The 54,450-nt window shown below is 60.5% G+C and carries 50 protein-coding genes and 7 pseudogenes; 30 read left to right on the top strand and 27 right to left on the bottom strand.

Annotated features, from left to right (window positions below):
- On the top strand, window positions 1–467 hold a 467-nt coding region (locus IB265_RS35550), incomplete at its 5' end, for a TOBE-like domain-containing protein (RefSeq protein WP_192496153.1).
- A gap of 318 nt (window positions 468–785) precedes the next feature.
- On the opposite strand, the gene IB265_RS35545 is transcribed toward IB265_RS35550, so the two are convergent.
- Both IB265_RS35545 and IB265_RS37940 read right to left on the bottom strand, forming a co-directional pair.
- Window positions 786–1,097 (bottom strand): MarR family transcriptional regulator, encoded by a 312-nt coding sequence (locus IB265_RS35545; protein WP_375293112.1) that lies wholly within the window; start codon window positions 1,095–1,097, stop codon window positions 786–788.
- 30 nt (window positions 1,098–1,127) lie between these two features.
- Window positions 1,128–1,220, bottom strand: a pseudogene (locus IB265_RS37940) (MarR family transcriptional regulator); the annotation flags it as partial.
- Between the two features lie 172 nt (window positions 1,221–1,392).
- On the opposite strand from IB265_RS37940, the gene IB265_RS35540 reads away from it, so the two are divergent.
- Window positions 1,393–2,160 carry an alpha/beta fold hydrolase gene (locus tag IB265_RS35540; protein ID WP_057251348.1) on the top strand — a complete coding sequence of 256 codons (768 nt, stop codon included), beginning with the start codon at window positions 1,393–1,395 and terminating at the stop codon, window positions 2,158–2,160.
- A 502-nt stretch (window positions 2,161–2,662) separates the two neighbouring features.
- Complete coding sequence (locus IB265_RS35535; RefSeq protein ID WP_058328914.1) at window positions 2,663–2,845, top strand: hypothetical protein; 183 nt, start codon at window positions 2,663–2,665, stop codon at window positions 2,843–2,845.
- Window positions 2,846–3,057: 212 nt separating this feature from the next.
- Here IB265_RS35535 and IB265_RS37670 read toward each other — a convergent pair whose 3' ends face one another.
- A complete protein-coding gene (locus tag IB265_RS37670) occupies window positions 3,058–3,147 on the bottom strand; it encodes an SHOCT domain-containing protein (RefSeq protein ID WP_309140593.1) in 90 nt (29 codons plus the stop codon).
- A 107-nt stretch (window positions 3,148–3,254) separates the two neighbouring features.
- Between IB265_RS37670 and IB265_RS37205 the strand changes: the two genes are divergently transcribed.
- Together IB265_RS37205 and IB265_RS35520 are read left to right on the top strand one after the other, a co-directional pair.
- On the top strand, window positions 3,255–3,650 hold the full coding sequence (locus tag IB265_RS37205; RefSeq protein ID WP_246806161.1) for a hypothetical protein: 396 nt from the start codon (window positions 3,255–3,257) through the stop codon (window positions 3,648–3,650).
- A 354-nt stretch (window positions 3,651–4,004) separates the two neighbouring features.
- Window positions 4,005–4,259 carry a hypothetical protein gene (locus IB265_RS35520; protein WP_112996702.1) on the top strand — a complete coding sequence of 85 codons (255 nt, stop codon included), beginning with the start codon at window positions 4,005–4,007 and terminating at the stop codon, window positions 4,257–4,259.
- A gap of 188 nt (window positions 4,260–4,447) precedes the next feature.
- Here IB265_RS35520 and IB265_RS35515 read toward each other — a convergent pair whose 3' ends face one another.
- Window positions 4,448–4,990, bottom strand: a complete 543-nt coding sequence (locus tag IB265_RS35515; RefSeq protein ID WP_244495620.1) for a ProQ/FINO family protein — start codon at window positions 4,988–4,990, stop codon at window positions 4,448–4,450.
- A gap of 326 nt (window positions 4,991–5,316) precedes the next feature.
- Here IB265_RS35515 and IB265_RS35510 point away from each other — a divergent pair.
- Window positions 5,317–5,535: pseudogene (locus IB265_RS35510) on the top strand (IS630 family transposase); the annotation flags it as partial.
- Between the two features lie 163 nt (window positions 5,536–5,698).
- A pseudogene (gene gltA, locus IB265_RS37200) lies at window positions 5,699–5,869 on the top strand (citrate (Si)-synthase); the annotation flags it as partial.
- On the opposite strand, the gene IB265_RS35505 reads toward gltA, so the two are convergent.
- Window positions 5,866–7,014: an acyl-CoA dehydrogenase family protein gene (locus tag IB265_RS35505; protein WP_192496151.1), complete on the bottom strand. Its 1,149-nt coding sequence runs from the start codon at window positions 7,012–7,014 to the stop codon at window positions 5,866–5,868. The pseudogene gltA and the gene IB265_RS35505 overlap by 4 nt on opposite strands.
- 104 nt (window positions 7,015–7,118) lie before the next feature.
- Here IB265_RS35505 and IB265_RS35500 point away from each other — a divergent pair, with 104 nt between their 5' ends.
- Complete coding sequence (locus tag IB265_RS35500) at window positions 7,119–8,030, top strand: LysR substrate-binding domain-containing protein (RefSeq protein WP_058320949.1); 912 nt, start codon at window positions 7,119–7,121, stop codon at window positions 8,028–8,030.
- 243 nt (window positions 8,031–8,273) lie between these two features.
- Here the strand turns inward: IB265_RS35500 and IB265_RS35495 are convergent.
- A pseudogene (locus IB265_RS35495) lies at window positions 8,274–8,596 on the bottom strand (helix-turn-helix domain-containing protein).
- A gap of 600 nt (window positions 8,597–9,196) precedes the next feature.
- Between IB265_RS35495 and IB265_RS35490 the strand changes: the two are divergent.
- From IB265_RS35490 to IB265_RS35470, 5 genes and pseudogenes are all read left to right on the top strand, one after another.
- Window positions 9,197–10,126, top strand: coding sequence for an adenylate/guanylate cyclase domain-containing protein (locus IB265_RS35490; protein ID WP_192496156.1), 930 nt, complete (start codon window positions 9,197–9,199; stop codon window positions 10,124–10,126).
- A 626-nt stretch (window positions 10,127–10,752) separates the two neighbouring features.
- Entirely contained in the window at window positions 10,753–11,193 is a 441-nt protein-coding gene (locus tag IB265_RS35485; RefSeq protein ID WP_246806159.1) for a SyrB-like regulator, read from the top strand.
- A 90-nt stretch (window positions 11,194–11,283) separates the two neighbouring features.
- Window positions 11,284–11,805, top strand: a complete 522-nt coding sequence (locus IB265_RS35480; protein ID WP_192496159.1) for a hypothetical protein — start codon at window positions 11,284–11,286, stop codon at window positions 11,803–11,805.
- Window positions 11,783–12,379 (top strand): hypothetical protein, encoded by a 597-nt coding sequence (locus IB265_RS35475; RefSeq protein ID WP_192496150.1) that lies wholly within the window; start codon window positions 11,783–11,785, stop codon window positions 12,377–12,379. Before IB265_RS35480 ends, IB265_RS35475 begins: the two co-directional genes overlap by 23 nt.
- Window positions 12,380–12,451: 72 nt before the next feature.
- Window positions 12,452–12,832 (top strand): annotated as a pseudogene (locus tag IB265_RS35470) (ABC transporter permease); the annotation flags it as partial.
- Here IB265_RS35470 and aac(3) read toward each other — a convergent pair.
- From aac(3) to IB265_RS35440, 6 genes and pseudogenes are all read right to left on the bottom strand, one after another.
- A pseudogene (gene aac(3), locus IB265_RS35465) lies at window positions 12,833–13,665 on the bottom strand (aminoglycoside 3-N-acetyltransferase).
- 257 nt (window positions 13,666–13,922) lie between these two features.
- Window positions 13,923–14,975 (bottom strand): sn-glycerol-3-phosphate import ATP-binding protein UgpC, encoded by a 1,053-nt coding sequence (locus tag IB265_RS35460; protein WP_192496149.1) that lies wholly within the window; start codon window positions 14,973–14,975, stop codon window positions 13,923–13,925.
- Entirely contained in the window at window positions 14,975–15,823 is an 849-nt protein-coding gene (ugpE, locus tag IB265_RS35455) for a sn-glycerol-3-phosphate ABC transporter permease UgpE (RefSeq protein WP_057251361.1), read from the bottom strand. The genes IB265_RS35460 and ugpE overlap by 1 nt, the downstream gene beginning before the upstream one ends.
- Window positions 15,824–15,830: 7 nt before the next feature.
- Window positions 15,831–16,712, bottom strand: coding sequence for a sn-glycerol-3-phosphate ABC transporter permease UgpA (gene ugpA, locus IB265_RS35450; RefSeq protein WP_057251362.1), 882 nt, complete (start codon window positions 16,710–16,712; stop codon window positions 15,831–15,833).
- Window positions 16,713–16,777: 65 nt separating this feature from the next.
- Window positions 16,778–18,082, bottom strand: coding sequence for a sn-glycerol-3-phosphate ABC transporter substrate-binding protein UgpB (gene ugpB / locus IB265_RS35445; RefSeq protein ID WP_192496148.1), 1,305 nt, complete (start codon window positions 18,080–18,082; stop codon window positions 16,778–16,780).
- Between the two features lie 766 nt (window positions 18,083–18,848).
- Window positions 18,849–19,544 carry a UdgX family uracil-DNA binding protein gene (locus IB265_RS35440; protein WP_192496155.1) on the bottom strand — a complete coding sequence of 232 codons (696 nt, stop codon included), beginning with the start codon at window positions 19,542–19,544 and terminating at the stop codon, window positions 18,849–18,851.
- 278 nt (window positions 19,545–19,822) lie between these two features.
- Here IB265_RS35440 and IB265_RS35435 point away from each other — a divergent pair, with 278 nt between their 5' ends.
- On the top strand, window positions 19,823–20,116 hold the full coding sequence (locus IB265_RS35435) for a DUF6916 family protein (protein ID WP_192496147.1): 294 nt from the start codon (window positions 19,823–19,825) through the stop codon (window positions 20,114–20,116).
- Here the strand turns inward: IB265_RS35435 and IB265_RS35430 are convergent.
- The 4 genes from IB265_RS35430 to IB265_RS35415 are packed head-to-tail and all read right to left on the bottom strand — an operon-like array spanning window position 20,107 to window position 22,341.
- Window positions 20,107–20,667: a GNAT family N-acetyltransferase gene (locus tag IB265_RS35430; protein WP_192496146.1), complete on the bottom strand. Its 561-nt coding sequence runs from the start codon at window positions 20,665–20,667 to the stop codon at window positions 20,107–20,109. The genes IB265_RS35435 and IB265_RS35430 overlap by 10 nt on opposite strands.
- Window positions 20,668–20,679: 12 nt before the next feature.
- Complete coding sequence (locus IB265_RS35425) at window positions 20,680–21,213, bottom strand: phage tail protein (protein WP_192496145.1); 534 nt, start codon at window positions 21,211–21,213, stop codon at window positions 20,680–20,682.
- Window positions 21,214–21,262: 49 nt separating this feature from the next.
- A complete protein-coding gene (locus tag IB265_RS35420) occupies window positions 21,263–21,793 on the bottom strand; it encodes a phage tail protein (protein WP_192496144.1) in 531 nt (176 codons plus the stop codon).
- A 17-nt stretch (window positions 21,794–21,810) separates the two neighbouring features.
- On the bottom strand, window positions 21,811–22,341 hold the full coding sequence (locus IB265_RS35415; RefSeq protein WP_192496143.1) for a phage tail protein: 531 nt from the start codon (window positions 22,339–22,341) through the stop codon (window positions 21,811–21,813).
- A gap of 247 nt (window positions 22,342–22,588) precedes the next feature.
- On the opposite strand from IB265_RS35415, the gene IB265_RS35410 reads away from it, so the two are divergent.
- A complete protein-coding gene (locus tag IB265_RS35410; RefSeq protein WP_192496142.1) occupies window positions 22,589–27,322 on the top strand; it encodes a putative Ig domain-containing protein in 4,734 nt (1,577 codons plus the stop codon).
- 239 nt (window positions 27,323–27,561) lie between these two features.
- Here the strand turns inward: IB265_RS35410 and IB265_RS35405 are convergent, their stop codons facing one another.
- From IB265_RS35405 to IB265_RS35385, 5 genes are all read right to left on the bottom strand, one after another.
- Window positions 27,562–28,851 (bottom strand): amidohydrolase family protein, encoded by a 1,290-nt coding sequence (locus IB265_RS35405; protein ID WP_192496141.1) that lies wholly within the window; start codon window positions 28,849–28,851, stop codon window positions 27,562–27,564.
- Complete coding sequence (locus tag IB265_RS35400) at window positions 28,848–29,789, bottom strand: ABC transporter permease (protein ID WP_192496140.1); 942 nt, start codon at window positions 29,787–29,789, stop codon at window positions 28,848–28,850. Before IB265_RS35400 ends, IB265_RS35405 begins: the two co-directional genes overlap by 4 nt.
- A gap of 1 nt (window position 29,790) precedes the next feature.
- Complete coding sequence (locus IB265_RS35395; protein ID WP_113736916.1) at window positions 29,791–30,840, bottom strand: ABC transporter permease; 1,050 nt, start codon at window positions 30,838–30,840, stop codon at window positions 29,791–29,793.
- Window positions 30,830–32,359 (bottom strand): ABC transporter ATP-binding protein, encoded by a 1,530-nt coding sequence (locus tag IB265_RS35390; protein ID WP_112996710.1) that lies wholly within the window; start codon window positions 32,357–32,359, stop codon window positions 30,830–30,832. The genes IB265_RS35395 and IB265_RS35390 overlap by 11 nt, the downstream gene beginning before the upstream one ends.
- Before the next feature lie 126 nt (window positions 32,360–32,485).
- Complete coding sequence (locus IB265_RS35385; RefSeq protein WP_057251369.1) at window positions 32,486–33,511, bottom strand: BMP family protein; 1,026 nt, start codon at window positions 33,509–33,511, stop codon at window positions 32,486–32,488.
- Window positions 33,512–33,830: 319 nt separating this feature from the next.
- Between IB265_RS35385 and IB265_RS35380 the strand changes: the two genes are divergently transcribed.
- The 6 genes from IB265_RS35380 (at window position 33,831) to IB265_RS35355 (ending at window position 41,732) form a co-directional block, all read left to right on the top strand.
- Entirely contained in the window at window positions 33,831–34,583 is a 753-nt protein-coding gene (locus IB265_RS35380; RefSeq protein WP_192496139.1) for a protein-L-isoaspartate(D-aspartate) O-methyltransferase, read from the top strand.
- Window positions 34,580–37,024, top strand: a complete 2,445-nt coding sequence (locus IB265_RS35375; protein WP_192496138.1) for a class I SAM-dependent methyltransferase — start codon at window positions 34,580–34,582, stop codon at window positions 37,022–37,024. The genes IB265_RS35380 and IB265_RS35375 overlap by 4 nt, the downstream gene beginning before the upstream one ends.
- 200 nt (window positions 37,025–37,224) lie before the next feature.
- Window positions 37,225–37,464, top strand: coding sequence for a hypothetical protein (locus tag IB265_RS35370; RefSeq protein ID WP_192496137.1), 240 nt, complete (start codon window positions 37,225–37,227; stop codon window positions 37,462–37,464).
- Between the two features lie 143 nt (window positions 37,465–37,607).
- Window positions 37,608–38,261 (top strand): ABC transporter ATP-binding protein, encoded by a 654-nt coding sequence (locus IB265_RS35365; protein WP_112996722.1) that lies wholly within the window; start codon window positions 37,608–37,610, stop codon window positions 38,259–38,261.
- Window positions 38,258–40,669, top strand: a complete 2,412-nt coding sequence (locus IB265_RS35360; protein WP_192496136.1) for an ABC transporter permease — start codon at window positions 38,258–38,260, stop codon at window positions 40,667–40,669. The genes IB265_RS35365 and IB265_RS35360 overlap by 4 nt, the downstream gene beginning before the upstream one ends.
- Window positions 40,659–41,732 carry a lipocalin-like domain-containing protein gene (locus IB265_RS35355; protein ID WP_192496135.1) on the top strand — a complete coding sequence of 358 codons (1,074 nt, stop codon included), beginning with the start codon at window positions 40,659–40,661 and terminating at the stop codon, window positions 41,730–41,732. The genes IB265_RS35360 and IB265_RS35355 overlap by 11 nt, the downstream gene beginning before the upstream one ends.
- Window positions 41,733–42,164: 432 nt before the next feature.
- On the opposite strand, the gene IB265_RS35350 is transcribed toward IB265_RS35355, so the two are convergent.
- The 6 genes and pseudogenes from IB265_RS35350 to IB265_RS35330 form a co-directional block, all read right to left on the bottom strand.
- Window positions 42,165–42,554 carry a hypothetical protein gene (locus tag IB265_RS35350; protein ID WP_192496134.1) on the bottom strand — a complete coding sequence of 130 codons (390 nt, stop codon included), beginning with the start codon at window positions 42,552–42,554 and terminating at the stop codon, window positions 42,165–42,167.
- A gap of 75 nt (window positions 42,555–42,629) precedes the next feature.
- The gene (locus IB265_RS35345; protein WP_192496133.1) at window positions 42,630–43,598 is read right to left on the bottom strand and encodes a quinone oxidoreductase; all 969 of its coding nucleotides are present in this window, start codon (window positions 43,596–43,598) and stop codon (window positions 42,630–42,632) included.
- 50 nt (window positions 43,599–43,648) lie between these two features.
- Window positions 43,649–44,215: a TetR/AcrR family transcriptional regulator gene (locus tag IB265_RS35340; protein WP_192496132.1), complete on the bottom strand. Its 567-nt coding sequence runs from the start codon at window positions 44,213–44,215 to the stop codon at window positions 43,649–43,651.
- 127 nt (window positions 44,216–44,342) lie between these two features.
- A pseudogene (locus IB265_RS37935) lies at window positions 44,343–44,581 on the bottom strand (LacI family transcriptional regulator); the annotation flags it as partial.
- Between the two features lie 112 nt (window positions 44,582–44,693).
- The gene (locus tag IB265_RS35335) at window positions 44,694–46,010 is read right to left on the bottom strand and encodes an aspartate aminotransferase family protein (protein ID WP_192496131.1); all 1,317 of its coding nucleotides are present in this window, start codon (window positions 46,008–46,010) and stop codon (window positions 44,694–44,696) included.
- A 2-nt stretch (window positions 46,011–46,012) separates the two neighbouring features.
- A complete protein-coding gene (locus tag IB265_RS35330) occupies window positions 46,013–47,062 on the bottom strand; it encodes a phosphotransferase enzyme family protein (RefSeq protein ID WP_192496130.1) in 1,050 nt (349 codons plus the stop codon).
- 179 nt (window positions 47,063–47,241) lie between these two features.
- Between IB265_RS35330 and IB265_RS35325 the strand changes: the two genes are divergently transcribed.
- The 9 genes from IB265_RS35325 to IB265_RS35285 all read left to right on the top strand — a co-directional run.
- Complete coding sequence (locus IB265_RS35325) at window positions 47,242–47,922, top strand: GntR family transcriptional regulator (protein WP_192496154.1); 681 nt, start codon at window positions 47,242–47,244, stop codon at window positions 47,920–47,922.
- 76 nt (window positions 47,923–47,998) lie between these two features.
- Window positions 47,999–48,739: an SDR family NAD(P)-dependent oxidoreductase gene (locus IB265_RS35320; protein WP_192496129.1), complete on the top strand. Its 741-nt coding sequence runs from the start codon at window positions 47,999–48,001 to the stop codon at window positions 48,737–48,739.
- Window positions 48,740–48,937: 198 nt separating this feature from the next.
- Window positions 48,938–49,990, top strand: a complete 1,053-nt coding sequence (locus tag IB265_RS35315; protein ID WP_192496128.1) for an ABC transporter substrate-binding protein — start codon at window positions 48,938–48,940, stop codon at window positions 49,988–49,990.
- Between the two features lie 89 nt (window positions 49,991–50,079).
- On the top strand, window positions 50,080–51,159 hold the full coding sequence (locus IB265_RS35310) for an ABC transporter ATP-binding protein (RefSeq protein WP_112996718.1): 1,080 nt from the start codon (window positions 50,080–50,082) through the stop codon (window positions 51,157–51,159).
- On the top strand, window positions 51,156–52,334 hold the full coding sequence (locus tag IB265_RS35305) for an ABC transporter permease (protein WP_057250325.1): 1,179 nt from the start codon (window positions 51,156–51,158) through the stop codon (window positions 52,332–52,334). Before IB265_RS35310 ends, IB265_RS35305 begins: the two co-directional genes overlap by 4 nt.
- A gap of 2 nt (window positions 52,335–52,336) precedes the next feature.
- A complete protein-coding gene (locus IB265_RS35300) occupies window positions 52,337–53,119 on the top strand; it encodes an ABC transporter permease (protein ID WP_057250323.1) in 783 nt (260 codons plus the stop codon).
- A gap of 100 nt (window positions 53,120–53,219) precedes the next feature.
- Window positions 53,220–53,522 carry a hypothetical protein gene (locus tag IB265_RS35295; protein ID WP_057250321.1) on the top strand — a complete coding sequence of 101 codons (303 nt, stop codon included), beginning with the start codon at window positions 53,220–53,222 and terminating at the stop codon, window positions 53,520–53,522.
- Entirely contained in the window at window positions 53,519–53,965 is a 447-nt protein-coding gene (locus tag IB265_RS35290) for a type II toxin-antitoxin system VapC family toxin (RefSeq protein WP_057250320.1), read from the top strand. The genes IB265_RS35295 and IB265_RS35290 overlap by 4 nt, the downstream gene beginning before the upstream one ends.
- Window positions 53,966–54,251: 286 nt before the next feature.
- A partial coding sequence (locus IB265_RS35285; protein ID WP_192496015.1) for a helix-turn-helix domain-containing protein occupies window positions 54,252–54,450 on the top strand: 199 nt, incomplete at its 3' end.

The raw sequence follows: 54,450 nt of genomic DNA, 5'->3' as shown, positions 1-54,450 counted from the left end.
GCCGCCGTCAAAACCTCGAATGTTCGTGGCTGATTCACACTGTCGCTCATAGGATTCTCCGCATAACTCATGCACAAAATCCCCGATCAGCGCGCCAAATGATACGTGGGGGTCCCTACGCGCTTACGTTCATTGGCCAGTCGAATTGCTTAAAGGTCATGCTTTCAAACGGCGAAATCCGGTTCGAAGATCTGCCCACAGGGCTGCGTGCTGCAACCGAAGGCGATGGCGAGGCTTTACTGTATTTCCGCCCGCACGACATAGAACTCGTCGATGGCTCTCGGGGCAGCCTTGAAGGCTTCATCATCGGGAGCCGGCGGGTTGCCGGTACGCGCCATCTCGAGCTAGATCTGGGCAATACGCATGCGGCCGTCGAAATCGAGTTGCCGCCGGAGCGCGCGTCTTTTGCACACAGAAGCCGAATCGCCTTCAGGCCCACCAAGTGGAGGCTGTTCTGCAGCGAATAAGAGCGGTCGCGGCCGACCGGTAGAGCCTGGACACAGCGCCCGCGTGAGTAACGCGGGCGAGCAATGATATCCGCCCTCGGCCTGACAGATCTCTTCGAAATAAACGAAACAGCTATTTTGTTAAATGACTCACTCGCTTAGTTAACAAAGAAGAGGGAAGCGGGTGCGTTTCCTACATCAGTGGTCGATAGCGGCCTGCGGTGCCGCGAAGCGAACGAAACGTTGGTGAGCGCGCCCGCTGGCGGGACCCCTGTTTGGTACGAGGTTGGACCGCCACCGGCTTGCTATCGCGAAGCGTTCAACGAGGAGGGTTTCGAACTATCTCTCCCGTGCCTGAAGCCTGTTGCGTAGGCCGTCGATCGTGGCGCGGAGGGTATCGAGAGCGTCCGCTTCCAGCGCAACCGCATCGCCGATGCAATGCATGACATCATCGGCCTGACCCTGCAGGGCGCGGCCTTCCTCCGTCAGGTGCAGAAGCACCTCGCGTTCGTCCTGGGGGTTGCGCGTTCTCGTGATTAAGCCGGCAACGTTCAGGCGCTTGAGCAACGGCGTAAGCGTGCTGGAATCAAGGAAGAGATTGTTACCCAGCTCCTTGACGTTCTGGCCGTCGCGATTCCAGAGCGACACCATGACCAGGTATTGCGGGTACGTCAGGCCCAGCTTGTCCAGTAATGGCCGATAAAGCTGGGTGAATGCGTGGCTCGCGGAATAGAGGGAAAAGCAGAGCATTCCGGCGACGCCGCGATGGTCGTCTGGCTTCGTCATCGCGATCTCCTTTCCGCAAAAATAATTCGCCCACGATCTATTTGCAAGCAGTTGACATAGTCATTCCGGAAACATATGTGTTGCACACAAATGAATCGCACACAAATAAATTAGCAGCTTCACGCCTGAACCTAGATCCCGAGCCACGAAGGATATCGTCATGTTCAAACTCGCCGCCACCGTTGCCTTTGCCGCCGCTCTCCTGTCCGGCAGTGCAATTGCCCAGCCCGCAAAGCCCACAGTCATTCTCGTCCACGGCGCTTTCGCCGACTCGTCGAGCTGGAATGGTGTGACGAAGATCCTTCAGAAGGACGGTTACACGGTCGTTGCCGCGGCCAATCCCCTGCGCAGTGTCGCCGGTGATGCGGCCTATGTTTCAGACATCATCTCGAGCATCAAAGGATCCGTCGTCCTGGTCGGGCATTCTTACGGAGGCCAGGTGATCTCGACCGCTGCCAACGGCAAGGACAATGTCAAGTCGCTGGTCTATGTGGCAGCGTTCGCTCCGGAAGCAGGGGAAGCAGCTGCCGATCTCGCCGGTAAGTTCCCGGGCGGAACACTTGGCCAAGCGCTCGCCGCTCCGGTCAAGCTGGTAGATGGCGGCGTCGATCTTTCCATCGACCAGGCGAAGTTTCACGACCAGTTCGCCCACGACGTTTCAATTGAGGATGCGGCATTGATGGCCGCCGGCCAGCGCCCGATCACCGAAGCTGCCTTGACGGAAAAGTCCGGTTCGCCGGCCTGGAAAACGCTGCCCTCCTACTTCATCTATGGGGACGGCGACAAGAACATCCCAGCGAAGGCACTCGGCTTCATGGCCGAACGGGCAGGCTCAAAGCACACTGTCGTGATCAAGGGTGCATCCCATGTTGTGATGGTGTCGCAGCCCCAAGCCGTCGCGGACCTAATCGAAGAGGCTGCACAGTAATCTTTGTAAATTGCTGGTGATCAAAGGCCGTCACCCGGAAGGGTGGCGGCTTTGGCGTAAGAGCAGGGACTGCGGCTACGCCTGTTTCAGGGCGTCAACCTTGCTCGCGTTGTCAGCATGCTTCCCGGCTTCATGCATTTTCATTTCGCCCGACGGCTGAGGTGCGGTCCCTGCCTTCAAGCAAGGGCCTAAGCGGGTTCTGGCGCCGCAATCTGGACCGTACTATCCGCTTGCAACACCGAGTGGAGCACATATGTGCTTTTGTAAGGCACGAGCGGTCTATATCCATGACCTTCTATAATTTGCTAATGGGTCTCGGTCTTGTTGGTATGATCGGAATTATGGAGACGGGCTTTTGGCGTGTCACCCGTGTGAAGCCAGCAGGACAATCCCCAAAGCGACGGTGCCCCGCCGACGTGAGGGATATGCGCACTGCCACTGCGAAGACACTGGCGAGGTTGAGGAGGACTGATGGCAAAGCCTCGAAGAAAGCAGGAGAGTCATGGTCGCAGACTATATTGACGAATTCATCATGTTTTGCGCCGGCCTGTGGATGACGTCCGTGGGCTTTGGGTATGTGACTTTGTCGAGAAACCCGGCAAACCAACTGCCGCTGGCCCGCCACTTCAAGTGGATGGGCCCCTTGCTGCTCGTTATCGCAATCGTTCTGGCCTTCGCCTCATAAACCTGCCATCGAAGAAGGGCAGGGGGTGCGGTAAGATGGAAGGGCTCATTTCTTTGGTAGGGACTGTCGTGATCCTTCGATTCCCTACCACAATCGGGACTTTGGTCGGCGACGCCTTGACCCGGTTGCAGTTCATTGACGGCCGTCATCGCCCGGCGCGGCTCGATGGAAGCCTCCAATTGATCTCCGTGGCAAGCCCCGTTCATCGGATGCTATAGTCGGCTGAGCAACTCCGACTTCGTGGCCTCGAATTCCTGATCCGTGAGAATGCCTTTCGCGTGAAGTGCCGCGAGGCGTTCGATCCTGTCGAAGATGTCCGCATCCGACCGAACCGCCTCCGGCGCTGGATGTGCCCTGTTGTGGCGAGGCGGATTCCGACGCGGACGATGCGAATAACGACGGCGCAGCCTTGGCGGCGGATGCTTCGGTCGCCGGCGTGTCTGCCGGTTCCTTGCCGCCCTGCCGTATCACCGGCCTGAGCCTGTTTTGGTCTGCCATCGATGATGCAGCGACCGCCAAATCTCCTATGATCCGGAACTATCGCGCTCGCCAGCTATTGTTGCGCGAAAGGAGCGCACCGATGACAGACATCCGAAACGCCACATTCTACGTGTTGGAACAGGACGATCCCTCTGCGCCCAGTGATGCAATACCTGTCAGTTTTGAAGACGCCTTCAAGGAAGCTGAAAAGCTCACGGCGAGCGGCCGCGCGGTTCACATCCTTTACACCGAGGATGCAACCCAGATTCAGCTCACCCGCTTTGCCGCGGCTGGCATCAGAACGAGCCTTGCTCCGCAAGGGTAGGGTGGATTGGCCGCGCAGGGCGCGAACCTCGGATCACAATAACCACGGAATAATAACGGCGAGGTTCGTGTCTAAGTTACAAGCGGCGAAAAATGCATTCCGTTCGGAGGACATCCGATGAATACCGGGATCCCGCGACTTCGATCATCGTCTCAATCATAGGTGTCCTCGCCACCGGTTGTGTCGCCATTTTGGATCAGTCGCAACGACAACGATCCACCTACCGACTGCGATTGGCGTATCAGGAAGGAGACCGGCGGCAGGTCAGATCACGACGATGTGTTCTCGCCCGGCGGAACGTCACTCTCGCTCGATGGTTGGCCCGACATTCCACGCGTCGAAGAGGAAATAACGATGTTGAAGACACTACTGACGGCGACTGTGCTACTCGCGCTTGCTGGGCCTTCTGCCTTTGCCTTGTCCGATATCGTGTGTGATCAAGCCAACATGTCGAAGCTCGAAACTGACGTCAAGGCTATGACAGACGAGATGAAGAAGGACTACGCCAATAAGGAATTGGCGATGGCGAAGGAAGCACTTGCCTCAAACGACAACGACAAATGCAAGACGCATATGTCGAACGCGATGAAGGGAAATGACCCTATGTGACGGGTTCAGGCAGCCCTAACGAATGGCCCCGCAGGCAACCCCGGGGCCTTTGCGCCGTAGCTCCGGTGTTGAAAACCGCATGCTTGCTGGTAGCAAATAAGTCCAGAGGAATCACAACGGAGCTGGCTTCCTATCTCGACTGCGCGTCACTTTCTCACTGCTCGGCCGTCAGGGAGGCCGCCGCTTGTCTAGCGCGGGGTGTCCTTCCGTTTGAGGAGGCCAGCGCGGATCACGTCCGACTTTGACGCTGGGGTGGGGAGGGGAGGTGCCGACTTTGGATTGCGTGATCCATCGCGCGCCTTGAAACCCTCGTACTTCTGTTGTGCATCCAACCTGTCGGCGTCCGATACAGGACCGACCGGTGTACCATTGATGTCATGGCGGACGGATCCGGGTCGCGCGACCGCGATCTGATAGCTCCGCGAATGCACATAAGTTGCCATCGTCTTGCGCAGAGCCGTGACGCTGAATTCCGGTTTCAGGAGAGGGCGGATTTCATCCCAGAGCCCGAGTGCAAAGGGTCGGATCGGGTCGCCAATCTTGGCTGGAAGAACTGCGATCGGCCGGGTGAGAAGAGCATTGATTGCCACGGTCTTGGCGACCTCTCGTTCACGGGCGAGAACCGGGTCGGAGTTCTCTCGCGGAGATTTCGTCTTCGGTGACTTCTGACGCATCGCAGTCCGTGCCAATCCAGGAATATCGTCATTCCAGGATATGCCATTCGGTACCACGAACCAATGACATCAGCTCGGTTCCGGGGCATCAATAGCGTGAACGCCGGCATGCAAGCACTGCGAGCGTCCTATGTCGTGCGCGAGAACATACCGTCGACTCCTTATCTTCGAAGTAGCGGATTTTGGAGACGAGGGAGGGCGATTGACATTGCCGCAGAAGGATCATCTGGGAGTTCGAAAGCCGCATAATCGTTGGCACTGATGAGGTCGTGTGCCGCGATATGTTCCGCACTCGACGTAGCGCCTTTGCTTCAGGAGCGGATGGTGTAGTTGACATCCGTTTGCCGACCGTGCGGGCGATGAGCTCCGCTATCAACTGCAGCTCCTGGCTGAATGCCGTCGAAGGGTTCTTCGCGAAGCTGACGCGGAGACGCCTGCAACATGGCGTGTTCCATTCCCTCGTCGATCTGCAGGCCGCCATCAACCGCTTCATCCAGGAGCACAACGCCACCGAGGCCAGGCCCTCTCGATGGACCGTCGACCCCGACCGGATTATCGCCGCGCGAAACCGTGGATTTCAGGCTTTGGCGTCAGGAGGTTAGGTCGGCCGAAGGCTGACAGAAACTGTCAGATGACGGCAAAGAGCCCTCTTTGCGCTTTCTGCTCTGACCTCCGATAGCCTCGCAGCGCCCATAGGCTCGCCGCTCGCGGCCGCTGGGCGCTTCCGGGTAAGGGGGCAAAGCCTCTGAGGCGGAGCGGCCGCCTGAGGCGATGCGCTTCCCCACGGCGATCCTCGCGATCAGACGGACGGTGGGCTGGATCAGCCAGTGGAAACAGATGATCACGGACCCGACGCCGAAGATCGGCCGGCCCCGGCAGCTCTACAGCGGACCGACGCGGCGGATTACGTCGGGACCAGCGCGCGCTGATCGTTAGAAGCTTGCGCCGCTGATATCGCCGCCAAGAGCGTAGCGGCCACCGATCACAAACTGCTCGGCACTCATGGCGATGTGTTTGGCCGCCGCGCGAACGTCGCGTTCGCGCCTCTCGAAGGGCTGGGACTCGGCAAGGGCCCGGGCTCCGATCAGATCGTTCACCCGCAGTACGACGCTCACTGCGACTTCAGCGGCGTGAGAACAGGCAAGCCGGTAGTTGATCCGGGCCGCAACCAGGTCAGAGCCCTCGCTTTCGACGGACGCGCACAAGGCCGACATGGCTGACCGCATGTAGGCGCCAGCCGCCCTGCACTGCGAAAGGCAGCGCCCGATCTCTGCGTGAGCCAGTTCGCGTTCTGCGACGGGGACGGTCATGCCCTGACGACGGTGGCCGGAGCTTAACGAGATGAGCGCGTCGATTGCGCCTTTCGCGATCCCAAGCGGCACTGTGGCAACAGTCCAGACAAAGGCGGAAATGCCCGGAAGGCGATAGACGACACCGGCGTGGGTAGGATTTGGCTGAAAGTCGCAAACGAATTCGGCTGGCAGGAACGCGTTGTCTGCCTCGAAGTCCCAGCTTCCGGTGCCTCTCATCCCTGACACATGCCAGTTGTCGATCAGATTGACGGCCTCACGGGGCAAGAACGCTAGAACGATCCGCCCACTGCCTTCGTTCACTTCACAAAGCGGGGCAAAGGTCGTGGCGTGTGGCGCGCCGCTGGCAAAAGGCCACCGGCCAGTGATTCGGTATCCACCCTTAGCAGGGACCGCCTTGCCAATCGCGCCTGTGCTTGAGGCGACGAAGGCCGACGGTTTCCCGAACACCTTCTGTGCGGCGTCCAACGGCAGATAGCCGCCAGCGCGCGAAATGCCGCCTCCGTTTCCGACGAGCCAGCCGATTGTTCCATCAACTGTTGCGGCATGCTCGACCACGGTCATGAAGTCGAGGGGCGAAAGCCCGCATCCGCCCAGCTGAGCTGGCAGCAGGAGGCGGAAGAACCCCGCTTCGCTCAAGGCACCAAACACCTCGTCCGACAGCCTTCGATCCGCGTCAAAGCGCCCGGATTGCTCTGCCAGCAAAGGGCGGATCTGTTCAAACCTTTCGATCATGGTTGCAGCGGTCGATGCCGATTGTCCGTCCAGCATGATGATCTCCTTCCAGAATGCCGGAATGATCGGACTCGATGAGATGCGCGGCAACAGCAAAGAATTCGAGGCAAGGTGAGTACAATTCATCTAGAATTCGACGCATGCACCGCCTTCCGCCTCTTCGAGAGCTTCAGGCCTTCGAATCCGCGGCCCGCCTTCTGAGCTTCAGGAAGGCGGCCGAGGAACTGTCCGTCACACCCACAGCCGTCAGCCACCAGATACGGCTACTCGAACGCTATTGCGGCCAGCCCCTTTTTCAGCGCCAGCCGAGGCCGTTGCAGCTCACCACTGCGGGCGCACAGCTTCTGCCGGTTGTCCGGGACGCTTTTCTGTCGATCTCGGACGAGCTTGCGCGCCTTACCCCTGGCAGCCCGATCGGCCATCTTCGGGTGACGACAACCAGTGCCTTCGCCGCGCGCTGGCTGCTGCCGCGCCTGGAAAGCTGGCGAGCGGAAGCGCCGGGATCGACACTCGACCTTGTGGGAACGGATACGGTACTGAACCTTCGCACGGGCGAAGTTGACGTTGCGATCCGTTATGCGCGGCGATCCCCGACAGACGGAGTCGCGGTGGAGCTACTTCGCGATACCTTCCACGTCGTTGCGGCGCCGTCGATTCTTCAGGGAGGCGTCCGCATGATCGAGCCTCAGGCGATCCTCGATCTGCCACGTGTCGAGGTCGGCTGGCCCCTGACCGACGTAGGTGCGCCCACTTGGCGTCACTGGGAGACTGCGGCCCGAGCGGCAGGCTACCGAATCAGCGGCACCGTCCGGCCACCGCAACTGAAAATCCACGAAGAGCACCACGGGATCGAAGCGATCGTAGCCGGACAGGGTCTTGGGCTGTGTAGTGACGTGCTCGTTGCACGGGAGCTTCGCGATGGCCGTCTTCTGCGAGTCAGCGATATCGTTCTGCCCGGCTACGGCTTCTACTTTGTCTATCGGGCCGAGCACCCGAGGCGCGGGGCCTTGGAAGCCCTGCTTCGCTGGATGCAGCGGCAAGCCTCCGCGTGAAGCCGATTGTCAAACATGCGCGTGCGCCGGCTCCCACGCACAGAAGATGATCTCAATCGATACTTCGCGCCGACCCCGAATGGAGGAATGCCGCAGCTGTCCTGCAGCAAGTCGGTTCCCAGTGAATGATCGGTGTAGGTCTGAACGGCGTATCGTTCTACGGCAGGTTCGTCCGCAAAGCTGCCCTACGCAAACCGCCCCGCGTGAGCCGCTCTGAGGGTTCGAAGTGTCTGAGTCTGACCACTAGGACAGCATCTCAAGACCATATTTCCGAACGATCGAGAGCAGCTTCATTGCGGTCCGCTCGGCCGCTTCGCGCCGGTTTCCCATTTTTGTACGGTCGACTCGTTGGTATTGAGGTAGCGCGCGAAGACTGGCTGGCTAACGTGATTTTACTCGCGCAGCGCCTTGATCTCGCCTGGGGTCAGCTCTTGCCGGACGGACAGGCAGGCCTCATCGAAGGTCCGCATCGTCTCCTTGTCGATGCTGCCTGCAGCATACATACCTTCGACGGCGGTGTGGATCGCTTCGAAGGCATCGCTCTTGAACATGCGCTTAGTCACCATTGTAAATCTCCAATAGGGCGCAGGCCCCGATTTCGGTATCGAGCTCTCCGCGACAGGTTGGTAGCTGGAGGAGAGACTTTTGGCACCTGTCGCGGAGACCTCGATGTCCAAATACGATCTCATCGCTTGCTTGGCGTCCAGCTAGTCAATCTCGGTAGATCCAATCGGTGATTTCAGCGACCTGCTCGAACACGCCGTCGACGCCGCCGGCCCCGCTGATCCCGGTTCGGATGATCACTTGGGCTCGCCTATGAGGCGCGTGACCCATTAGCCTTGCTGGCGGCCTTCACAGGGAAAGGTGTCTTTGACATTGGCTTGCTCAAGCGGCTGACGCGGGCCGTTCTCTCGGAGATCGCTGAGAGGCTCTATCAGGCGCGGGGCCGTGTCACGGATTTCGGTCTGGTGAATGGTGCGCGATCGCCGCAGCACTTCGTCAGCCTTGGCGGTAAGCACGAGCGTCTGGCGGCGCGTGTCATTCGGATCGGTTCATGCCGAACATAGCCTGCTTCCAGCGCCTGCGGAAGGGAACAAAGCTGCATTCCCATCGGTTGATGGTTCGACTGCACAGTGGAAACGAAGGCGTTGGATTGGACCGTTCACATGGAGGCGCCACCACTTGAAAGAAAGCTTGCAGCGATCCTTGCGGCCGATATCGAAGGTTATTCTCGCTTGATGAATGCCGACGAAGAGCAGACGCTTGCGACTTTGACGTCGCACCGCACTATTGTCGACGGTCTTATCGAAAGCGCCCATGGTCAGATTTTCGGGACCGCCGGCGACAGCGTGTTGGCGGAATTTCCATCGATCCTCCATGCCTTCAACTGCGCAGTCGCCATTCAGCAGGTGATGTGGCGTGCCAATCAGGCGCTTGCCGACGACCGGAAGATGAACTTCCGCATCGGGATCAATATCGGCGACGTTCTGGTGAAAGACGGCGATATCTTCGGGGATGGCGTCAATATCGCCGCCCGGCTCGAAGGCCTCGCTGATGCCGGCGGTATCTGCGTGACAAGAGGGGTACGAGATCATCTGCGCGATCGCGTGGATACCACCTTCGAGGATTTGGGTGAGCACCAAGTCAAGAACATTGCGCGCCCACTCCGGGTCTTCCGGGTCCTGTTCGACCCGCAGGCCGAACCAAGCCTGAATGCGGAGCTATCGTCCGTCGACACCGCCGAGCGATCCTCGTCTGTCGAAGAGCCCTTCTCAGTAGATGACAAAAGCGACGAGGTGCGTCTAGTCGAGGTGGCCTTTTGGGAGGCGGTACAGGAGAGCGACGACCCGGCCGAGTATCTCCTTTACCTGAAGCGGTTCCCGACGGGTCAGTTCGCCGAACTGGCAGCCGCACGCGTTGCGCAAGGAGGGGCTGGCGACGCCGACCCTGGTATCGAGGTTTCATTCTGGGAAACAGTTCGAGACACCGGTAACGTCGAGATGATTGAAGCGTATTTGTCAAAGTTTCCGCAGGGCCAGTTCGTCGATCTCGCGAATATATTGCTGGCGGACATTCGAGCGAAATCAAACGCCTAACGATCTCGCAACGACTTCGTGAACGCCAAATCGGGACAATTCAGGCGCTTGCGCAGTCGAAGTCCCGAAAGCGACGGGAGGGCCAGGTGTTTGAGGACTTCTCCTCTGAGATGGTTTCTCAAGTGGCTCTGCTCCTACTCATTGGCATTGCTTTCGGCCTCCTTTCGATACGTATGCCGTATCGCTAGGGCGATCCGGCGCCAATGCATTGCAATAAGCAAGCTGAGAATGGCGGCCGCGCGCGGTCGGGAGGCGCAGGAAGTCATACCGCAGATTACGGGTCACAGTGTACGTTTGGCTTGCTAATCCAATGTGCCGGAAAGAAAGGCCCCTCTTGTAGGCGGGGCGAATAGCGCAGCCCGATGGTTCACTGGGCGCGGGCAGGGATCGCAATCCAACATAAATTGCTCATGTACGCTAACCGCCAAGCTCGAGAGAGGGACGGTCTGCTTCCCCGATTCCGGTACGCTGCCGCAAAAAAAATGGGTTTGCCAGCGGAGCAGCGCGGACCGCCCCTGGCCGCATTCGCGGCCGGTACCTGGTACGCTTTCCCGCTGCTGGCGACGGCTTCACGCTAAAGCAGGGATGACCTCGCTAGGTGTGATGTTGACTCTGCTCGCTGCTCATTGGAAAAGATCATCAGTTCGAGAGGGAAAACACTCATGGCAGACGAGAGCAATACCGAGACCACAGAGACGGCGCCACCGGCGGAAGCAGCGCCGCCCAGGAAGCGCCGAGGACCGCGGCCGAAAAATGTCGTTTCAGACGCAACTGCTGAAACACCGGAGGCAGTTGCTGCCCAGCCCATGAGAGGACGCAGGAAGCGCGCAGACAGGTCGGCAGAGGCGCCGGCCGTTGCCAAAACCAGGGGAAAGAAGGTCGGCAAGGGCACCGGAAAAACCCGTGGGGCAAAGCAAACGATCGAAACGCCGGCTCCGGTCCCAGTCCTCGACGACATTGCTGATCTTCGTCAGCTTGAAGAAGAGAACGCTCGGCTCCGCAAGGCGCTGGCCGAAAAACTCCGAGCTGAGAACGCCGATCTGCGCAAGCGACTGGGTCTTGCCTGATCATCGGTGAAGGGCTGATTGGATTTAAGCGATCGGCCCTCCTCATCACATTCTCGCTGCCGTTCGTCGAGAGCTGCAGCGGAGGATTCGGTGCCATTGCTCGAGGTGGCGGCACATATGAAATCACCATGGAAATATCTGGTCCAACTGGCGTCTTTGGGGCGAACGGTCAAGGAGCCGGAAAGCCCGCGTGAAATCGCGATCGAGGAACCGCTCGGCGAAGTTGACGAACCGATAGTGGAAGCCCCGAACGAGGCTGCAGGTAATCTCGACGCCGCGACTGTCGGCGGTGAACGGGCGCCCACCACAACGGTCGACCGGTCAAGTCCCGACGATCGCGTGGCGCTTCTGGAACCCGCCGGACCAACGCGACCACCGCCGACGAAAAGGCAAAGGCGCAGCCGGAAAACGAGCGCCAGCGCTGTTGCCGTGGCCGATGCCGTCGAGTATGGAGATAGCGACTCCAGTGCTCCTCAGCCGCCGATGACACTCGCCGATGAGATGACCGCACTGGACGAGGACATCAGGCAACTTAGACGCCGGCTGGCAGAGAAGTTGCTGTTGCAGAACATGCAGCTCAAGAAAATGCTTGAGCGCTTTGACGCGTCGTAAGCTGATGGCGCGCCTTCAACGTTGGATCCCTATGAAACCGCAGCAGCGCAAGTTTATCGTCGAAGTCAAATCGGCCCGGCGGCGGACGACAACCAATCCATCTTCCATCTGGGGCGATACGGACCTGAAAGCCCTCGTGCGCCAGGCGGAGACCGAAGCGCCGCAACTGTTCGAACCGGCTCAGTGCCCCGACGAGCCTTCTCCGGGGCAAAGTGCGGAGGTTTGCCCGAACGAGAGCGCTGGGACCGGCGCCGTTGAGCGGACCTCAGATCCGGCGGCCCCGACAGAAGAGAACATTCGCACCGAGGATGTTTCCCATCCTGCTTCCATCTCGCCGATGGAAGCAAACCGCACGAAGACGATTCCACCAGAAGATAAGCCGAAGCGCCAAGGGCCAACGCGCCGTGGTCGTCCCCTTGGTAGCAGGACGACTACCGCTGCTCCCGAAGCACTTTACGACGAGCTTGCCGTGCTCGAGGTAGAGAACCGTCGGCTGAAAGGGCTGCTCGCGCATCGGCTTCAACAAGAGAACGTCCAGTTGCGAAAGATGCTTGAACGGTTCGGAACAAACTGAGCTGCAGATTGATGATCTTCGCTTGGAAGGTCATCATTTAGACTCGTACTTTTAAGCTGCGGGGTTGGCCGATCGTCCCCCTACATGGGCGTGATCATCGCCCACACAGTCGTGGCGGTGCCTTTTGCGGTGGTGAGCGCGAACGCGTCGAGCTTGCGGCCCAGAGCCTCGGAGCTTCGCCGGCCACGGTGTTCCGCCGTATCACCCTGCCACTCGCCATGCCGGGCGTACTCTCTGGCGCTGTGCTCGCCTTTGCGACGTCGTTGGACGAAGTCGTCCTCACGCTCTTCTGCGCAGGCCCGAACCAGCGGACGTTGGCGCGGCAAATGTTTTCCAGCCCGTGAAAATATCAGCCCTGCAATCGCGGCAGCGGCCTTTCTCTTCATCGCAGGGACGGTCTTGATCGGCCTCGTTGTCGTTGTGTCGCGGTCGATGATTGCGAAGCGGCTCTAATCAAGGATCGCTCATGTGTGACGATGGCCTCTCGCCAAAACGGCTCTCAAGATAGGTCACGCCGAAGGAAACGATGTCCTGCGCATCAAATAAATAGCAGAATGCGTCTCCTACTCGGCCAATCTGGTGTCGTTCGAGGGCAATGTATGCACGCGCGATCGTTTCCACCGCGTCCGGCTGTCCATCGACCGCAAAGCAATCCAGGATGCCGTTTGAGTCGAAATCCTCCGTCAATTCCCAGATCGTTTGACCGTCTGGACCTAGGAGCGGCATCTCGTAGGTCACGCGGCGTTTACCGGGAATATTGGCAATAGCCTCGGCATAGTGCAGCGCGGTCACGGAGGCGAGCGGAGCACCAAGCAACAGAACTTTTCCACCCAGGCGGACAAAACGTTCAAGAGGCGAGCCTTTTCCCAACGCCTGTCCAAGACAATGTGGCTCTGTGAGTATTTCCACTAGAGGACCGATCGCGACCATTGATGCGTCCGGGTGAGCGCTTCGTCGCGTACTGCGATTTTGGACGAGGAACTGATTGAGCATGCCGAAACCGCGATATGTTGCCGAGGTCCCAGGATCAAAGGGTGGCCAGTTACGACGCAGTTTCTCATCCATCTCAGCGCCGTTCAGTGTCCCTCATACGGTGATCGGTCCCATGAGGCATATCCCATCGCGGTGCCCGTTGGCCCGATAGCGTCGAGAAGAGCGCCGACGACAGTGGCCGCGCCTATCTCGACACCACCGATGGCTTTCAAAGAGGCATGGACCATCACCAGGTCGCCCGGTTGGATGCCCAGTCTTTGAAGGTCCGCTGCGATTTCTATCCTGGTTTTCATTGGAACTTCTCTTCGTCAGGGCGTCGGTTTGAAAGCTCAGCAGAGCACTCCATCCTGAGGATCGCATAATGTCATCGTTGGGGACCTTGGCTTTTCCGTCGAGCACAGATGTCCGCCATTTTCATTGGTGCCGCTGGCTGCTGAAGTTCAGACCATGTGCGATTCAAAGGTAAAACGTGATGGCGAAATCGTACCTTTCCAACTACTAATGTATGAGCGGGGGTGGCGGTCAGGCTCGATTGCAATCTGCGAGCGACTTATCCATGTCGGTGGCCGCCGTTTGCACTGAACATATGGAGAGCTTCCGCACCGGCGCCAACTTTCACCTCGTCGCCGATCTCGTTGTGTGCTCGCCCGGAAACTCGGAAGATCAATTCGCTGCCGTTTTTGAGCCGACCATGCAGGAGGCTCTCGGCCCCGACTAGTTCGATACCGTCGATCCGGACCGTGGCCGCGAATGGCAAACCTGGTGAATCGGCGGGTATCGGGGAAAGATCCTCGGGGCGGATGCCGAGCGTATATTCGGCATTCGGGCGCACCACATCCGGGGAGAGCGACCACCCCGCCGACATGTCCTTGCCTTGCAAGAGATTCATCGAGGGCGAGCCTATAAAAGTGGCAACGAACGTTGTCGCGGGTTTCTCGTAGAGCTCCAGCGGTGTACCGACTTGTTCAATCCGGCCGGCATTCACGACGACCAGCCTATCGGCGAGCGTCATCGCTTCCATCTGATCGTGCGTGACATACACGCTCGTCGTTCCGAGCGACCGCTGCAGCCGCTTGATCTCTATGCGCATCTGTCCGCGCAGCTTTGCGTCCAGATTGGAGAGCGGTTCGTCGAAGAGGAAGGCGGCCGGTTGCCGGACAATGGCCCGCCCCATCGCGACACGCTGGCGCTGGCCGCCCGAAAGCTGGCGCGGCTTGCGGTCCAGGTAGGGTTCGATCTCCAGCGTCCTGGCGGCGGTCGCTATTCGCCGGTCGATCTCGGCGGCCGGTGTATTGCGGTTCTTCAGCCCGTAGGCGAGGTTCTGGCGCACACTCATGTGCGGGTAGAGCGCATAGTTCTGGAAGACCATGGCAATATCGCGTTCGGCCGGTTCCACATCGTTGACCCGGCGCGTGCCGATGAGGATATCGCCGCCGGTGATGCTTTCGAGCCCGGCGATCATGCGCAGGAGCGTGGACTTGCCGCAGCCCGACGGACCGACCAGCACGACGAATTCGCCATCCGCCATGTCGAGCGAGACGCCCTTGATCGCTTCCACCGTGCCGTAGGTCTTGCGGACGTCTTTAAGGGTAATCTCAGCCATTACTTTTCTGTCTCCACAAGACCTTTGACGAACCAGCGCTGCATTAGCACCACGACGAGGATAGGGGGGATGATCGCCAGGATCGCGGTGACCATGACATAGTTCCAGGGGGTCGAGGCGTCGGTGAAGTCGATCATCCGCCTGAGCCCAATGATAATCGTATTCATCTTGGCGTCGTTGGTGACGAGCAGGGGCCAGAGGTACTGGGTCCAGCCGTAGATGAAGAGGATGACGAAGAGCGCGGCGATGTTCGTTGCAGAGAGTGGCAGCAGGATGTCCCGCATAAAGCGAAACGGCCCGGCATTGTCGATGCGCGCGGCTTCCACCAGTTCTCCCGGTATCGTCAGGAAGAATTGGCGAAAGAGGAAGGTCGCCGTCGCCGAAGCCATCAGCGGCAGCGTCAGGCCCGCATAGGTGTCGATCAGGCCTAGGTCCACGATCACCTTGTAGGTCGGCAGGATGCGCACCTCGACCGGAAGCATCAGCGTGATGAAAATCATCCAGAAGAACAGCATCTTCAGCGGAAAGCGGAAAAAGACGATCGCGAAGGCGGAGAGAAAGGAAATCACAATCTTGCCGACCGCGATTGCGATCGCCACGACCGTCGAGTTGAAAAGCAGCCGCTCGAGGCTGACGCCGACGACGCGCTCGACGCCGCCACCGACTGCTTCCTTGTAATTTTCCACGAGATGGTCGCCGATCGCGAGCGACATCGGCGGGCGCACGATCTCGATCGACGTGTGCGTCGACGCGACGAACGTGTAGTAGATCGGAAGCGCAACGATGATGATCCCGATCACGAGCACCAGGTGGCTGATCAGGGTGGAAATGGGGCGATTTTCGATCATCGGGGTCTCACGAGTAATGGACCCGCTTCTCGACGAAGCGGAACTGGAAGGCCGTCAGCGCAACGACGATGATCATCAGGATCACTGATTGGGCCGCCGAACTGCCGAGGTCGAGATTGACGAAACCGTCGTTGTAAACCTTGTAGACGAGCGTTTCGGTGGCCTTTGCCGGTCCCCCGCCGGTGACGGCATGAATGATGCCGAAGGTATCAAAGAAGGCGTAGACGGTGTTGACGACCAGCAGGAAGAACGTCGTGGGCGCAAGAAGCGGAAAGACGATAGTCCAGAACCGCTTGCTGCCGCGGGCGCCGTCGATCGCGGCGGCCTCGATCAGCGATTTCGGTATCGCTTGCAGGCCGGCGACGAAGAACAGGAAGTTGTAGCTGATCTGCTTCCAGGCCGCCGCAACGATGACCAGCCACATCGCCTGGTTGCCATTGAGGAGCGGATCCCAAACAAACCCGTTCCGGCGCAGAATGTAGGCGAACGTTCCCATCGCCGGATTGAACATGAAGAGCCAGAGCATGCCGGCAACGGCGGGGGCGACCGCATAGGGCCAGATCAGAAGCGTACGATAGATGTTGCGCCCCCGCACCACGCGGTCTGCCGACGTGGCCAGCAGGAGAGCGAGAGCCATAGACAACAGGGCCGTCGCGAGACTGAAGACCACCGTGACCTTCAGCGAATGCAGGTAGTCCGGATTGGACAGGATCGCCTGGAAGTTGGCGAGGCCGACGAAACCGGATTTCAGGCCGAACGGATCCTCGCGCAGGACCGACTGGTAGAGAGCCTGGCTTGCGGGCCAAAAGAAGAAGACGATCGTCAGGACGATCTGAGGCGCAAGCAGAAGATACGGCAGCACCTTGTTGGGAAACACGACGGACTGCATGAAACGTCCCCTCCAGGGAATACCAGTCCGCACCGCTTTGCGGTGCGGACATTTCGTTTAGAGGTTCAGTTTCCGATCGCTGCTTTGATTGCCGCGTTTGCCTTCGTTACACCTTCACTGAGCGCCGTCTTTGCATCCTTCTGGCCAGCAAGCATCGCTTCGAACTCTTCGTTGAGGATGTCTCGAACCTGCGGGAGGTTGACGAGGCGAACACCCTTCGAATTTTCGGTGGGAGCCTTGCCCATCATCTGCTTGATCGGCGTTTCCCGGCCCGGATTCTTTTCGTAGAAGCCGGACTTCTTGGTTTCTTCATAGGCTGCCAGCGTCACTGGCAGATAGCCCGAAACCTGGTGTAGCTGGGCCTGGGTTTCCGTTTTCGAGAGGAAGTGGAAGAACTCGGCCACGCCCTTGTATTCGCCGTCGCTCTTGCCGGCGAAGACCCAGAGACTTGCGCCACCGGGGATGGTGTTTTGTGGACCATGGCCTTCATAGTAGGGAAGCTGGCCGACGCCATAGTTGATCCCCGACTTCACGATGTCGCCGAGACCGCCGGATGATTCGGTCAGGATGGCGCATTCGCCCGACATGAACAGCTGCTTTGCTTCCGATGTGCGGCCGCCATAGCGGAACGTTCCATCCTTGGCGAGGTCGGCAATCGACTGGAAATGCTCGACGAAGAGCGCAGCGTCGATTTTTAGTTCGACTTCGAGGCCAGAGAGGCCGTTCTCGTTCGTGCCGTAGGGCACGTTGTTCCAGGCGGAGAAGTTCTCGGTCTGGATCCAGGTCAGCCAGGTCGATGTGAGGCCGCAATTTGCCGCCCCACTCGCCTTGATCTTCTTGGCCGCCTCGAAGACCTCGGGCCATGTGGCCGGTGGCTTTGCGGTATCGATGCCGGCCTTCGTGAAGGCGTCTTTGTTGTAATAGAGGATCGGCGAGGACGAGTTGAATGGGAAGGACAGCATGGTCCCGTCAGCCTTGGAATAGTACGCGACGATGCCTGGCAGGTACTGATCCTTGTTGAACTCGTAGCCGCCCTTCTGAAGAACGTCCGCCACCGGCACCACAGCGCCCTCGGCGCCCAGCATCACGCCGCTGCCGGCATCGAACACCTGCAGGATTGCAGGCGACTGCTTGGAACGGAAAGCAGCGATGCCCGCGTTCAATGTTTCAGCATAGGTACCCTTGAACACTGGAACGACCTTGTAGTCCGACTGGCTCTCGTTGAATTCCTTCGCAAGCCTTTCAACCGTTTCGTTGTTGGCGCCCGTCATGGCATGCCACCATTGAAGTTCCGTCGCCGCGAAGACATTGGAAGCAGCAAGGAGTGAAAGCGTGGATGTGGCCGCAAGAGTCCATTTGAAAGCTGACATGGTTGTTCCTCCGATTATTAAGACGACGATGTCTGTCTTGATCGCGTCGACCCTCCTCGATCAAACGCGACTGACTTTCGTGGCGAAAGTAGGCGGATTAAAAACGAACGGGAACGAACCTGCAAGAGAAAATGGAATGGCGAATTCCTTCCTGCTTTTCGGTGGAATTTTCGTTCTGTTCATGCCCTCGAGCCGAATGGCGTCCTGCGGCATCTAGCTGTCCATGGTCAGGTCCACGACAATCTTTATAAGCCGCGCGTTCTCATTCTCGAGCTGCTTCAGCTTCGCCATCTTCGGCAACGAGCAACGCGGCGTCGATTCTCCCGGATCGCGCCTGCTTGGCTACCAACCTTGTGAAATTCTAACCTGGCACCTGCGGCTCGATTACTTGGGTTGCGCCGCAGTGACACTGCCTTCGCTACTAGACTGGTCTCCGGTGGCAGGGCTTGTCAGTTCTACCGCTCCCCACGCAAGCAGGACGAGGGCTAGGCTCGCCGCAAGAACCAAAAAAACGCGCCTGCCCATTCCCGCCTGGCGCGTTTCCCTGGCAGAGAAGGTAGTCCTTTCGGCATCGTGCGTTGCTGACAGCGGCTCGCCGCGCTCGTCCAGTTTATCGGCCATTGGATCCACTCGGTATTCATTCGGACTAGTACCCCGCGCCCATCAATGTGGCCCGAAGGACGAACGAAAAACGGGCAGATGCTCAAATGGTTCCGAAACTCCTCCTTTGGAGGCCGGCCATAGTGCGACGATCAGGACGCGAATTTCACCTTGTTTGTCGCCGCGCAGCCGGCTCAATTTTCCCAGACAGCAGTTCATTGGCAAGGCGCAGATCGGCAACAAAATGCTCCCGCTCGCGATTGGCATTCAATCGATCGCGAATTCGCAGCAGGTATGATGGGTGGATTGTTACGACGATCAGAAACCGGGAACCAACTTCCAGCGGCCGCCCACGATCCTTGGTCACCCTGATCGATCTTCCGAGCAGTGCTCCTGATGCCGTAGCGCCGAGCGCCACGACTACGGCTGGTCGCAGGCGGGCGAGTTCGGCGCCGAGCCACCAGGAGCAACGCTGAACTTCGCCGGCATTGGGCTTCGAATGCAGTCTGCGCTTGCCACGCTGCTCATACTTGAAGTGCTTGACCGCTTTGGTCAGATAGCAGGCCTCGCGTTCGATGCCGGCTTCCTCCAAACATTCGGTCAATACGGTGCCTGCGGGGCCGACAAAGGGCTTTCCCGCTAGATCTTCCTTGTCTCCAGGCTGTTCACCGACAAGCATAAGTTTCGCGTTTTCCGGACCCGCACCAAAGACAAGCTGGGTCGCATGCTTGTAGAGGTCGCAGCGGCGGCAATCCTCGGCTTGCTGTCGGATATCACCAAGCGAAAGACCGCTCATATGGGGGTTCTCAAGAGCCGGCCCCTGTGTGGCCGAATGCTCTGGACTGTTTCTAGTCGTTGCCATCGCCCTGCGATCCACGAATGTTGCGCGGCTCGGTTCGGCTATATGAAACTCGCCGTCGCGTTCCTTGATCCCAACAGGTCGTGCGTAGTTTCGTTCCCATTACCGCTTCCGAGCGCGACGAAGGTGGCGTGGGTGGCGCAAGATTCGGCCCTTTTCTCCAGTAATGGACACTTAACCAAGAGGCCTGTTTGGTCGGCAATACACTTTACTCGGGCGTCCGGATGGAATGAGATAACGCGGTTTCAACTTCAACGGGCATCCCTTCAAAAGGACGGGCTATGAAGATCGTCGGACTGGAGCATTTCGCCGGCTGTGTGGGGGAGGGGTTCGATATCGACCTTGGTGCCGCCTCGGTTCCGCTGACCCTAGCGCAGGCCGAGCCACTAGCGGGTGATGTGCGCGGCGTGGCGCGGCGTGTGCCCTTCTCTCTGATGTTCCGCAGCACCTCAGCCGTCGTTTTGCCGCAGCAGACGTATCGCCTCAGGAATGCATCGCTCGGTGCTTTGGATGTGTTCCTCGTACCCGTCGCGCGAGAACGGGCAGGCATTGTCTATCAAGCCGTCTACAATTGATGTTCGTCAGGGGCGTCGATAAGTCTGTCGGATGAGACTGACCACTCCATTCGATAATGAGTGGGCGTTTCGCCGGTCCGCATGAAGCCAAGGCGTTGATAGAGCCGCATCGCTGAAGGGTTGTCGTGGGCGACATGAAGCACGAGCCTGCTCTCGCCCTTTGATGTCACCTGTCGTTGCATGTTTGTGAGCATGACCGTGGCGATACCCTGCCTCTGGTGGGAAGGCAGTATACTTACATCGACAATGTGCCAGGCATCAGTGCTGCGGTCGATGTACAAGCGCCCGACGGGCGACGCTTCGCGCTCGATGAGCAAAAACTCGGTGTCAGGGAACATCAAACGATAGGAGCGATGCTGGAGGCTGAACTGCTGATCGATGAAGGCCTGCTTTTCGACAAGGCTCCAAGGCAGTGTGTGCAGTTCGTCGAGCCGGACGGCACGGTAAAGTTCCCTCAGAAAAGGCGTGTCGTTGATTTCCGCTGTTCTGAGGGTCAGGCTACTGGCGGCGATGTGTCGGAGTTCGTTAGGAGCTGCCAGCTGAGACACCATATTGCCCGGTCATCAGGATTCAAAGGAAGGGAACGCGCCGGCAAGCGAAATGCTGAAATTGACGGCGATATAGGGTTGACTGTTTTCATGAGGCTCGCCTCCGCCGGCTGCGTTGATCATGTTTGGCGCGAACTGGACATTCGCCGAGGCGTTTGACGCAAAGACTGCGGTGGTTGGCGAGGCGAGTTCGGCGCCAGGTGCCGGCGTGCCGGAACGCTTCGTCGGGTCGTTTTGGTTGAAAACGGAAAAACCGTGACTGTGCGCCGGCATTTGAGCTTGTGTCAGTGTGATGCTGTTATGGCCGAAGCTCTCACCGATCTCGCGGGGGCTAAGCCCCGGGCTGGCGCCCCGGTTGCACGCTGCGCGCCCGGCAAAATTGGGGAGCTGGAAATTAGTTTGTCCATTTCCACCGAATTCTGCGCCAAGAAGGGAGAAAAGTGCAGTGTTCTGCTGAATAGGGATGAGCGTGCCGTTGCAAAACGCCCACTGGTACGGGGGAAAACTAAAGCTGAATAGCTGGATCTCGCCGATGAAAGGTGTCGTCATTGCTTTGTCCTCGTCGTTGCGGCGGCTGCGAGCGCCGCGACGTGCCGGTTCAACCTTGAGATGGGAAAACGCCGGCCCAGGCGATGCAGAATTGCGCACTGAGCGTGGGCATGGTGTTGTCATGCGGCTGGGTGCTGCCGCGTGAGTCCGTCGAAGCGCTCGACGTTGCGAAGCGCGCAGAGCCGCTGGTGTCGGTGACATAGAGTGTGTCGCCGGTGACGGACCCGAACTCGGCCGTCGGGGCTATCGTCGTCCCTTCTGCGGCTACCGAAGTCGCGTTCATCGAATGGGAATGGGCCGGGATCTGGCCGACCAGCAGTGTGATGTTTTCGCTTCCTCCCAGTTGACCTATGACCCTCGGAGTCAGTCCCTGGCCGCTTCCGTTGTGGACCGGTACGCGGCCGCTGAGGTTTGGCACGGCAAACGTCAGCTGCCCATCGCCTCCGTAGGTCGTGCCGATCAGCGTGAACAACACGTCATATTGTGAAATTGGGTGGAGTGATCCGTCGCAAGCAAACCAACCGTTCGGAACCTTCGAGAAACCGAACATACGGATCTCACCGACATAGGGTGTACTCATGTCATGTCTCCAGAAGCTCAGTTTCGTGAGGGATAGCTGCCGGCAAGAGCAACGCAGAAGTTTATGACGCAGAAGGGTTGCATGTTGTCGTGCGGCTGTCCGCCCCCAGCCGGGGCGACAGCATCGCTGGCGAGGGTAACCTGTGGCCCTGTTGCTGCCCCGTAGATCGCGGTGGACGTGGTCCCGACAAGATTGCCAGCTGGGTTGCGTGAAACACCCGTGGAGGAGGTGCCCAGGCCCTGATGGATGTGCTGAGGCAACTGCGGGGTGGTCAGCGTGACTGTTTCGCTCCCCGAAAACTGGCCGATTTCCATCGGGGTTGGATTCCAGGATGGGTCATAAGACGGACCGAATGCGACCGGGATCCGCCCCTGCATATTAGGCAGACAGAAGTTGGTTGTTCCATTGCCGCCGTAGAAGGTGCCGAGCAGTGAGAACAAGGCGCTGTTCTGTGCGATCGGCAGCAGCTGACCATTCGCAAGCGCGAAGCCGCGCGGTGCGAAATCGAAACCCGTCATCATGATTTGACCGAGGAAAACTTCTGTCATGCCCTGCCCTTGGCCACTTCGTTAAGTTGTTGTTTCGGCCATATTCAGCCGAGGGATGTGCTGGTTTCAATGGGGGGCGGCGCCTTTGCAAAGACGTGGCGAACAAAGAAACAATGCCTGCTTCAAATCGGGAATCGTCTTTAAGTGTTGTTGCATTGCGCAATGCACGTCACTATAGGTTGTGTTCTGCATATTGTGAATCGCGGGATATGCGCCTGAGGGGGCGGACAATCTTCGGGGGATAAGGATGCCTTTCTGTGCGCGGCGCTCGGCGGCGATGGGGAATGCCGACCTGCTTCGATCGATTGTCCTTTCGGTACTCTTCCCGCTTTTAGTGATGGCATTCGGCCTGTTGAGTGAGGCCGCCGAGGCGGCGCCGTCGCCAAATTGCGGACCGTTCAACGTTAACGTTGCCCATGGTGGGATGATCGTTATCGACGCGAGCGCATGCGACGGTCCTGCCAACTTCGGTATTGGCGGTATAAACGTCCCTGCGACCAACGGGACTGCGGTCACAGACCCGCTTGGCCAGACGGTTACCTATACGCATGCGGGTGGTGGCAACACCGCTACCAGCGACGCCTTTGTTTTCGACGATGGCTTGGGAAACGATGTCCAGGTCAACGTCACGATCGGAGCGCCGTCGTCAATCACCGTCAGCCCGTCGTCCTTGTCAATGCGTGCAGGCGAAAGCTTCAGTCAGACGCTGACGGCAGCGGGTGGCACTGCGCCTTATACCTGGGCACACGATAGCGGCATCTTGCCGCCCGGCATCTCGTTCATGAACGGAGTCTTCTCGGGAACGCCTACGGCTCGAGGCGCGCACACGTTCACCATCCGGGTGACCGACAACCTTGGAGTGACCGCCACTCAGTCCTATACGACGACGGTCGCAAATCCGCAGTTGACGCTGACGCCGGCGGGTCCGATCAACGCAGTCGTCGGCCAGCCAACCAGCGTGACATTTACAGGGGGTGGCGGTGTGGCGCCCTACACGCTGCAATACGAATCCGGGACGCTACCGTTGGGCATGAGTTTCAGTGGAGGGACGCTCAGCGGCACGCCGACGGCGACAGGAAGCTCGACATTCAATGTCCGTGTGACTGACAGCAGCACGGGGGCCGGCGCCTGGTTCGAGGTGAAGTCTGTCACCGTGAATGTGGCAGCGGCGCCAACCGTCACGCTCTCACCCACGACGCTTCCATCCCCCAAAGTCGCAACCGCCTACAGTCAGACGATTTCGGCATCGGGCGGCCAGCCATCATACACTTTTAGTATCACTTCAGGAGCGCTTGCGCCGGGCTTGAGCTTATCCCCCGCGGGTGCGCTTTCAGGGACACCGAACGCCGCTGGTAGTTACAGCTTTACCGTGACCGCAACGGATGCGCTCGGGTTCACGGGATCACGTGCTTACACATTCACCGTGAATGCCCCAACCTTGGATCTTCCCATAACCGTCTTTGCCGATGCGACACGTGGAACGAGCTATTCGGCATCGCTCAATCCGGCAACCGGAGGCACTGCGCCATATACTTATTCGATCGCTTCTGGTGCTTTGCCTCCTGGCCTGGCGCTTTCGTCGGGAGGTGTTTTGTCGGGTACGCCAACCGCGTCCGGAAGCTTCGTTTTCACCGTAAGGGCGACCGACAGCACCGCCGGTACCGGGCCTTTCACTACCCAGCGCCTCTTTACGCTCGATGTCGTGGAACCGGTACCTGTCGCCAATCCTGTGTCAGTGACCGTTACCTACGGCAGCGGCGCCAATCCGGTTACGCTCAACGTTAACGGAGGAGCCCCGACGTCTGTCGCCATCGGTACCTCACCCCAGCATGGCACAGTGGTGGCATCCGGGGTCTCGCTTACATATCAGCCTGACGCTGGTTTTGCGGGGGCAGATAGCTTTACCTACACAGCCAGCAATCTGTCCGGGACGTCAGCGCCTGCGCTCGTCAGCGTGACCGTGTCCAGCCCGACGTTATCGCTTTCCGCAGGCGGAGCGCTGGCCGGGAGCGTCGGGCAGACCTATAGCCAGACGTTCAGTGTTGCCGGCGGCGCATCCCCCTATGCCCTTGCGGTCACGGGCCTTCCTGCAGGGCTTGCTGTGTCCGGCACGACGGCGACAACGCTCACAATATCGGGCACGCCATCGCAGGCGGGTAGTTTCAGCCTCGTGGTCTCGGCAACCGACAGCAGCTCGGGCTCAGGTCCGTTTTCCACGTCGCAATCCTTCTCGCTGAACATCGGCTCGCCGACCGTGTCGATCAGCCCGCCATCGTCGACACTGAACCTCACTTATGCCACCGCATTCAATCAGTCCTTTTCCGCCAGCGGCGGCACGGAGCCCTATAGCTACTCTGTCACAGGCCCCTTGCCGGCGGGAATGTCCTTTTCTTCCGGAACCTTGAGCGGCACGCCAACGCAGCCCGGTGCGTTCCCGATTACGGTGATGGCACAGGACAACTCGACCGGCGCAGGCGCGCCGTTCGTTGCGACGAACAACTATGTTCTTCAGGTCGGCAGCCCAACGATCGCGCTTACGCCAACCACCTTGCCGAACGCGAGCGCCGGAACCTCCTACAGTACAACGCTTACAGCGTCCGGGGGCGTTGGGCCCTATAATTTCGCGTTGACAGCGGGAACCTTGCCGTCTGGCCTGTCCTTGTCGCCAAGCGGCGAACTGTCCGGCGCGCCGAGCCAATCCGGCTCGTTCGGCGTGACGATATCGGCAACCGATGCAAACGGGCAGTCCGGAGCGAGAGCGTATAGTCTGATCGTCGGCAACGCTGCGCTTAGCCTTTCGCCTTCCACTCTCCCTCCAGGTAGTGGCGGCACTGCCTATAACCAGACATTTGTGGCAACCGGTGGGGTTGCTCCCTATAGCTTTGCGATTAGCGCGGGCTCGCTGCCACCGGGCATCAGCCTAGCCGCCGCGGGCCAACTCTCAGGCGTTCCAAGCGCTGCCGGCACGTTCAGCTTCGACGTTGCCGCTACGGATTCGACCGGCGGCATCGCCTCCACTGTCTCGGCATCTTACAATCTTGTGGTGGCGGCCCCAACGATTGCCGTGGGACCTGCAAGCTTGCCTGCCGGCGTCATAGGGCACGCTTACGACCAGGCGTTGACCGCGTCAGGCGGCACGGCACCTTACACCTACACCCTGTCGAGCGGGGCGTTACCGCCCGGCTTAAGCGTGACTTCTGGCGGTGAATTGTCCGGTAGCCCAGCGTCCGAAGGCGCATTCACCTTCACGGTAATGGCCACCGACGCGCTTGGCTTCAGTGGAACAGCGACATTCAACGTTGTGATTGGCCCGGATGCACCGCAGGCCGTTCGCGATGTTGCCACGACAATCGGCGGGCACCCGGTCACAATCGCGGTAACTGGCAACGATATTGGCGCGATTTCTTCGGTAGAAATCGTTCAGACGCCAGGTCACGGTACAGCCACTGTCTCGGGCAACGTGATCGACTATACAGCCGAAACTTCCTTCAGCGGCACTGACACGTTTACCTACCGGGTGCATGGCCCCGGTGGTACATCCTCCCCGGCGGCCGTTACGATCAACGTCAATCCGCGTCCGATTGCTGTCGCGCAGCGTGTCGGAGTGCTGAACGGCAAGACGGTGACCGTCGACCTGACGGCTGGCGCGAGCGGCGGGCCATTTATCGGGGCGACTTTGGTATCCCTGTCTCCGCCCGGATCAGGCACCGCGACGCTTTCTGGTCAGGTGCTGACCTTTACCGCAGACCCGACCCTCACTGGCGCTGCCACTGCGACGTTCACGCTTCGGAACGCCTACGCTACCTCCGAACCGGCAACCATTCAGTTCGATGTGGTCGAGCGACCCGACCCGACGCTTGATGCGGAGGTGATCGGGATCTTGAATGCGCAGACGGCGGCCACGCGACGGTTTGCAACGACGCAGATTATGAATTTCCATCAGCGTCTGGAGGCGCTTCGCGGACCTGTTCGCGAGGAGCCGGCCGGCGGTGTCGGCTTCGTCCAGGGCATTGTGTTGTCGTTCGCGGACGACTGCCGAGGTCGGGGGCCTTCCAACCGCCCTGGTGAATGCCGGAGCGGACAGCCGAATTCGATCCAGATGCCTTTCGATGCAGGGCTTGCCGGAAGCGGTACCGCATCGGCGGGCGGCCGACCCAACAAGGTGACGATTTGGACGGGTGGCTCGATCAATGTCGGTGAACGCGATGGTGCTGACGGATTCGAGTTCGAAACCACCGGTGTGAGCGGCGGTGTGGATTACAGGTTCAACCGCGATTTGATGGTCGGCTTCGGTATCGGATACGGCCATGACAACAGCGATGTCGGCAGCAATGGCAGCCGCAGTAGGGGGGAGAGCTACACCGCTGCGCTCTACGGCAGTTATCAGCCAGATGGAAACCTGTTCATCGATGGCCTCGTCGGATACCAGTGGCTGTCCTTTGATTCCAAGCGATATGTGACGTCGGATGGCACGTTCGCTTCAGGCGAACGCGATGGCCAGCAGTGGTTCGTGTCAATCTCGGCCGGCGGTCTCTATGATATCGATGGGTTTGGGTTGTCGCCCTACGCTCGGCTCGATATAGCGCGCGCCCAACTGGACGCCTTCACCGAGAATGGTGATCCATCGACCGCGCTTCACTATGGCGCGGAAGACGTCCACACGACGACCGGCAGTGTTGGGGTCACACTGCGCTATGACCAGCCGACGAGTTTTGGTGTCGTCTCACCGGAGCTTCGCCTCGAATATCAACACGATTTCGCCGGCGACAGCGCTATTACGATGAACTATGCAGACATCTTCAGCGGGCCGACCTATCGCGCTCTCATTGACGGACTCGACCGCGACCGCTTTATCGTTGGTGTCGGTGCGAACATCCAGACGACCCAGGATTTTGCGCTTCGGATCGAGTATCGCGGCATGTTAGGCAGTGAGGGCGACACAGATCACGGTGTGTTGCTCAACGTCGGAAAGCAATTTTGATTTCCGGGGCGCAAGGAATGCTGTCGACATCATCTGTTGGACATCACAACAGGCGGACGTCGCGGGATGAAATTGCGGGCCGCCATCGCGGAAGCCGATAAGTTTGGAATGATGCGGGACCCCTGCCGGCGACTTGGCCGCCGCGCATCCCTACGGAAAAAGCATCAGAAACGCCACCTGCCGCGATTGCCGGGATGCGCGTCCATTGAGCTGTTGAAGCTTGTTCTCGTCCAGCCCGGTCAACGTGCCAACGGAACGAGGTGGCGGCGGTTGATGGTCGCCGGGCGGCCCTTGATGGACAAGGTCGTATCGTGCTTTTCGCGTTCAGCCACGACCTTCCCATTCGCCACGACGCAAAGCCGCTCGGCGCGCAAGCGCACCGCCTCGATCGGATTGCCCGCATCGAGCACCACCAGGCTTGCGGATTTGCCAACGGTCAGGCCGAGATGATCGAGCCCCATGATCTCGGCGTTGACCTTGGTGACCATGTCGAAGCAGGTGCGCATGTCCGCGGGCGAGGACATCTGGGCGACGTGCAATCCCATGAAGGCGACGTCGAGCATGTCGGCTGTGCCGAGGGAGTACCATGGATCGAGCACGCAATCCTGGCCCCAGCCGGTGCGGATGCCGGCCTTCAGCATCTCTGGTACCCGCGTCATGCCGCGGCGCTTGGGATAGGTGTCGTGCCGCCCCTGCAGCATGATGTTGATGAGCGGATTGGGAATTGCCGAGACACCGGCCTCCGCAATCAGCGGCAGCAGCTTCGAGACATAGTAGTTGTCCATCGAATGCATCGAGGTGAGGTGCGAACCGGCCACCCGGCCCTGCAGGCCGAGCCTCTTAGTTTCATAGGCAAGCTGTTCGATATGGCGCGAAAGCGGGTCGTCAGTTTCGTCGCAATGCAGGTCGACCATCAGGCCACGCTTGGCCGCGATCTCGCAAAGTTCGGTAACGGACCGCATGCCCTCGGACATGGTCCGCTCGAAATGCGGGATGCCGCCGACGATGTCGACGCCCAGGTCGAGGGCGCGAATGATGTTCTCGCGCGCATTCGGCGAGCGATAGAGACCGTCCTGGGGGAAGGCGACGAGTTGAAGGTCGATATAGGGCGCGATCTGCTTCTTGACTTCGAGCAGGGCTTCCACTGCCAGGAGGCGGTCGTCGCAGGTATCGACATGGGTGCGGATGGCCAGGAGCCCCATCGACACCGCCCAATCGCAATAGGCCAACGCGCGCTCCTTTACGGCCTCATGGGTCAGGAGCGGCTTGAGTTCGCCCCACAGCGTGATGCCTTCGAGGAGCGTGCCCGAGGCATTGATACGCGGCAGGCCATAGGACAGCGTTGCGTCCATATGGAAATGCGGATCGACAAAAGGCTGGCTGACGAGGTTGCCCGAGGCATCGACGACGCGACCGGCCTCGGCATCGATGCTGGGCTCGATCGCGGCGATCCTGTCGCCCTTGATGCCGATATCGGCAGCGGTTCCGTCGGGCAGCGTGCCGCCCTTTACGATAAGGTCGAAACTCATCTTTCGCCTTTCTGGTACGGGATCATCAAAGCTTTGGGATAGGTGGCGCGGCGCGCGACCAGGATCAGCGCCAGGATCGACAGCGCATAGGGCATCATCAGGAAAACCTGATAGGGCACGATGCCGCCCGATATCTGTTGCAAGCGAACCTGATAAGCATCGAAGGCGGCGAATAGTATAGCGCCGATCAGCGCCTTCCCTGGCCGCCAGGAGCCGAAGACGACCAGCGCGATACAAATCCAGCCGCGCCCATTGATCATCTGAAAAAAGAAGGAATTGAAGGCCGAAGTAGTGAGAAAGGCGCCACCCACCGCCATCAGCGCGCTGCCGATGGCGACGGCACCCGTGCGGATGCCGGTCACGGAAATGCCCTGGGCCTCGACCGCCGAGGGGTTTTCGCCGACAGCGCGAACGGCAAGGCCAATGGGCGTGCGGTAAAGGATCCAGGCGACGGCTGCGACTGACACGAGCGCGAGATAGGTCAGCGGCGTCTGGGAAAACAGCGCCTCGCCAATGACGGGAAGGCTGGAAAGACCCGGGATCGGCAACGGCTGGAACGGCTCAATCTTCGGCGGCGACGTCACCTCGGGCAGCGCAAGCCGATAGGTGAAGTAGGTCAAGCTCGTGGCAAGCAGCGTGATGCCGATGCCGACGACGTGTTGCGACAGGCCGAGCGGTACGGTGAGTGTGGCGTGCAGCAAGCCGAACATGGCGCCGACAATGGCCGCGACCAGCACGCCGGCCCAAAGATCGCCGCCAGAATAGACGGTGAACCAGCCGGCAAAAGCCCCGGCCGTCATGATCCCTTCGATGCCCAGATTGAGAACGCCCGCGCGCTCGCATATCAACTCGCCCATGGTCGCGAAGATCAGCGGGGATGCGATCCGGATGGCGGCAACCCAGAAGGAGGCGGTGAAGAGGATTTCAAGCGCGTCCATGTCATCTCCACCTGATCCGGAATCGCGCCAGAAGGATCGCGACAACCATCGACAGAAGCGAAGTCGCAACCATGACGTCGGCTATGTAACTCGGCACTTTGGCGGCACGGCTCATGGCATCGGCGCCGACGAAGATGCCGGCGACGAAGATGGCCGATGCGATGACGCCGAGCGGATTGAGTATGGCGAGCATCGCGACGACGATGCCGGTGTAACCGTAGCCTGGCGACAGGTCGAGCGTCAGGTTTCCCTTGAGCCCCGAGACTTCGGAAAAGCCTGCAAGTGCGGCCAACCCGCCCGAAAGCAAGGCCGTCTTCATCAGCGTGCGGTTGACCAGAATGCCGACAAAACGTGCCCCCTCGGGATTGTGGCCGACGGCGCGCATTTCGTAGCCGAGAACCGTCTTTTTCATGACGACCCAGACGAGAACGGCCGAAACAAGCGCTATGGCGAAGCCGTAGTGCAGGCGCTTGCCCTGGATGAGGCGCGGCAGTTGGGCTTCAGCGATGACCTTTTGCGATTGCGGCCAGCCGAGCCCCATCGGGTCCTTGAGTACACCTTCAAGCAGCATCGACACGAACAGCAGGACGATGAAGTTGAGCAGCAACGTGGTGACCACCTCATCGACGCCGAAGCGGGTCTTCAGCACGGCCGGGCCGAGCAGAAGCAGCGCGCCTGCGGCCATGACGGCGACCATGATCACCGGGATCAGAACGACCGAAGGTAGCGGTAGTGTGCCGGTTCCCAGCACCACGGTGACGACGCCACCGATGTAGAGTTGGGCTTCCGCGCCGATGTTCCAGAGCTTGGCCCGAAAGGCGACGGCGATCGCCAGGCCCGTGAAGATCAGCGGCGTCGCACGGGTCAGGGTTTCCATAAGCGCGAACTGTGAGCCGGCCGCTCCCTTGGCCACGAGATAGAAGACGGACAGCGGCGAAGCGCCAGCGATGAGAACGAGCATCGACGTCAACACCAGCGTTGTGGCGATGGCTGCCAGCGGAAACAGCAAGGTGACCGCCAAGGACGGTGCAAGCTTTGGCTCAAGCCGCATGGTCGCCGCGCTCCCCGTCGTGGCCCGCCATCAGCTCTCCCAGTTGCCGAATGCTGCGCTCGCCGCGCGAAGACGGCGTCGAAAGGCGTCCCTTGGACATGACGATGACGCGGTCGGACAATGCCAGGACCTCCTCGAGGTCTTCGGATATCAGCAATATAGCCGCGCCCCTGTCGCGTGCTTCGAGCAGCATGCGGTGTACATATGCGACGGCGCCGACATCGAGGCCACGGGTCGGCTGGCTTGCAAGGATGACCGTCGGGTCGGGATCAAGGGCCCGGCCGAGGATTAGCTTCTGCATGTTGCCGCCCGAAAGCAGGCGCATGCGGGCTTCGGGCGAGGGGCATTTGACCTCGTAGTCGGTGATGAGTTTCTCGGCGAAGCCGCGGGCAGCCCTCCAGTTCAGGAAGCCCATGCGACTGAACCGCGGACTGCGGTAGCGTTCGCCGATGACATTCTCCGTCACGCTCATGTCGCCGATGCTGCCGATAGCGTGGCGATCTTCTGGAATCCGGGCCACGCCGTGGGCGAGTGCTGCGCGCGGCGACCAGTCGGCGACTTCCCTCCCGGCGATGGAGATGCTCCCGGTGGTCGGGCGCCGGATGCCGGCGATGAGGGCCGCAAGGCCAGCCTGGCCATTGCCGGCAACGCCGGCAAGGCCGGTGATCTCGCCGGCCGTGAGCGTGAGCGACACTTGATCGAGGCCGGCCCCGTTATACGGCGTCGTGGAGACCCTTTCGAGCGCCAGCAGCGGTGCACCCCGCTTTACCGGGTTGACCTCCGCCGGCTTGACCTCCTGGCCAACCATAAGGGCGGCTAGTTCTTTGCGGTCGGTTGAACCCGTTTCACGCTCGCCAACGAGCCGGCCGGAGCGCAGAACCAGCACCCGATCACTGACCGACATTACTTCGTGCAATTTGTGGGAGATGAAGATGATCGACAGACCCTTTGCGACGAGCAGCTTCAGTGTCCGGAACAGCGCATCGGTCTCTGCGGGTGTTAGAACGGCCGTCGGCTCGTCCAGGATCAGGAGACGGGCTTCGCGATAGAGTGCCTTCAAGATTTCGACGCGCTGACGTTCGCCGACCGAGAGCGTGGAGACGGTGGCGGCGGGTTCGACGGCGAGGCCGAAATCGGCCGACAGTTGCTCGATGCGCCGCCGCGCTGCGGCCCTGTCGAGCCGCATGCGCCAGAGGCTCTGCGTGCCAAGCGCGATATTTTCCTGCACCGTCATGTTGTCAGCAAGGGTGAAATGCTGGTGGACCATGCCAATGCCGGCATCGAGAGCCGCGCGCGGATCTCCCGGCGGAAGCGGCTTTCCGAAGGCCTCGACGGTTCCCTCGTCAGCGACATAGTGGCCGAATAGAATGTTCATCAGCGTCGTTTTGCCGGCACCGTTCTCCCCGAGAAGTGCTATGACTTCGCCCCGCTTCAGCTCGAAGGAAATGGCCTCGTTTGCCCTGAGTGGGCCGAAGCGCTTGCTGATGCCGGAAAGACGAAGGGCAGGGTTTCTTGACACGGCAGTGACCGGAAGTGGCGATGTGGGAAGGCTTCCTTTCCCGTCCAGGGAGAGAGTGGTCGCTTCCGGCGAAGGGTATCCCCCTCCGGCAAGGTTGCCCACCTCTCCCATGAACGGGAGCACAGGCTAGCTCGACTTAGGCTCGGCGTCGTTGATCTCGACGGTGAACGCGCCGTCCTTGATCATCTTTTCTTTCTCAGCGACCTTGGCCTTGATGTCGTCCGGAACCTTGCTGTCGAAGGTGCCGAGAGGTGCTAGCGAACAGCCGCCGTTCTTCATGAAGGAATAGACGCCGTAGTCGTCGGCCTTGAAACTGCCGGCCTTCACCTCGGCGATCGCCTTGTCGAGCGTCGGCTCGAAATGCCACAGCGCGGAGGCGACAACGGTGTCCGGATAGTCTGCCTGGGTATCGATGACATTGCCGATCGCCAGGATCTTCTTTTCCTTGGCGGCATCGGACACGCCGAAACGCTCGGCATACAGCAGATCCGCACCGCCATCGATCTGGGCGAACGCCGTCTCCTTGGCCTTGGGCGGATCGAACCACGAGCCGATAAAGGCGACCTGGAACTTGGTGTCCGGGGCAACTTCTTTCACGCCGGCCATGAAGGCGTTCATCAGCCGGTTGACCTCCGGGATCGGGTAGCCTCCCACCATGCCAATGTTCTTGGACTTGGTCATCGCGCCGGCGATGATGCCAGACAGATAGGATGCGTCCTGGATATAGTTGTCGAACACCGAGAAGTTCGGCACGGCGGCATCGGGCTTGAAGCTCGAGCCCATTAGGAAGGCGACGTCAGGATAGTCCTTGGCGACGGCGCGGGCGGCATCCTCGACGCCGAAGACCTCGCCCAGGATCAGCTTGTGGCCCGCCTCGCAATATTCGCGCATGACGCGCTCGTAATCGTTGTTTGCGGTGTTTTCCGAATAGACATATTCGATGTCGCCGCGCTCCTTGGCGGTATTGGCCGCCTTGTGAATACGACTAACCCACTGCTGCTCGACCGGGACGGTATAAACGGCTGCCACCTTTGTCGGGTCGGCAGCGAGCAGGCGGCTTGGAATACCCGCTGCAGCCACCGCGGCGGAGGCGCCGGCAATTTTGATCAGATTTCTTCTGGAAATGGCGAAATTGAAGGAATTGCTATGCATGAACTTCCCCTCTGATTGATTGCGCGTTTTGGAACGCGTCTTTTTACCACTTGGTCAATGTAGGTGAAGTTGAGGGTGGCAGCAATTGGACGCGGCATACCATTCAAACAGAAACGACGCGACCTCCGCGACAATTCATAAGTATTTTGGCGCGAAAGGCTCTGGAAGTGTCGCGCGCGATACGCAGAGGCCCATGTAGTGCGAAAGCTTCGCGAACACTGCCCTCAGCGTCCTGTGTGACATAAAGCGGGCGTTCAATGGTCAACAAATTGCCCCGCTGCCGCCACTATACTCCGGCGATATAACCGGGAGAGAGTTCATGCGTCCTCTAGCCCAGTGCCAAGCGTTAATGGCGGTGGTTCTCGCAGGTGCGGCCGCCGTGGTTTCGACATCCGCGCCCGCTCAGGATCGACTCGGCGAGCGTGCGGCGATGATCGAGACGATCAAATTGCACGCCCGTTCGGCGCCGTCAGCGGTCGAGGGCCAGGGCGTCGATCCGGCTGTGCTGGAGGCGATGGGAAGGGTGCCGCGCCACCTTTTTGTGCCCGAGGAGCAACGTGGCGCGGCCTATCAAGATCGGCCACTGCCGATCGGATACGGACAGACCATCTCGCAACCCTTCATCGTCGCGCTGATGACGGACCTGATCAACGTTGGGCCTGGCGACGCTGTCCTTGAGATCGGCACTGGCTCGGGTTATCAAGCAGCCGTCTTGTCGCCGCTCGCAGCGAAGGTTTACTCGATTGAGATCATACCGGAGCTGGGCGAAAGGGCGGCCGCCCGATTGGCGGAGCTCCGCTTCGACAATGTCGAGGTGAGGGTTGGCGACGGCTACTATGGTTGGCCTGCGCTCGCGCCTTTCGACGGTATCGTGGTGACTGCCGCTGCAAGTCACATCCCGCCACCGCTGGTCGAGCAACTCGCCAAGGGCGGCCGGATGGTCGTCCCCGTTGGAGGCCCCTTCGCGACCCAGTTTCTCATGCTGGTCGAGAAGCGACGGGACGGAAGCATCACGACCCGGCAGCTGCTGCCGGTGGCCTTTGTGCCGCTGAGGGGAGGTAGAGCCCAATGAGAGCGGGGCGCCTGCTGCCGGTTGGTCTCATATCGGCGGCAACCCTTGCTCACGAAGTGCTGCTGATGCGGCTCTTTTCGATCATTCAGTGGCATCAATTTGCCTATATGATCATAAGCATAGCACTCCTGGGCTTCGGCGCGAGCGGTACGTTCGTTGCATTGGCCCGCCGCCCTCTGGTGAACCGGTACCCGGCCGCCTTCACAGCGTCGGCAGCGCTGTTCGGCATCACTGCGGTTGCCAGCTTCGCCGGTGCCGAACGCCTGCCGTTCAACGCGCTCGAGGTCGTCTGGAATCCGGGCCAGCTTGGTTGGCTCGCGGCTAGCTATGCTCTCCTGGTCCTGCCGTTCTTTTTTGGTGCCACCTGTATCGGCCTTGCCTTCAGCCGCCATCCCGGCCAGATCGGACGCGTCTATGCCTTCGACCTGGTCGGCGCTGGGGTCGGTGCACTGGGCATCGTCGGACTCCTGTTCCTGGTCTTTCCCGCTGCGGCACTGCGCTTCGTCGCGGCGTTGGGATTTGCGGCGGCTGCCCTTGCCACGACGGGCATGGCTCGCCATCGGCGGCTCGCCGCGGGCAGCCTCGGGCTTGCAGCCGCGGTCATCGCGGTGTGGCTGCCACCGTCCTTTACGGCCACCGGCCCGCACATGTCGCAATACAAGGGCCTAAGCATGGCTCTCGACGTCCCCAACGCGCGGGTGGTCGAGGAGCGATCAAGCCCGCTCGGACTACTGACAGTCGTGGAGAGCCCAAGCGTCCCATTCCGGTACGCGCCGGGCCTCAGCCTCGCCAACACCCAAGAGCCGCCCACGCAACTCGCCGTCTTCAGCGATGGCGATAGTGTTACAGCGATGACTGCCTATAGCGGCGATCCGGCGACGGTCGCTTATCTCGACCGGACAACGGCGGCGCTCCCGTACCGCATTCTTGCACGGCCGCGAGTGTTGGTCCTCGGTGCTGGTGGCGGCGAGCAGGTGCTGCTGGCGCTGCGCTCTGGAGCCGATCTCGTGGACGCTGTAGAGGTCAACCCGCAGATGATCGACCTGGCTCGCAATCGCTTCGCGAACTTCGTCGGCGGCATCTTCAGCCGACCGAACGTGCATCTGCATCTAGCCGAGGCGCGCGCCTTCGCTGCGACCGCTGGCGAGCGTTACGACCTGATCCAGATGCCGCTCCTTGACTCCTTCAGCGCGGCCGCCGCCGGCGTGCAAAGCATGCACGAGAATTACACCTACACCGTGGAGGCACTGCGGGATTACCTGGCGGTACTGAAACCAGATGGCGTCGTCGCCATCACGCGATGGCTGCGGGTGCCGCCGCGCGACATCCTTAAGCTGTTCGCCACGGCTACCGAAGCGCTTGAAGCGGACGGCGTGGCCCAGCCTGGCCGGCACCTGGCGCTGATCCGGAGCTGGAATACCGCAACCCTGCTCGTCGCCAAGTCGCCGTTCACTGGTGAGGACGTCGCAGCCATCGGCGGCTTCGCGGACGAGAATTTCTTCGACATCTCCTGGGCGCCGGGCATCTCCGCGAGCGACGTGAACCGCTACAATCAACTCGACCGCGAATATCTCTACGAGGGAGCCCTCGCTCTCCTTGGCCCTGAACGAGCCGACTTCACGGAGCGCTACAAGTTCGATATTGCGCCGGCCACGGACAATCGACCATACTTCTTCGACTTTTTCCGCTGGCGTGCGCTGCCCGAGCTCCTGACGCTACGCACCCAAGGTGGGGCAGCGATGCTCGACTGGGGCTACCTGATCCTGGTGACGACGCTCGTCCAGGCGGTGATCCTCAGTGCCGTCTTGATCCTGCTGCCGCTCTGGCTTCGCAGGCGCGCACTCGGGAGAGCCATACCCCGGCTGCGCTTCGGGCTCTATTTCCTTGCCTTGGGCCTGGCCTTCCTCTTCATCGAGATCGCCTTCATCCAGCGCTTCGTGCTGTTCCTCGGCCATCCGCTCTACGCCGTCGCTGTCGTGCTTGCGGGTTTCCTCGCCTTCGCAGGTCTCGGTAGCGCCTTGGCTGCACGCTGGGTGGCGGCGGTCGGATGCGGATCCGCGGTGCGCGGCATCACCCTCGCTGTCGTGGTAATCGCATTCCTGGCTGGGACCTACCTGCTCGCGCTGCCTTCGATATTCGAACGGCTGCTGGCACTCCCGGATGCCGCGAAGATCGCAATCGCGCTCCTCCTCATAGCACCGCTCGCTGTCTTCATGGGTATGCCGTTCCCCCTCGGCCTCGGCCACGTCGGCGCGCGCTCGGAGGAATTTCTTCCCTGGGCGTGGGGGATCAATGGCTGTGCGTCGGTGCTAAGCGCGATCCTCGCCGCACTGCTTGCAATGCATATCGGGTTCACTGGCGTCGTGACGATGGCCGTGATCCTCTATCTTGCCGCGCCGGCCTTACTCGCCGGGTCGCGGGATCACGTCGCAACACGTTAATCCAGATCGGAACTGTTCGCGAGATAGGCAAAACGGGCAATCCTGCAATTGATGTCGGCACCCGTGCAAACAGGGGGAGGGCGTCCCAAGCAGCCGTGCGGCGTCCAATACATGCGGCGAGGGGCGCCGCGCCCCTTTCTTCTCGTCCACACTCAGCTATTTATCCAAGAACAATCCTGCTCCGACTGGCAGGAGGCGCGGTGCGCCGCCTTTCGGCCGAGAAGGACAGCGAGCGCGTCATGCGAGTTCAGGTCGAAACCTTTATGGACGAAGGTGGGGTCGAAAAGATCCGCCGATTTTACCTCAACGGCCGGCAGGTCGAAGTGGTCGAAAACCTCGATCAGTGGCATGGGGCCGACTACCGATACCTCAAGGTCAGGGGCAGCGAGGGTGCCGTTTACATTTTGTATCTGGACTACTCCGAACGCAGTGGGCGCTGACGATATATCAACGCTCGCAATCACCGGGCTCCCGCGTCGCCATGTGACGTTCGACGTCGGTATTCGCATCTCCTCACTGCAGGCCTTTCCAAGCGGCTGTGGAGAGTTAAATATGTTCCATCGTCCTAATTTTGGCCGCTACGGTGATCGCTCTCCGCAATCTTAGGAAATCCTATGAGACTGCCGAAGGGCGGCTTGAAGTGCTGAGAGGGGTCAATCTCGATCTCGGCGCGGGAGACAGAGTTGCCCTGATGGGGGAGTCCGGTAGCGGAAAGAGCACGCTCCTGCATCTCGTAGCCGGCCTCGACCGAACGGACTCAGGCGAGATCACGATCGGGGGGCGAGACATTTCCAAGCTGAACGACCGGGAACGCGCTGCCTACAGACGGACAAAAGTCGGTCTCGTATTTCAGCAGTTCAATCTTGTCCCGTCACTAGACGTGGCCGCGAACATCGCTTTCCACGCCAAGCTCGCGGGACGCCACGATCCTCCGTGGGAAAATGAACTCGTGGCGCGCCTCGGAATCGGGACATTGCTCACCAGGTATCCCGAGCAGCTTTCCATCGGACAACAGCAGCGGGTGGCGATCGGACGAACCCTTGCCGCGCGTCCCGGCTTAGTCCTGGCGGACGAACCCACAGGAAACCTGGACGAGGCCAACGGAGACGCTGTCCTGGAACTGATGCTTTCGCTGTCGAAGGGAACCGGATCGACACTGCTCCTGGTGACACACTCGCAAAGACTGGCGGACAGGCTCGACCGGCAGGTGCATTTGCGGTCCGGGAAGATCGAATGAAGATGTGGACCGCAGCCACGGCACTTCTGTCCCACTGGCGACGACGACCGCTGCAGCTCGGCGCCCTCTTGTCCGGCCTGGCGCTGGCGACCGCCCTGTGGTCGGGAGTGCAGGCGATCAACGCAGAAGCCCGCGCCAGCTATACCCGCGCCGCGGTTGTGCTCGACCAGAACGGGTTGGCGAACCTGGTTTCTCCAAACGGCAGCGCAATTCCTCAGTCCGCCTTCGTGCGGCTCCGACGGGCGGGCTGGAGTGTGTCACCAGTTTTGGAGGGAGATTATAGGTTTGGTGTGACCCGATTAAGGGTGATCGGCATCGAGCCACTGACGATGCCCGCCGAGACTAACACCGTCGACCTGGGAAATGCCGGGGACGTGCTTTCCTTTATCACGCCTCCGGGCATGCTGTTTGTCTCTCCCAGAACAGCGGAAAAAATGCGAGGACAGACGGACCTCGCACTGCGTGTTTCGGATCGGATGCTGGACGGCGCCGCCTTCATCGATATCGGCTTGGCCCAGAAGCTGTTAAGAAGAGAGGGCGAACTCAGTCGGATTGTGATTGCCGAAAACCAACGTTCCGGTCTGGAGCCGCTTGAAAAGCTTGTTCCAACGCTCTCAGTTCGCGAGCCGAATGCAGAAACCGACGTCGAGCATCTGACCGAGAGCTTCCATCTCAATTTGACCGCCTTCGGTTTTCTCGCCTTCGCGGTGGGGCTGTTCATCGTGTACGCGACGATCGGTCTCGCCTTCGAGCAACGGCGGCCGACCTTCAGAACGCTTCGCTGCCTTGGAGTTTCGTTGAGTGCGCTTGCGGTTCTGCTACTCGCCGAACTTGTCCTTTTCGCCATCGCCGCCGGGGCGGTCGGCGTCGCGATCGGATATCTGGTCGCGTCGCTGCTGCTGCCCGGAGTGGCCGCAACCCTCGAAGGACTCTACGGAGCCAGCGTGCCTGGCACGCTTTCCCTGCGTCCGGAGTGGTGGGTTTCTGGTTTTGCCATCGCGGTGGCCGGAACATTGGTTTCGTCTGTACAGAGCCTGTTGCGCTTGACGAGGGTGCCTTTGCTCGCGGCGGCCCAACCCCAGACCTGGGGACGATCGTGGCAAGCGGGGCGGCGGTTTCAGGGGCTAGCCGCAGCGGCTTTGCTAGCGCTCTCGGGAGCTCTTCTTCTGTGGGCTGAAGGACTCGAGGCCGGCTTTGGCGTTCTTGGCTGTCTTCTGCTCGGGGCGTCGCTACTTCTTCCCACCGTACTTTCTGGATTCTTTACCGTGATGCAGCGGGCGTCTTCGCGCGCGCTCGTCACGTGGTTCTGGGCCGACGCGCGGCAGCAACTCCCCGGACTTTCCCTTGCGCTCATGGCATTGCTTCTTGCGCTGGCGGCAAACGTCGGCGTCGGAACCATGGTCTCGAGCTTCCGTCTCACGTTCGTCGGCTGGCTCGACCAGCGTCTCGCCGCCGAGCTTTACGTCGCTGCCCGGAACGAGGGCGAGGCAGACAGGCTCAGGACATGGCTCGCAACGAAGGTGGAATCGGTGTTGCCGATCTTGAGCGTAGACGCCGAGATCCGGGGGCAGCCGATGCAGATCTTCGGTGTCGCTGACGATCCGACCTACAGGATGCACTGGCCCCTGATCGTTGGCATGCCGGACGTTTGGGATCAGGTGGCGTCCGGTCAAGGGGTGCTGGTCAACGAACAGTTCTGGAGGCGGGACCGGCTCCGCATCGGCGATCAGCTGGATCTGCCGGGTGACTGGAAGCCGGCGGTTGTCGGGGTCTATTCGGATTACGGAAACCCAAAGGGCCAGGTCATCGCCGGAATAAACGCTCTGACCTCTCGTTACCCGCAGGTCTCGCGCCTGCGCTACGGTCTGCGGATCCAGCCTGATCAGGTTGCGGACCTACGATCGAGGCTCACGGACGAATTCGGACTACCACCGGGTAACGTCGTCGATCAAGCGGCATTGAAGGAACAGTCACGGCGGATCTTCGATCGCACATTCCTGGTTACTGGCGCGTTGAACATATTCACGCTCGGGGTTGCAGCACTGGCGATGTTCTCAAGCCTCCTCACGCTGTCGGAAATGCGCCTCCCGCAGCTTGCGCCCGTGTGGGCCTTGGGGGTCACGAGACGTGATCTCGCTCTTCTTGAGGTTCTAAGGACGCTCGTGCTCTGGCTGGCGACATTTATTGCCGCTTTGCCCCTCGGCCTGGCGTTGGCGTGGGTGCTTCTCGCGGTGGTGAACGTCGAAGCCTTCGGCTGGCGTCTGCCCATGTATATCTTTCCTTACGAGTGGCTTTGCCTCGGTCTAGTCGCGCTCGGCGCTGCTGTCGTTTCCGTATTCATCCCGCTTCGCCGGCTGGCGCGAGTCACGCCATCGGAACTTCTGAAGGTATTCGCCAATGAGCGTTAGATCGATTGCGATCGCTTTTGCGGTGACGACCATGGCCAGCTTGTCCGGGAGCCAAGCGGCCTCCGAGGGTTTTGGTGGCCTTGGCTCGACGGTCGAAGGGTTTTCGGTGCCGCAGCCTGGCCTGCTGTTCCGTTTCCCCGCCGACCACGGCCCACATCCGGACTTCCGGATAGAGTGGTGGTATCTAACGGCCAATCTTGAAGCCCCCGACGGAACTCAATACGGGGCGCAGTGGACCCTTTTCCGCTCAGCGCTTGCTCCGGGTGAGACCAACGCGTGGTCGAGCCCACAGCTCTGGATGGGTCACGCAGCCGTCACCACTTCAGAAGACCACTTCGTCGCAGAACGTATTTCACGCGGGGGAGTGGGGCAGGCTGGTGTTGTCGCGGCGCCGTTCTCGGCCTGGATCGATGACTGGCAGATGGAGGGACATGCCGCCCCGGGAGCGGATCAACTGGCCGATCTCAGCCTGACTGCGACGGCCGAGGAATTCGGCTATGAACTCCGCCTATCGGCTACCGGCCCGCTGGTGCCGCAGGGCATTAACGGCTATTCGGTGAAATCAGCGAAGGGACAGGCCAGCTACTACTATTCGCAACCGTTCTATGCGGGGGTCGGCTCGCTTTCGCTACCGAGCGGGAATGTAGAGGTGACGGGGAAGGCTTGGCTTGACCGCGAGTGGTCGTCACAGCCGCTCGCGGAGGACCAGACCGGTTGGGATTGGTTCTCGCTGCATCTCGATACAGGGGAGAAGCTCATGGGCTTCCGCCTCAGAGATGAAGGGGAGGGATATACCTCCGCCACCTGGATCACTGCCGACGGGCGACCGGACCCTTTACCCGCGACAGCTCTCAAGATCGTTCCCGTGCGAACCGCCAAAGTCGCAGGGCGTCAAATTCCTGTTTCCTGGAACGTCCAGATTCCCAGTCGCGGCTTTGACGTCACGACCCAGCCTCTGAACGACCATGCGTGGATGTCAACGTCCATCCCGTACTGGGAAGGCCCGATCGCCTTCGAGGGCAGTGTCAGTGGCAGGGGTTACCTGGAGATGACCGGGTACTAGCCCAAACCAAGGGTAGCGGGAAGGTGATGGGGGCAGCTTCTATCGCACCTGCCTGATGGTTGCGTGACCACGCTTTGCGATCGTGTCGTGCTGGCGGAGAGTTTTGAGACCGCCGGGAGTGGTACGTCCCCGTCACGGGCCGGGTTTCGCCAACGTCCGGTCCGCCATCTTCTTGACTCGAAGGCAGGAGCGTCGCGGGCCGCTAGGCGCAAAAGCGCGAGTAAGATTTCGGGGTAGGAGAGGGATGGATCCCAGAGCGCTTCTTCGCTTGGGGCTTGGGGCGCGCTCTGGGATCACTAGCGCAAACGGTGGTTGGGCCAATGCCGGTTGACGCTTCAGTACCAATGGCGGCGGAACGTAGATTCGGCAATGCAACTAGGACCTTTGTCACTCTGCTTCAGACCAAAGTCTAGGTTGAATCGTCCTGCCGTCTCATTCCTTCCCGTCCAAGATAATCCGAAGGATCCGGATCATATCGGCCGCGTCGAGGAGCGCGGCTTTTACGTAGCCATCGGTTCGCCTTTCGATGCCCACCGCGGTGGTCTGCGGACCGATTACAGGATCGGCTGAATGCGGCTCGGAGGGATTCCGACTTGGGCGCGCATCTGTCGAATGATGACCGCGGCACGCTCGATCAGCCGGCGCTTTTCCAGGGCGGTAGCGCCCCGCCTGGCGCTCGACAATTAGGCTTGCTTGATGGCGGCCAGATCTCCGGCCGATACTCAAAGCAGAACCAATCACGGTTTGGGCTAAAAGGATCGCATAAGGCATCGTCATGAACTCCGACGGCGAAATGGTTCGGGTCGCTTCCGCTGTGTTCAATGGAAATCCCAATGCGGGCGCTTTTCTCGCACCTTCGAGAAGGAACCGTCTTGGCAATGCTTCCGACGTCTTTCCCTAGGGAGCCAGCAACAGCTTGCCGGTGGTCCCCCGGCTTTCCATGTCGGCATGCGCACGGGCGGCATCAGAAAGCGGGTAGGTTCCGCCGACGTGCAGCTTGAGAGACCCATCCTCAATCCACCGGAACAGTTGTCTGCTACGGGCGCGAAGAAGGTCCGGAGTGCTGATGTGATCGAAAAATGTCGCGTAACCGATCTTGATGCTCTTCGGCAGGCTCATGATGTCGAGCGGCCCCGGACCGCCAAGCACCGGTCCGTACCAGCAGAACGTGCCGGAGCGACGAAGCGCGGCGAGCGATCCCTGAAACGTCTTGGGGCCTGAACCGTCATAAACGACGCTTACACCTTGTCCGCCTGTGAGATGCAAAACCTCATTGGCGAAGGTTCCCTCCATGTCGACGATAACGTGGCTCGCGCCAACTGCCTTTGCGATTTCAACCTTGTCGGTGGACGAAACGCGTCCAATCACCATTCCGCCCCTCAGCCGGATGATCTGTGTCAGGAGCAGGCCGACACCACCGGCCGCGGCGTGAACGAGCGCGGTGTCTCCAGGCTGGACCGAGTAGAAATCGGTGGCGAAGTGGCTCGCGGTTAGTCCTTGCATCATGACGGAGGCCGCCGTCTGGTCATCAATCGTGCCGGGAAGTCGTACGAGCGCGTCCGCGGAAATCAGGACGTGAGAAGCGTAGCTTCCGGGCGCGTAGACCCAGGCGACCCGGTCTCCGATGGCGAAATCATCGACCCCATCGCCAAGCGCAACGATGCGTCCCGCACCTTCGACGCCGAGGATTTTCGGGTTCGGCCTGTCTGTCCATGCCATACCCTGGCGTACTCCGATATCCATGAAGTTCACGCCTGCAGCGGCGACTTCGACCACCACATGGCCCGGTGTGGCGACCGGGTCGGGAAGGTCGACAAATTCCATCATGTCGGTGCCACCGATTCCATTCATAACCACGGCTTTCATGATCTTCCTTTCTTGACTAATCATTCCAGAAATTAGCAAAAAATTTTGCGCTACGTCAGCGCCTGAAGCGCGAGGTGGGCGAGGGAATTGAGCGCTCCAGGGTCTGCGCCGCCGCGCGCAGCGATGCGGATGCCGGCGATGTTCGCGAAGAGGAAATTGGCAGCTTCTTCTGTGGAGAGCGTTGCGTCCAGGTCCCCGTCCGCTTGAGCCTCGCTGATGCGTTGCTTGGCAGCATGCTTCAATCGTCGGTCAGCGACCTGATGAATTGCTGTAAGATCAGGCCGGCTCTGACCGAACTCGCAGATTGAACTCACGCCAAGACACGGCTGGGAGGCATTCTCAGCCACCCGCTCCATCATCTCCCGGATTCCGTCCCGGGCACGCGGCGCGCCATGCAGCATGGCGATGTGCGCGTCCGTTTCCGCGGCGGCGTAGCGCTCCACGGCAAGGCAATAGAGCTTCCATTTGTCGCCGAACGTATCATAGAGGCTCTGCCGGCCAATCTTCATTGCCCGTACGAGCATTTCGGTGGACGTGCCCTCGAAGCCATGTTCGCGAAACACCTGGATGGCGTCATCCAGCGCCTTTGTCCTATCGAATTCCTTTGTTCTCGCCATGTGCCTGATTTAGGCATTCTGGAATGATCTGTCAAGAAAGAACATCGCGAACCGTCGAGCCAACATGGGAGCTCAGTGAAGGGATGCTCCCTTTGGGATAATCCTCAACATCAGGATCGAATGTTGCTCAATCGCCTTCGCCGGGGACGAGAGCCAAGGGCCAGAGGATACGCGCCGACGTCGACGGGTAGATGTCTGCAAAGGCAGGCATCGTTGCGAGCAAGGACTCGGCGAGCGCAATCCCGAGGTCGCGTAGCAATACGCTGAAGGATGTTAGGCGGGGCGACAGGAATTGCGAATGCGGCTCTGGCGTCCGATGATCGCCATGTCTCGCCCCGGTCTTATCCCTGCTTCGACAAGCCCCCGGTTGATCGCCGGGCGATAGCCTTGGGTCGGCGCCTGGGATGGTTCAGACAGCCGCAATTCCCGAAAGATCGCACGCAAAAGAGCACATCGACTTTGGCGCGATGCCTCTTGTTCAGAGCGACTTCAACACGTCGCCAATTGCATCCAACAGCATGTCCGAGTTCTCGCGGGAGAAGGCGAGGGGTGGCCTGATTTTTAGAACATTGGCATTGGGGCCGGAGGCGCTGATGAGGATGCGGCGCTCTCGCAGACCATTGACGATCCGGGACGTCAGCGCGGCATCGGGGCTCTTGGCGGCAGGGTCAGCGACGATCTCGACGCCGATGAAGAGACCGGAACCGCGCACGTCCCCGATGGCGTGGTAGCGATCCGAAAGGCTCTTGAGGCCACCCATCAGGTAGGAACCGACCTCCAGCGCATTCTGCTGGAGGCCTTCAATGCGGATCGTGTCGAGCACTGCCTTGCCGGCCGCGGCGGCGACCGGATTACCGCCGAACGTGTTGAAATAGCGCGCCTTTGGGCCGAACTCGGCGATCACCTCGGGGCGCAGCACTATGCCCGCCATCGGATAGCCGTTGCCCATTGGCTTGCCGATCGTCACAATGTCTGGGGCAACGCCGTGGCGTTCGAAACCCCACATGGTTTCGCCCGTGCGGCCGAAGCCGGGCTGCACCTCGTCGGCGATGAAGAGGCCGCCAGCCTCGTGGATCGCGTCCACAGCCGGCTTGAGAAAACCTTTCGGGCCTTCGAAGATGCCGTCGCTGGAAAAGATCGTATCGGTGATCAGCATGGCCGGCTTGATGCCGTGACGTTTGAGATCGGCGATTGCGGCGCGCACGTCGTGGCCGAATTTTACCGCCATCTCTTCGGGCGAGTGACGGTAGCTGTCCGGCGCCGGCACGGTGCGCACATGCGGGCCGAGCGTCACGGATTCGCCCAGCGACGGCGAGAATTCCGCGACTGCGCTCGTCAGGCCGTGATAGGCGAGGTCCGTCGCGATGATGCCGGTGCCTCCGGTGACGAAGCGGGCGACGCGCACGGCGAGATCGTTCGCCTCACTCCCAGTGCAGGTGAACATGGCTTGGCTGAGCGCCTCGGGGAAGGTGGCCGTCAGCGTCTCGGCATAGTCGACGATGCCTTCGTGCAGGTAGCGTGTGTGGGTGTTGAGCACGGCGGTCTGCTTCGTTATCGCCTCCACCACGCGCGGATGGCAATGGCCGAGCGAGGCGACGTTGTTGTAGGCGTCGAGATAGCGCTCGCCGGCCGAGTCGTAGAGAAAAACGCCTTCGCCGCGCACAAGATGCAGCGGCTTTTCATAAAACAGGCGGTAGGCGGGACCGAGCACTTTTTCTCGGCGCGCGATAAGCGCCCGTTCGCTCTCGCCGAGCCGCTCGAAATCTGCACGCGAAAAAGCATTCACCATCGACATGATCAAGCCTCGGAAAGGTTGGGCGCGAGCCGTTTCAGCCCGGCCGGAGTGAGATCGACTATGTTCTGCAGGCCGCGGCATGCGGTAGCGTGGTTGCGCATGATATAGGTCCGGTTCTCCGGAAAACGTGCGGAACGCCACTCCGCGATGATGATGGACATGGCGAGGCGGGAACGGGCGAGAAGCGGTAGCAGCTCGATTTCGGCCGGCTCCAGCGCGCGCGCCGACAGGAAGCCTTCGAGGAACGCACCCGTGCGGGCGGCCCAGTTGTCGGTTGCAAGGTGATAGGAGAGGGCGACGGCAAGGTCATTAATCAGCGGCGCATGCACCATGTCGCCGAAGTCGATGATGCCGACGACCTTCGTCGGCTCCGCCGGATCGAGCAGGATGTTGTGCGGGTTGAAATCGTTATGGATGATCTGCCGGCGCTTGATCGTGGCGATCGCCGGCAGCGACCGTTCGAACTCGGCGAGTATGGCTTCCACCTGCGCTCGGCGCTCCATGCCGACATGGTCGACCAAGGCGACCAGATCGAGCGTATGGGAAATGTCCCACATCAGCTTTCCGGCGGGCGGCCGGCCATCGTAGTCCTCGAGACCTAGTCCAAGTTCCGCGAGTGCCCGGCCGACGTTGCGGCTCTGCGTTTCTGAGGCCGAGGTGCGGTATTGCAGTTCGCCGCCGAGGAACGTGAGCAGGCGGATGATGCGCGGGCCGTCGGCGCTGGAAAGCGTGTGGTTCGGTTCGCCGCCAAGCGTCGGCACGACTCGCGGGACGGGCACGGCGGGAGCGGTGGCTTCGAGATGTAGCAGGGCCCCGTCCTGGAATTTGAGCGCTGCCGGATCTTCGGCGGGGTTGGCGATCTTGAGGATGAATTGCACGCCGTCAGTGCGCGTAAAGAGAAAGGTCTCGTCGCGCTCGCTGGAAAGACGCTTCACCGCGCCGGCGAAACCATAGACGACTGCAACGGCGGACTCAGCTTCATCGGGCGACGTCACGCTCCACGTCGCCGACATGGAGTCCGGTTTCTCGGCGGCGGGCGATTGCTCCGTCATACTTGCTCCGTTGGCGCGGTTTTCCGCATTTCCTTCGATTGTCTGTGCCGTTTGCTGACCACGGCGCCGACTGCATTGCCCGGCAAGCCGTTTGGCGAATGCCCAAGACATGTCATACTTGAAACACAGTGAAAAAGATGCATCAAGTATCTTATTATTCCATTTTGCGGACCAGTTCCATGCCTCAATTCACGTCACTGGATCATGAGAACCTCAACAGCGTCGTATATGGTGCGTTGTGCGATGCCCTGATCCAGGGACGGTTCCAACCCGGCGATCGGCTGAAGATCCGGGATCTGGCAGAGCAATTCGGCACGAGCGTCACGCCGATCCGCGACGCAATCCTTCGGCTTGCCAATGACGAGGCGATCATCTTCCGCTCGCCGCGTGATATCCGCATCCCGGGTTTAAGCGAAAACCGCTACCGCGAGATCCGCGCAATACGGGTGCGCCTGGAGGGGCTGGCGGCGGAGACTGCCGCCCAAGTGGCGACGAGCGCGGATATCGAAGCGTTGGAACGGATCTTGCGCGAAAACGAACAAGCAATCGAGGCTGGCGACCGGCTGAAGGGCACGCAACTCAACCAGGCCTTCCACTTCCTGTTGCCGCAGATCGCCGGGCTGCCGGTGCTGAACGGCATCCTGCGGCGGCTCTGGCTGCAGATGGGACCGCACATTTCCGATGCTTATATAGAGGGCGGACGTGCGATGATCGACCATCACTACCCGGTTGTCGAAGCCCTGAAACGGCACGATTCCGCCGCCGCCTCGATGGCGATCGTCGACGACATCCTGCTCGGTGGCAAGCCGATCCTCGCGCGCATCGAACGGGGCAGTGAGCGGGAGGCGCGCCCGGCCTGACACCGCTTGGAAGAGGAGGCTTGCAATTCATGGGCGGCCCATTACGATGTATCAAGCATCAAGAGGGAACGCTCGCATGACCGAAGAATGCCGCTACATGTTGCTTACGGGTGCGAGCCGCGGGATCGGGCATGCGACGGTCAAGCTCTTCCAGTCGAAGGGCTGGCGCATTCTCACCGTATCCCGCCAGTCCTTTTCCGAGGAATGCGCCTGGCCGTCCGCCCGCGAGAGCCATATCCAGGCGGACCTTGCGGATCTCACGCAGATTGACCGCCTGGCAGCGACCGTGCGCGAGCGCCTGCCGAAAGGTCGGCTGCACGCGCTCGTCAACAATGCAGGCATTTCTCCGAAGGGGCCGGGCAAGAGCCGCCTCGGTGTGCTGGATACGGATGCCGATGTCTGGACGCAGGTGCTCAACGTCAATCTTGTCTCGACCGCTTTGATCGCCCGCGCGCTCATGCCGGAACTGGAAGCGGCGAAGGGCTCGATCGTCAATGTTACGTCCATCGCCGGCTCTCGCGTTCACCCTTTCGCAGGCGTTGCCTATGCGGCGTCCAAGGCGGCGCTTGCCTCACTGACCCGCGAAATGGCGCACGAATTCGGCCAACGCGGTGTAAGGGCGAATGCCATCGCGCCGGGCGAGATCGAAACGTCGATCCTGTCGCCCGGAACGGATGAACTGGTGGCGGCGGAAGTGCCGATGCGAAGGCTGGGCGAACCGCGCGAAGTCGCGGAGACTATCTATTTCCTCTGCACCGAGCCGTCGTCCTACATCAACGGCGCGGAAATCCACATCAACGGAGGGCAGCACGTCTGACAACGGTCAAAACCGGGAGAACCCCGTTGACCGGCAATGACCAGAACGCATCCATCGGTCGAAACGCCCAGGGGAGAAAGGGCGCGAAGGCCGGTGAGGCCGCAGCCACCGCCGCAAACAGGACGGGGTCAACGGTCTGCATGGGATCGTCATCGGAGCCGCAGAGGCTCTTTCATAAACGAAGAAAAGGGGAATGCCATGAAGACAAATTTTAAGTCGGGTGTCCTGGCGGCGGCGGCCGTCGTTCTGTCGGCGGGTCTTGTTGCGCCGGTTTTCGCGCGAGATCTCACAGTCGTTTCATGGGGCGGAAACTATCAGGATGCCCAGCGCAACATCTACTTCAAACCGTTCTCCGAAAAGATCGGCAAGCCGGTACTCGACGAAGCCTGGGACGGCGGCATCGGCGTCATCCAGTCGAAGGTGAAGGCCGGCGCACCGAACTGGGATGCCGTGCAGGTGGAGGCCGAAGAACTGGCGCTCGGCTGTGCTGACGGCCTCTATGAAAAGATCGACTGGGACAAGATGGGCGGGAAGGACAAATTCCTAGATTCCGCCGTCAATGACTGCGGTGTCGGCGCCATTGTCTGGTCCACGGCCATCGCCTATGACGGCGATAAGCTGAAGGAAGGCCCGACTTCCTGGGCGGACTTCTGGAACGTCGAAAAGTTCCCCGGTAAGCGCTCGCTGCGCAAGGGCCCAAAATACACGCTGGAATTCGCGCTGCTCGCCGATGGTGTCTCCAAGGATGAGATCTATGACGTTCTCGGCACGGAGGAGGGGGTCGCCCGCGCCTTCAAGAAGCTCGACGAATTGAAGCCTAACATCGTCTGGTGGGAATCCGGCGCACAGCCGTTGCAGTTTCTCGCATCGGGTGAAGTCGCCATGACTTCGGCCTATAACGGCCGCATCACCGGCATCAATCGGTCGGAAGGCAAGAACTTCAAGGTTGTCTTCCCCGGCAGCATTTATGCCGTCGATAGCTGGGTGGTGTTGAAGGATGCGGAGAACAAGGATGCTGCGCAGGACTTCATCGCTTTTGCGAGCCTGCCGGAAAACCAGGCGAAGCTGCCGGAATTCGTGGCATACGGTCTGCCGAACAAGGAGGCTGCGTCCAAAGTGCCGGCGGATTTCTCCAAGGACCTGCCAACCGATTCTGCCAACATGACGGATGCCATCCCGCTCAATGTCGACTTCTGGATCGACAATGCCGAAACGCTGACGCAGCGTTTCAACGCCTGGCTCGCCCAGTAAGAACATCCGTGGTGAGGGGCGCTCCGGCGGGGCGCCCTTTCCTGCATGGCCGGGTGCGTTTCTTAAGGACGCAGCCTTCGCCTTTAGCGATGGAGTCTTCCGTGGCCGAATTCATTCGATTTGACCGCATCACGAAATTCTACGGCCCGCTCTGCGTGGTCGAAAATCTCGATCTCGGCATCGGGAAGGGTGAGTTCGTCAGCCTGCTCGGCCCGTCCGGCTCGGGCAAGACGACGCTTCTGATGATGCTTGCTGGCTTCGAGCAGCCGACCGCGGGCGAAATCCTGCTCGACGGAACTGCCATCAATGCGGTGCCCACCTACAAGCGGGACATGGGTGTAGTCTTCCAGAGCTACGCGCTCTTCCCGCATATGTCAGTCGGCGACAACATCGCTTTTCCGCTCCAGATGCGGGGCATTGGCAAGGCGGGGATCGACGAGCGCGTCAAGCGTGCACTCGACATGGTGCAGCTTTCGACCCTTTCCGACCGGCGCCCTTCGCAGCTCTCCGGTGGCCAGCAGCAGCGCGTGGCTCTTGCCCGGGCGCTCGTCTTCGAACCGCGTGTCGTGCTGATGGACGAGCCACTCGGCGCGCTTGACAAGCAACTGCGCGAGCAGATGCAGCTCGACATTCGCGATCTGCACCGCCGCCTCGGCCTAACGATCGTTTTCGTTACGCATGACCAGTCCGAAGCGCTTACGATGTCGGATCGCGTCGCCGTCTTCAACAAGGGCAAGATCGAACAAATCGGTACACCCCGCCAGGTCTACGACGAACCGGCGACGCGCTTCGTCGCCGAATTCATCGGCGAGACCAATCTCGTCGAAGGTGTCGTGGAAACCGTGCAAGGCGCGGAAGCAACCGTGCGTCTTCCTTCCGGGGCGCAAATCGTGTCGGCGGTTTCCGGCAGCATCGCTTCCGGCCAATCCGTCTTTCTCTCCATCCGTCCGGAACGGGTTGATCTCAGCGAGACGCGGAGTGAGGGGCGAAACGTCTTGGAAACGGAAGTTACGGATTCCGTTTATCAGGGCGATCATTTGCGCGTGCAATTGCACAACGCCACTCACCCATTGATCGCCAAGCTCGGCAGAAGGTCGCGCGAGTTTCCGCCGGGCACCAAAGTCTTCGCGGCGTTTTCGGCCGGCGATTGCCGGGTCATTGCGCCATGAGTGCAGCCTCCTCCCGCACTCGACGATCGCTGCTTCTTCTAGCGCCGCTGCTTTTCTTCCTCATCGGCTTCTTCGTCTGGCCGCTCTTCAGCATGATGTCGCAGTCCGTGTCGGACCCGGCCGTGCTGCGGCTGTTGCCACGCAGCGCCGAGGTTCTGGCCGATTGGGACCGCAACTCCCCACCCACCATTCCCATGCAGACGGCACTGATGAAAGACCTGAAAGCCGTCAACGACGATCAGGCGCTAGGCGACATGGTGCGGCGCCTCAACAGCGCCCGCTCGGGTTTTCGCACGCTGATGGGGAAGACGACGAGTGCATTGAAGGAAACGGCCAACCCGCCCGTCGACCTCGTTTCCATCGACAAACGCTGGGAAAAGCCGGAATTCTGGCTGGCAATCGCAGATGCACTCTCGCCCTATACCGACCGCAACCTGCTCGCCGCCGTCGATCTGGGCCGCAATGCGGCTGGTGATATCGAGCATCTGCCGCCCGACCAATCCGTCAACGGCGTGATCCTCATGCGCACCTTCTGGATCGCCGCGCTTGTCACCTTCGCCTGCGTTTGTATCGGCTTTCCCTATGCCATCATTGCCGCCTCGCTCGACGGCTGGAAGCGGGATCTGATGCTTGGCGCCGTACTGTTGCCGCTGTGGACGTCGCTTCTGGTGCGCACCGCGGCCTGGTTCATCCTGTTGCAGGAGCAGGGTCTCATCAACGATCTCTTGCGCGCCATCGGCCTCATCGATGCGCCGCTGGCACTGATCTTCAACCGGACCGGTGTCATCATCGCCATGACCCATGTGCTATTGCCGTTCATGGTCCTGCCGATCTATTCCGTTCTCATCACCATCCCGAAGAACCTGATGCCGGCCGCCGCCTCGCTCGGCGCGCACCCGCTGCGCGCCTTCCTGCGTGTGCTGCTGCCGCTCAGTCTCAGGGGTGTGGCATCCGGCGCTCTGCTCGTCTTCATCTCGGCGATCGGCTACTACATCACGCCGGCGCTGATCGGCGGACCGAGCGACCAGATGATCTCCTCGATCATCGCCTTTTACGCCACGGGGTCGGCGAACTGGGGCATGGCAGGTGCACTCGGGGTCGTACTGCTCGTCGCGACACTACTGCTCTACAGCGTCTACGCGCGGCTCTCCAGCGACGAAGTTGGGGGGCGCTGACCATGCCGATGAAAGTTGCCAAAGCCACCTTCGCCATGCTGACGATCATCTTCCTCGTCGCGCCACTCATTGCCATCCTGCCGCTCGCCTTCACCTCGAGCGTGATCCTCACCTATCCAATCCCGTCGTGGTCCCTGCGCTGGTTCGAGGAACTCTTCTTCGCGGACGCCTGGCGACGGGCAATCTTCAACAGCCTGATCATCGGCACGGGCACGACGTTGCTCGCAACCGCTCTTGGCACGGCCGCGTCGCTGGGCCTGCGCAACCGCCTCCTTTTCTTTCGCGGCTCGATGCGCACACTCTTCCTGCTGCCCATGGTGGTGCCGGCCGTCGTGCTGGGTGTCGGCATGCAAGTGCTGCTGGCGGGCTTTGGCCTCACCAACAGTTACATCGGCGTGATCATTGCCCACACAGTCGTGGCGGTGCCCTTTGTGGTGGTGAGCGTCACCGGTGCGCTGGCCGGCATCGACGAACGCGTCGAGCTTGCGGCCCAGAGCCTCGGAGCTTCGCCGGCCACGGTGTTCCGCCGTATCACCCTGCCACTCGCCATGCCGGGCGTACTCTCTGGCGCTGTGCTCGCCTTTGCGACGTCGTTGGACGAAGTCGTCCTCACGCTCTTCGTCGCAGGCCCGAACCAGCGGACGTTGGCACGGCAGATGTTTTCCAGCATCCGTGAAAATATCAGCCCTGCAATCGCGGCAGCGGCATTTCTCTTCATCGCAGGAACGGTCTTGATCGGCCTCGTTGTCGTTGTGTCGCGGTCGATCATGGCGGAGCGGCGCTAAATCGTTCAAGGCCGTAGTGAATGGCCTGCACCATCGCTGACATCCCTTGCTTGCAAGGCCGATATCGGATATATATCCTGATATAACACCGAGGCTGGCCGTGAGCAATTCCGCACAGAAGAGAGCGATCCAGAATTACCGCGCGCGCTTGACGCAGCGCGGCTACAAGCGCTTCGAGGTCATGGCGCTGGAATCCGACCGCGAGCTGATCCGATCCCTTGCACGGCAACTGGCCGAGGAGGGACCTGAAGCGGACCAGGCGAGGCAGGCAGTGAAGGCCCTCGTTGCAGGTGAACCGCCGAAAGTCGGTGGTATCCTGTCGGCGCTCCGACGCTCGCCACTTGTCGGCGCTGATCTCGACCTGTCTCGTCCGCGCGAGGAAGGCCGCAAGGTCGATCTGTGACACGTTATCTCCTCGACACGAACATCATCAGCTATATCGTCAAGCCGCAACCTTCGGAACTGCTGCTCGCTTGGTGGGCTGAGCAGCGCGACGAAGATCTGTTCGTCGCCTCGCTGACAATTGCCGAAATTCGACGCGGCATTCTGGAAAAGCCCCGCGGCAAGAAGCGGGACGTGCTTGATGCCTGGTTCTCTGGGCCGGAAGGCCCGCAGGAATTGTTCGCTAATCGTATCCTTCCGTTCGACGACAAGGCAGCCCTGATCTGGGCGCGATTGATGGCCGAAGGCAAAGCCACAGGTCGTCCGCGCAGCGCGCTTGACATGATCATCGCTGCCGTCGCGGGGGCCAATGATTGTGTGGTGGTCACGGACAACGAAAAGGACTTCAAGGGGCTCCAGATCGTCAACCCTTTGCGACTTGGAGCCGGAGGGGAAGAGAAATGACGGCGACTGCGCCTGGTCCGACAGAATGCGCTCGTCGCAGGACAGCCCGCGGACGCGCCGTTTGCTTGGTGATGAAATGCGCGCCCGTCATCCACGTGAGATGACGGAAGGGATTTTTCAATCGTTCGCAAGCGGAAATGGTAGTTCAGCAATCATGCGGCGTTCGAAGTCAGTTCCATAATGTATGTTATGCAACAACGGTCTGTAGCCGCAAAGTTAAAGTGTCCTGTTTCTGCAAAGTAAGAATGTCACTCTCCCCGGGTTTTGATGACCTGGGAGATTGCGGATGGGATTGATTGCGATGAGCGAGCGTGACCTGCAGCGGATCGAGATTTTGTCGAAAGTGACCGCCGGGCGGATGACGTTGGCGTCGGCGGCGCGCGTGCTTGAGCTGAGCACCCGCCAGGTGCGTCGGTTGCTGGAGCGGATCAACACCGGCGGTGCGGCTTCGATCCGGCATAAGGCAATCGGCCGGCCCTCGAACA

Origin of the sequence: Ensifer sp. ENS10 (genome assembly GCF_014852025.1) — a bacterium.
Classification (GTDB): Bacteria; Pseudomonadota; Alphaproteobacteria; order Rhizobiales; family Rhizobiaceae; genus Ensifer.
This window is presented reverse-complemented; position numbering and strand designations above follow the sequence as displayed.

Excerpts from the sequence above, each read along its gene's own strand:
- IB265_RS35545 (WP_375293112.1), bottom strand. The coding sequence starts at position 1,097 with ATGGTGTCGCTCTGGAATCGCGACGGCCAGAACGTCAAGGAGCTGGGT.
- IB265_RS35540 (WP_057251348.1), top strand. The coding sequence starts at position 1,393 with ATGTTCAAACTCGCCGCCACCGTTGCCTTTGCCGCCGCTCTCCTGTCC.
- IB265_RS35535 (WP_058328914.1), top strand. The coding sequence starts at position 2,663 with ATGGTCGCAGACTATATTGACGAATTCATCATGTTTTGCGCCGGCCTG.
- IB265_RS35520 (WP_112996702.1), top strand. The coding sequence starts at position 4,005 with ATGTTGAAGACACTACTGACGGCGACTGTGCTACTCGCGCTTGCTGGG.
- IB265_RS35505 (WP_192496151.1), bottom strand. The coding sequence starts at position 7,014 with ATGCTGGACGGACAATCGGCATCGACCGCTGCAACCATGATCGAAAGG.
- IB265_RS35500 (WP_058320949.1), top strand. The coding sequence starts at position 7,119 with ATGCACCGCCTTCCGCCTCTTCGAGAGCTTCAGGCCTTCGAATCCGCG.
- IB265_RS35490 (WP_192496156.1), top strand. The coding sequence starts at position 9,197 with ATGGAGGCGCCACCACTTGAAAGAAAGCTTGCAGCGATCCTTGCGGCC.
- IB265_RS35460 (WP_192496149.1), bottom strand. The coding sequence starts at position 14,975 with ATGGCTGAGATTACCCTTAAAGACGTCCGCAAGACCTACGGCACGGTG.
- ugpE (WP_057251361.1), bottom strand. The coding sequence starts at position 15,823 with ATGATCGAAAATCGCCCCATTTCCACCCTGATCAGCCACCTGGTGCTC.
- ugpA (WP_057251362.1), bottom strand. The coding sequence starts at position 16,712 with ATGCAGTCCGTCGTGTTTCCCAACAAGGTGCTGCCGTATCTTCTGCTT.
- ugpB (WP_192496148.1), bottom strand. The coding sequence starts at position 18,082 with ATGTCAGCTTTCAAATGGACTCTTGCGGCCACATCCACGCTTTCACTC.
- IB265_RS35440 (WP_192496155.1), bottom strand. The coding sequence starts at position 19,544 with ATGGCAACGACTAGAAACAGTCCAGAGCATTCGGCCACACAGGGGCCG.
- IB265_RS35435 (WP_192496147.1), top strand. The coding sequence starts at position 19,823 with ATGAAGATCGTCGGACTGGAGCATTTCGCCGGCTGTGTGGGGGAGGGG.
- IB265_RS35430 (WP_192496146.1), bottom strand. The coding sequence starts at position 20,667 with ATGGTGTCTCAGCTGGCAGCTCCTAACGAACTCCGACACATCGCCGCC.
- IB265_RS35425 (WP_192496145.1), bottom strand. The coding sequence starts at position 21,213 with ATGACGACACCTTTCATCGGCGAGATCCAGCTATTCAGCTTTAGTTTT.
- IB265_RS35420 (WP_192496144.1), bottom strand. The coding sequence starts at position 21,793 with ATGAGTACACCCTATGTCGGTGAGATCCGTATGTTCGGTTTCTCGAAG.
- IB265_RS35415 (WP_192496143.1), bottom strand. The coding sequence starts at position 22,341 with ATGACAGAAGTTTTCCTCGGTCAAATCATGATGACGGGTTTCGATTTC.
- IB265_RS35410 (WP_192496142.1), top strand. The coding sequence starts at position 22,589 with ATGCCTTTCTGTGCGCGGCGCTCGGCGGCGATGGGGAATGCCGACCTG.
- IB265_RS35405 (WP_192496141.1), bottom strand. The coding sequence starts at position 28,851 with ATGAGTTTCGACCTTATCGTAAAGGGCGGCACGCTGCCCGACGGAACC.
- IB265_RS35400 (WP_192496140.1), bottom strand. The coding sequence starts at position 29,789 with ATGGACGCGCTTGAAATCCTCTTCACCGCCTCCTTCTGGGTTGCCGCC.
- IB265_RS35395 (WP_113736916.1), bottom strand. The coding sequence starts at position 30,840 with ATGCGGCTTGAGCCAAAGCTTGCACCGTCCTTGGCGGTCACCTTGCTG.
- IB265_RS35385 (WP_057251369.1), bottom strand. The coding sequence starts at position 33,511 with ATGCATAGCAATTCCTTCAATTTCGCCATTTCCAGAAGAAATCTGATC.
- IB265_RS35380 (WP_192496139.1), top strand. The coding sequence starts at position 33,831 with ATGCGTCCTCTAGCCCAGTGCCAAGCGTTAATGGCGGTGGTTCTCGCA.
- IB265_RS35375 (WP_192496138.1), top strand. The coding sequence starts at position 34,580 with ATGAGAGCGGGGCGCCTGCTGCCGGTTGGTCTCATATCGGCGGCAACC.
- IB265_RS35360 (WP_192496136.1), top strand. The coding sequence starts at position 38,258 with ATGAAGATGTGGACCGCAGCCACGGCACTTCTGTCCCACTGGCGACGA.
- IB265_RS35355 (WP_192496135.1), top strand. The coding sequence starts at position 40,659 with ATGAGCGTTAGATCGATTGCGATCGCTTTTGCGGTGACGACCATGGCC.
- IB265_RS35345 (WP_192496133.1), bottom strand. The coding sequence starts at position 43,598 with ATGAAAGCCGTGGTTATGAATGGAATCGGTGGCACCGACATGATGGAA.
- IB265_RS35340 (WP_192496132.1), bottom strand. The coding sequence starts at position 44,215 with ATGGCGAGAACAAAGGAATTCGATAGGACAAAGGCGCTGGATGACGCC.
- IB265_RS35335 (WP_192496131.1), bottom strand. The coding sequence starts at position 46,010 with ATGTCGATGGTGAATGCTTTTTCGCGTGCAGATTTCGAGCGGCTCGGC.
- IB265_RS35330 (WP_192496130.1), bottom strand. The coding sequence starts at position 47,062 with ATGACGGAGCAATCGCCCGCCGCCGAGAAACCGGACTCCATGTCGGCG.
- IB265_RS35325 (WP_192496154.1), top strand. The coding sequence starts at position 47,242 with ATGCCTCAATTCACGTCACTGGATCATGAGAACCTCAACAGCGTCGTA.
- IB265_RS35320 (WP_192496129.1), top strand. The coding sequence starts at position 47,999 with ATGACCGAAGAATGCCGCTACATGTTGCTTACGGGTGCGAGCCGCGGG.
- IB265_RS35315 (WP_192496128.1), top strand. The coding sequence starts at position 48,938 with ATGAAGACAAATTTTAAGTCGGGTGTCCTGGCGGCGGCGGCCGTCGTT.
- IB265_RS35310 (WP_112996718.1), top strand. The coding sequence starts at position 50,080 with ATGGAGTCTTCCGTGGCCGAATTCATTCGATTTGACCGCATCACGAAA.
- IB265_RS35305 (WP_057250325.1), top strand. The coding sequence starts at position 51,156 with ATGAGTGCAGCCTCCTCCCGCACTCGACGATCGCTGCTTCTTCTAGCG.
- IB265_RS35300 (WP_057250323.1), top strand. The coding sequence starts at position 52,337 with ATGCCGATGAAAGTTGCCAAAGCCACCTTCGCCATGCTGACGATCATC.